The sequence below is a fragment of the Streptomyces sp. NPDC020597 genome, assembly GCF_044335095.1.
Classification (GTDB): Bacteria; Actinomycetota; Actinomycetes; order Streptomycetales; family Streptomycetaceae; genus Streptomyces.
The window spans coordinates 57,672-113,512 of record NZ_JBIRUL010000008.1 but is presented as its reverse complement, the minus strand read 5'-3'; the positions used below and the strand labels follow the sequence as shown (position 1 = coordinate 113,512).

51 protein-coding genes and 7 tRNA genes (2 of these 58 cut by a window edge) are annotated in these 55,841 nt (G+C 72.7%); 38 read left to right on the top strand and 20 right to left on the bottom strand.

Annotation, left to right across the window (positions count from 1 at the left end; all coding sequences use genetic code 11):
• The 3 genes in view from argB to ACH4ZA_RS16365 are tightly spaced (at most 7 nt apart) and all read left to right on the top strand, a layout consistent with a single transcriptional unit that may run on beyond the window.
• Window positions 1–206, top strand: partial view of an acetylglutamate kinase gene (gene argB, locus ACH4ZA_RS16375; protein ID WP_398430010.1) — the 3' portion only. 700 nt of this gene lie to the left of the window's left edge; 206 of the gene's 906 nt are visible here — the last part of the coding sequence; its start codon lies beyond the left edge, outside the window; its stop codon occupies window positions 204–206.
• Window positions 203–1,402, top strand: a complete 1,200-nt coding sequence (locus ACH4ZA_RS16370) for an acetylornithine transaminase (RefSeq protein WP_398430008.1) — start codon at window positions 203–205, stop codon at window positions 1,400–1,402. The genes argB and ACH4ZA_RS16370 overlap by 4 nt, the downstream gene beginning before the upstream one ends.
• 7 nt (window positions 1,403–1,409) lie before the next feature.
• Complete coding sequence (locus tag ACH4ZA_RS16365; RefSeq protein WP_398430006.1) at window positions 1,410–1,955, top strand: arginine repressor; 546 nt, start codon at window positions 1,410–1,412, stop codon at window positions 1,953–1,955.
• A gap of 422 nt (window positions 1,956–2,377) precedes the next feature.
• Here the strand turns inward: ACH4ZA_RS16365 and ACH4ZA_RS16360 are convergent, their stop codons facing one another.
• From ACH4ZA_RS16360 to ACH4ZA_RS16335, 6 genes are all read right to left on the bottom strand, one after another.
• Window positions 2,378–3,178 (bottom strand): FAD:protein FMN transferase, encoded by an 801-nt coding sequence (locus ACH4ZA_RS16360; protein WP_398430004.1) that lies wholly within the window; start codon window positions 3,176–3,178, stop codon window positions 2,378–2,380.
• Window positions 3,171–4,319, bottom strand: a complete 1,149-nt coding sequence (locus ACH4ZA_RS16355; RefSeq protein WP_398430002.1) for an FMN-binding protein — start codon at window positions 4,317–4,319, stop codon at window positions 3,171–3,173. The genes ACH4ZA_RS16360 and ACH4ZA_RS16355 overlap by 8 nt, the downstream gene beginning before the upstream one ends.
• A gap of 56 nt (window positions 4,320–4,375) precedes the next feature.
• On the bottom strand, window positions 4,376–5,758 hold the full coding sequence (locus ACH4ZA_RS16350) for a ferredoxin reductase family protein (protein ID WP_319281518.1): 1,383 nt from the start codon (window positions 5,756–5,758) through the stop codon (window positions 4,376–4,378).
• 143 nt (window positions 5,759–5,901) lie between these two features.
• Window positions 5,902–6,636 (bottom strand): L,D-transpeptidase, encoded by a 735-nt coding sequence (locus tag ACH4ZA_RS16345; protein WP_398430000.1) that lies wholly within the window; start codon window positions 6,634–6,636, stop codon window positions 5,902–5,904.
• A 70-nt stretch (window positions 6,637–6,706) separates the two neighbouring features.
• The gene (locus tag ACH4ZA_RS16340) at window positions 6,707–7,375 is read right to left on the bottom strand and encodes a pyridoxamine 5'-phosphate oxidase family protein (protein WP_398429998.1); all 669 of its coding nucleotides are present in this window, start codon (window positions 7,373–7,375) and stop codon (window positions 6,707–6,709) included.
• Window positions 7,376–7,524: 149 nt separating this feature from the next.
• A complete protein-coding gene (locus ACH4ZA_RS16335) occupies window positions 7,525–8,430 on the bottom strand; it encodes a hypothetical protein (protein WP_398429997.1) in 906 nt (301 codons plus the stop codon).
• 211 nt (window positions 8,431–8,641) lie between these two features.
• On the opposite strand from ACH4ZA_RS16335, the gene argH reads away from it, so the two are divergent.
• The 4 genes from argH (at window position 8,642) to ACH4ZA_RS16315 (ending at window position 13,599) form a co-directional block, all read left to right on the top strand.
• Window positions 8,642–10,069, top strand: a complete 1,428-nt coding sequence (argH, locus tag ACH4ZA_RS16330) for an argininosuccinate lyase (RefSeq protein ID WP_319281508.1) — start codon at window positions 8,642–8,644, stop codon at window positions 10,067–10,069.
• A 292-nt stretch (window positions 10,070–10,361) separates the two neighbouring features.
• Window positions 10,362–11,333, top strand: coding sequence for an aldo/keto reductase (locus tag ACH4ZA_RS16325; RefSeq protein ID WP_319281506.1), 972 nt, complete (start codon window positions 10,362–10,364; stop codon window positions 11,331–11,333).
• Window positions 11,334–11,430: 97 nt separating this feature from the next.
• The gene (locus ACH4ZA_RS16320; protein ID WP_319281504.1) at window positions 11,431–11,973 is read left to right on the top strand and encodes a helix-turn-helix domain-containing protein; all 543 of its coding nucleotides are present in this window, start codon (window positions 11,431–11,433) and stop codon (window positions 11,971–11,973) included.
• Between the two features lie 102 nt (window positions 11,974–12,075).
• Complete coding sequence (locus ACH4ZA_RS16315; RefSeq protein ID WP_319281502.1) at window positions 12,076–13,599, top strand: MFS transporter; 1,524 nt, start codon at window positions 12,076–12,078, stop codon at window positions 13,597–13,599.
• Window positions 13,600–13,753: 154 nt separating this feature from the next.
• Here ACH4ZA_RS16315 and ACH4ZA_RS16310 read toward each other — a convergent pair whose 3' ends face one another.
• Window positions 13,754–14,425, bottom strand: a complete 672-nt coding sequence (locus tag ACH4ZA_RS16310; RefSeq protein WP_319281520.1) for a lysophospholipid acyltransferase family protein — start codon at window positions 14,423–14,425, stop codon at window positions 13,754–13,756.
• Between the two features lie 517 nt (window positions 14,426–14,942).
• On the opposite strand from ACH4ZA_RS16310, the gene ACH4ZA_RS16305 reads away from it, so the two are divergent.
• The 3 genes from ACH4ZA_RS16305 (at window position 14,943) to ACH4ZA_RS16295 (ending at window position 17,238) form a co-directional block, all read left to right on the top strand.
• On the top strand, window positions 14,943–16,121 hold the full coding sequence (locus ACH4ZA_RS16305; RefSeq protein WP_319281500.1) for a glycerophosphodiester phosphodiesterase: 1,179 nt from the start codon (window positions 14,943–14,945) through the stop codon (window positions 16,119–16,121).
• Window positions 16,122–16,188: 67 nt separating this feature from the next.
• Complete coding sequence (locus ACH4ZA_RS16300; RefSeq protein ID WP_319281498.1) at window positions 16,189–16,695, top strand: sigma-70 family RNA polymerase sigma factor; 507 nt, start codon at window positions 16,189–16,191, stop codon at window positions 16,693–16,695.
• 45 nt (window positions 16,696–16,740) lie between these two features.
• Complete coding sequence (locus ACH4ZA_RS16295; protein ID WP_398429994.1) at window positions 16,741–17,238, top strand: GNAT family N-acetyltransferase; 498 nt, start codon at window positions 16,741–16,743, stop codon at window positions 17,236–17,238.
• Here ACH4ZA_RS16295 and ACH4ZA_RS16290 read toward each other — a convergent pair.
• On the bottom strand, window positions 17,228–17,644 hold the full coding sequence (locus ACH4ZA_RS16290) for a hypothetical protein (RefSeq protein ID WP_319281496.1): 417 nt from the start codon (window positions 17,642–17,644) through the stop codon (window positions 17,228–17,230). The genes ACH4ZA_RS16295 and ACH4ZA_RS16290 overlap by 11 nt on opposite strands.
• A 1-nt stretch (window position 17,645) precedes the next feature.
• Window positions 17,646–18,005: a hypothetical protein gene (locus tag ACH4ZA_RS16285; RefSeq protein WP_319281494.1), complete on the bottom strand. Its 360-nt coding sequence runs from the start codon at window positions 18,003–18,005 to the stop codon at window positions 17,646–17,648.
• 582 nt (window positions 18,006–18,587) lie between these two features.
• Between ACH4ZA_RS16285 and ACH4ZA_RS16280 the strand changes: the two genes are divergently transcribed.
• The 8 genes from ACH4ZA_RS16280 to ACH4ZA_RS16245 all read left to right on the top strand — a co-directional run bounded on the left by ACH4ZA_RS16280 (window position 18,588) and on the right by ACH4ZA_RS16245 (window position 30,206).
• Entirely contained in the window at window positions 18,588–19,631 is a 1,044-nt protein-coding gene (locus ACH4ZA_RS16280; protein ID WP_398429992.1) for a methionine ABC transporter ATP-binding protein, read from the top strand.
• Window positions 19,628–20,365: a methionine ABC transporter permease gene (locus ACH4ZA_RS16275; protein WP_319281491.1), complete on the top strand. Its 738-nt coding sequence runs from the start codon at window positions 19,628–19,630 to the stop codon at window positions 20,363–20,365. Before ACH4ZA_RS16280 ends, ACH4ZA_RS16275 begins: the two co-directional genes overlap by 4 nt.
• 75 nt (window positions 20,366–20,440) lie before the next feature.
• Window positions 20,441–21,274: a MetQ/NlpA family ABC transporter substrate-binding protein gene (locus ACH4ZA_RS16270; protein WP_319281490.1), complete on the top strand. Its 834-nt coding sequence runs from the start codon at window positions 20,441–20,443 to the stop codon at window positions 21,272–21,274.
• A 156-nt stretch (window positions 21,275–21,430) separates the two neighbouring features.
• Window positions 21,431–22,069, top strand: a complete 639-nt coding sequence (locus tag ACH4ZA_RS16265) for a GNAT family N-acetyltransferase (protein ID WP_398429990.1) — start codon at window positions 21,431–21,433, stop codon at window positions 22,067–22,069.
• A 93-nt stretch (window positions 22,070–22,162) separates the two neighbouring features.
• Window positions 22,163–23,398, top strand: coding sequence for a precorrin-6y C5,15-methyltransferase (decarboxylating) subunit CbiE (gene cbiE / locus ACH4ZA_RS16260; protein ID WP_319281488.1), 1,236 nt, complete (start codon window positions 22,163–22,165; stop codon window positions 23,396–23,398).
• Window positions 23,399–23,742: 344 nt separating this feature from the next.
• Window positions 23,743–27,921, top strand: coding sequence for a nicotinate-nucleotide--dimethylbenzimidazole phosphoribosyltransferase (gene cobT / locus ACH4ZA_RS16255; protein WP_398429988.1), 4,179 nt, complete (start codon window positions 23,743–23,745; stop codon window positions 27,919–27,921).
• Window positions 27,922–28,090: 169 nt separating this feature from the next.
• A complete protein-coding gene (gene cobA / locus ACH4ZA_RS16250) occupies window positions 28,091–29,323 on the top strand; it encodes a uroporphyrinogen-III C-methyltransferase (RefSeq protein ID WP_319281486.1) in 1,233 nt (410 codons plus the stop codon).
• A 64-nt stretch (window positions 29,324–29,387) separates the two neighbouring features.
• Window positions 29,388–30,206 carry an RNA methyltransferase gene (locus tag ACH4ZA_RS16245; protein ID WP_319281485.1) on the top strand — a complete coding sequence of 273 codons (819 nt, stop codon included), beginning with the start codon at window positions 29,388–29,390 and terminating at the stop codon, window positions 30,204–30,206.
• Window positions 30,207–30,582: 376 nt separating this feature from the next.
• Here ACH4ZA_RS16245 and ACH4ZA_RS16240 read toward each other — a convergent pair whose 3' ends face one another.
• Window positions 30,583–31,947, bottom strand: coding sequence for a serine/threonine-protein kinase (locus tag ACH4ZA_RS16240; RefSeq protein ID WP_398430164.1), 1,365 nt, complete (start codon window positions 31,945–31,947; stop codon window positions 30,583–30,585).
• Between the two features lie 589 nt (window positions 31,948–32,536).
• On the opposite strand from ACH4ZA_RS16240, the gene ACH4ZA_RS16235 reads away from it, so the two are divergent.
• From ACH4ZA_RS16235 to ACH4ZA_RS16225, 3 genes are all read left to right on the top strand, one after another.
• Complete coding sequence (locus tag ACH4ZA_RS16235; RefSeq protein ID WP_398429985.1) at window positions 32,537–32,731, top strand: hypothetical protein; 195 nt, start codon at window positions 32,537–32,539, stop codon at window positions 32,729–32,731.
• 230 nt (window positions 32,732–32,961) lie between these two features.
• On the top strand, window positions 32,962–33,897 hold the full coding sequence (locus ACH4ZA_RS16230) for a phosphotransferase family protein (RefSeq protein WP_398429983.1): 936 nt from the start codon (window positions 32,962–32,964) through the stop codon (window positions 33,895–33,897).
• Between the two features lie 80 nt (window positions 33,898–33,977).
• Entirely contained in the window at window positions 33,978–34,280 is a 303-nt protein-coding gene (locus ACH4ZA_RS16225) for a zf-TFIIB domain-containing protein (protein WP_351686735.1), read from the top strand.
• Between the two features lie 54 nt (window positions 34,281–34,334).
• Here ACH4ZA_RS16225 and ACH4ZA_RS16220 read toward each other — a convergent pair.
• The 5 genes from ACH4ZA_RS16220 to ACH4ZA_RS16200 form a co-directional block, all read right to left on the bottom strand.
• Window positions 34,335–34,406 (bottom strand) — tRNA-Val (locus tag ACH4ZA_RS16220).
• 33 nt (window positions 34,407–34,439) lie between these two features.
• Window positions 34,440–34,511, bottom strand: a tRNA-Val gene (locus ACH4ZA_RS16215).
• 24 nt (window positions 34,512–34,535) lie between these two features.
• Window positions 34,536–34,607: transfer RNA gene (locus ACH4ZA_RS16210), tRNA-Val, on the bottom strand.
• Between the two features lies 1 nt (window position 34,608).
• Window positions 34,609–34,682: transfer RNA gene (locus ACH4ZA_RS16205), tRNA-Cys, on the bottom strand.
• A 39-nt stretch (window positions 34,683–34,721) separates the two neighbouring features.
• A tRNA-Gly gene (locus tag ACH4ZA_RS16200) sits at window positions 34,722–34,794 on the bottom strand.
• 191 nt (window positions 34,795–34,985) lie between these two features.
• Between ACH4ZA_RS16200 and ACH4ZA_RS16195 the strand changes: the two genes are divergently transcribed.
• The 3 genes from ACH4ZA_RS16195 (at window position 34,986) to ACH4ZA_RS16185 (ending at window position 37,782) form a co-directional block, all read left to right on the top strand.
• Window positions 34,986–36,038: a chorismate-binding protein gene (locus tag ACH4ZA_RS16195; RefSeq protein WP_398429981.1), complete on the top strand. Its 1,053-nt coding sequence runs from the start codon at window positions 34,986–34,988 to the stop codon at window positions 36,036–36,038.
• Between the two features lie 13 nt (window positions 36,039–36,051).
• On the top strand, window positions 36,052–36,873 hold the full coding sequence (locus ACH4ZA_RS16190; RefSeq protein WP_398429979.1) for an aminotransferase class IV: 822 nt from the start codon (window positions 36,052–36,054) through the stop codon (window positions 36,871–36,873).
• An 84-nt stretch (window positions 36,874–36,957) separates the two neighbouring features.
• Window positions 36,958–37,782, top strand: a complete 825-nt coding sequence (locus ACH4ZA_RS16185) for a GNAT family N-acetyltransferase (RefSeq protein ID WP_398429977.1) — start codon at window positions 36,958–36,960, stop codon at window positions 37,780–37,782.
• Between the two features lie 92 nt (window positions 37,783–37,874).
• Here ACH4ZA_RS16185 and ACH4ZA_RS16180 read toward each other — a convergent pair whose 3' ends face one another.
• Entirely contained in the window at window positions 37,875–38,477 is a 603-nt protein-coding gene (locus tag ACH4ZA_RS16180) for a DsbA family protein (protein ID WP_398429975.1), read from the bottom strand.
• A 336-nt stretch (window positions 38,478–38,813) separates the two neighbouring features.
• Here ACH4ZA_RS16180 and ACH4ZA_RS16175 point away from each other — a divergent pair, with 336 nt between their 5' ends.
• A complete protein-coding gene (locus ACH4ZA_RS16175) occupies window positions 38,814–39,260 on the top strand; it encodes a hypothetical protein (RefSeq protein WP_398429973.1) in 447 nt (148 codons plus the stop codon).
• 222 nt (window positions 39,261–39,482) lie between these two features.
• A complete protein-coding gene (locus ACH4ZA_RS16170; RefSeq protein ID WP_398429971.1) occupies window positions 39,483–39,635 on the top strand; it encodes a hypothetical protein in 153 nt (50 codons plus the stop codon).
• A gap of 83 nt (window positions 39,636–39,718) precedes the next feature.
• On the opposite strand, the gene ACH4ZA_RS16165 is transcribed toward ACH4ZA_RS16170, so the two are convergent.
• On the bottom strand, window positions 39,719–40,279 hold the full coding sequence (locus ACH4ZA_RS16165; RefSeq protein WP_398429969.1) for a CGNR zinc finger domain-containing protein: 561 nt from the start codon (window positions 40,277–40,279) through the stop codon (window positions 39,719–39,721).
• 346 nt (window positions 40,280–40,625) lie between these two features.
• Entirely contained in the window at window positions 40,626–41,039 is a 414-nt protein-coding gene (locus ACH4ZA_RS16160; RefSeq protein WP_004002642.1) for an SsgA family sporulation/cell division regulator, read from the bottom strand.
• A 191-nt stretch (window positions 41,040–41,230) separates the two neighbouring features.
• On the opposite strand from ACH4ZA_RS16160, the gene ACH4ZA_RS16155 reads away from it, so the two are divergent.
• From ACH4ZA_RS16155 to ACH4ZA_RS16125, 7 genes are all read left to right on the top strand, one after another.
• The gene (locus tag ACH4ZA_RS16155; protein ID WP_398429967.1) at window positions 41,231–41,692 is read left to right on the top strand and encodes a TIGR02611 family protein; all 462 of its coding nucleotides are present in this window, start codon (window positions 41,231–41,233) and stop codon (window positions 41,690–41,692) included.
• Window positions 41,693–41,821: 129 nt separating this feature from the next.
• A tRNA-Val gene (locus ACH4ZA_RS16150) sits at window positions 41,822–41,893 on the top strand.
• Between the two features lie 996 nt (window positions 41,894–42,889).
• Entirely contained in the window at window positions 42,890–44,179 is a 1,290-nt protein-coding gene (locus ACH4ZA_RS16145) for an ABC transporter substrate-binding protein (protein ID WP_398429966.1), read from the top strand.
• A 14-nt stretch (window positions 44,180–44,193) separates the two neighbouring features.
• Window positions 44,194–45,150 (top strand): carbohydrate ABC transporter permease, encoded by a 957-nt coding sequence (locus ACH4ZA_RS16140; RefSeq protein WP_398429965.1) that lies wholly within the window; start codon window positions 44,194–44,196, stop codon window positions 45,148–45,150.
• Entirely contained in the window at window positions 45,147–46,022 is an 876-nt protein-coding gene (locus tag ACH4ZA_RS16135) for a carbohydrate ABC transporter permease (protein ID WP_398429964.1), read from the top strand. The genes ACH4ZA_RS16140 and ACH4ZA_RS16135 overlap by 4 nt, the downstream gene beginning before the upstream one ends.
• 10 nt (window positions 46,023–46,032) lie before the next feature.
• Window positions 46,033–46,632, top strand: coding sequence for a hypothetical protein (locus tag ACH4ZA_RS16130; protein WP_398429963.1), 600 nt, complete (start codon window positions 46,033–46,035; stop codon window positions 46,630–46,632).
• Between the two features lie 93 nt (window positions 46,633–46,725).
• Window positions 46,726–49,461, top strand: coding sequence for a Tat pathway signal sequence domain protein (locus ACH4ZA_RS16125; protein WP_398429961.1), 2,736 nt, complete (start codon window positions 46,726–46,728; stop codon window positions 49,459–49,461).
• A gap of 62 nt (window positions 49,462–49,523) precedes the next feature.
• Here ACH4ZA_RS16125 and ACH4ZA_RS16120 read toward each other — a convergent pair whose 3' ends face one another.
• On the bottom strand, window positions 49,524–51,914 hold the full coding sequence (locus ACH4ZA_RS16120; RefSeq protein WP_398429959.1) for an SCO7613 C-terminal domain-containing membrane protein: 2,391 nt from the start codon (window positions 51,912–51,914) through the stop codon (window positions 49,524–49,526).
• Between the two features lie 102 nt (window positions 51,915–52,016).
• Between ACH4ZA_RS16120 and ACH4ZA_RS16115 the strand changes: the two genes are divergently transcribed.
• Both ACH4ZA_RS16115 and ACH4ZA_RS16110 read left to right on the top strand, forming a co-directional pair.
• The gene (locus ACH4ZA_RS16115) at window positions 52,017–52,463 is read left to right on the top strand and encodes an SRPBCC family protein (protein ID WP_398429957.1); all 447 of its coding nucleotides are present in this window, start codon (window positions 52,017–52,019) and stop codon (window positions 52,461–52,463) included.
• A 39-nt stretch (window positions 52,464–52,502) separates the two neighbouring features.
• A tRNA-Val gene (locus ACH4ZA_RS16110) sits at window positions 52,503–52,574 on the top strand.
• Between the two features lie 96 nt (window positions 52,575–52,670).
• Here the strand turns inward: ACH4ZA_RS16110 and ACH4ZA_RS16105 are convergent.
• Window positions 52,671–53,396, bottom strand: coding sequence for a 3'-5' exonuclease (locus ACH4ZA_RS16105; protein ID WP_398429956.1), 726 nt, complete (start codon window positions 53,394–53,396; stop codon window positions 52,671–52,673).
• 167 nt (window positions 53,397–53,563) lie between these two features.
• On the opposite strand from ACH4ZA_RS16105, the gene ACH4ZA_RS16100 reads away from it, so the two are divergent.
• The 3 genes from ACH4ZA_RS16100 to thrS all read left to right on the top strand — a co-directional run.
• On the top strand, window positions 53,564–54,130 hold the full coding sequence (locus ACH4ZA_RS16100; protein ID WP_398429955.1) for a DUF4365 domain-containing protein: 567 nt from the start codon (window positions 53,564–53,566) through the stop codon (window positions 54,128–54,130).
• On the top strand, window positions 54,127–55,341 hold the full coding sequence (locus ACH4ZA_RS16095; RefSeq protein ID WP_398429954.1) for a hypothetical protein: 1,215 nt from the start codon (window positions 54,127–54,129) through the stop codon (window positions 55,339–55,341). The genes ACH4ZA_RS16100 and ACH4ZA_RS16095 overlap by 4 nt, the downstream gene beginning before the upstream one ends.
• Window positions 55,342–55,457: 116 nt before the next feature.
• On the top strand, window positions 55,458–55,841 hold the 5' portion of the coding sequence (gene thrS / locus ACH4ZA_RS16090; protein ID WP_398429952.1) for a threonine--tRNA ligase. It continues 1,593 nt past the right edge of the window; the window shows 384 of its 1,977 coding nt (coding positions 1–384); it begins with the start codon at window positions 55,458–55,460; its stop codon lies beyond the right edge, outside the window.

Below are 55,841 nucleotides of genomic sequence, written 5' to 3'. Positions count from 1 at the left end.
TCACCGCCTCCCAACTGGAGAAGCTGCTGCCGGAGTTGAGCTCCGGCATGGTCCCCAAGATGGAGGGTTGTCTGCACGCCGTGCGAGGCGGCGTCACCACCGCCCGGGTCATCGACGGGCGCGTCCAGCACTCGATCCTGCTGGAGATCTTCACCGACGAAGGCATCGGCACGATGGTCGTGCCCGACGGACAGGGGGAGCCGTGAGCGACGCCAACCAGGAACTGACCGCGCGGTGGCAGAGCGCGTTCATGAACAACTACGGCACCCCGCTGCTGCCCCTGGCGCGCGGCGCGGGCAGCCGGGTCTGGGACGCCGACGGCAAGGAGTACCTGGACTTCGTCGGCGGCATCGCGGTCAACGCCCTCGGTCACGCCCACCCGGCCGTCGTCGAGGCCGTGAGCCGGCAGATCGGCGCTCTCGGCCACATCTCCAACTTCTTCATGGCGGAACCGACCGTCGCGCTCGCCGAACGGCTGCTGCGGCACTTCGGGCGGGACGGCAGGGTCTTCTTCTGCAACTCGGGCGCCGAGGCGAACGAGGCCGCCTTCAAGATCGGCCGGCTGACCGGGCGGACCCGTGTCGTCGCCACGGAGGGCGCGTTCCACGGCCGGACCATGGGCGCCCTCGCGCTCACCGGCCAGCAGGGCAAGAGGGAACCGTTCCTGCCGCTGCCCGGAGACGTCACCCACGTCCCCTTCGGCGACGCCCAGGCGCTGGCCGCCGCCGTCACCGAGGAGACGGCGCTCGTCGTTCTCGAGCCGATCCAGGGCGAGCTGGGCGTCGTCGTGCCGCCCGCGGGGTATCTCAAGGCGGCCCGCGCCATCACCGCCGCGACCGGCGCGCTGCTGGTCCTCGACGAGGTGCAGACCGGCGTCGGCAGGACCGGGCAGTGGTTCGAGTACCAGGCCCACGAGGGCGTCCTGCCGGACATCGTCACGCTGGCGAAGGGACTCGGCGGCGGACTGCCGCTGGGCGCGACGGTCGCCTTCGGGCGGGCGGCGGACCTGCTGCAGCCGGGCCAGCACGGGACCACTTTCGGCGGCAACCCGGTCGCCTGCGCCGCCGGCCTCGCCGTCCTCGAGACGATCGAGAACGAGGGGTTGCTGGAGAACGTCAAGCGCCAGAGCGAGAGGTTGCGGGACGGAATCGAGGCCGTCGGCCACCCGTTGATCGATTATGTCCGGGGCGCCGGCCTCCTCCTGGGTATCGTGCTCACCGAGCCCCTCGCGCCCCAGGTGCGTCAGGCGGCTCAGGAGGCCGGGTTCCTGGTGAACGTGCCTGCCCCCGACGTCATCCGGCTGATGCCGCCGCTGAACCTCGGCGACGACGAGACGGAGGCGTTCCTCGGGGCGCTGCCCGGCATCCTCGACGCAGTGAACGGGGACCGATCCGGAGAATGAGACGACGATGAGTCAGGCGCAGGACCATGAGCACCCGGGAGCCAACGGGCCCGCCGTGCCGCAGACCCGCACCGCGCGCCACCGCCGGATCGTGGACATCCTCAACCGGCAGGCGGTGCGCTCGCAGAGCCAGCTGGCGAAGCTGCTGTCGGACGACGGGCTGAGCGTCACCCAGGCGACGCTCTCCCGGGACCTGGACGAGCTGAACGCGGTCAAGATCCGCAACAACGACGGCGACCTGATCTACGCGGTGCCCAGCGAGGGGGGATTCCGCACCCCTCGGGCGCCGCTGGGGGAGTCGGCGAAGGAGGAGCGGATGCGGCGGCTGTCGCAGGAGCTGCTGATCTCCGCGGAGGCTTCCGCCAACCTCGTGGTCCTGCGGACCCCTCCGGGGGCCGCGCAGTTCCTCGCCTCGGCGATCGACCAGGCCGAGCTGCACGACATCCTGGGGACCATCGCCGGCGACGACACGCTGCTGCTGATCAGCCGGGAGGCGACCGGGGGGCAGGCGCTGGCCGATCATCTCCTGCGGTTGGCGCAGAACGGCCACTGACGGCTGCCGCCGAGGGGGCCGCCTTCTTGTGCCGGGTGCGGTTCGGTGGGGGCGGTTTTGCGCAGTTCCCCGCGCCCCTGGGGCCGTGAGTGGGCTGATCGTGCGGGTGGACGTGCGGGTCTGTGGGGGTTTGTTGCGCAGTTCCCCGCGCCCCTGGGGCCGTGGGTGGGCTGATCGTGTGGGTGGGCCTGCGGGTCTGTGGGGGTTTGTTGCGCAGTTCCCCGCGCCCCTGGGGCCGTGGGTGGGCTGATCGTGTGGGTGGGCGTGCGGGTCTGTGGGGGTTTGTTGCGCACTTCCCCGCGCCCCTGGGGCCGTGGGTGGGCTGATCGTGTGGCTGGGCGTGCGGGTCCGTGGGGGTTTGTTGCGCAGTTCCCCGCGCCCCCGGTGGTGGGGTTGCGCGGGGTTTCGTCTCCGGGGCGGGGTCAGCCCAGGCGGGATGCCAGGCCGCCTGTGCAGCGGACCTCGTCGCCTGCCGTGATGAGGAGGGCCTCGACGTCCGGAAGGGACTCCAGCCAGCCCAGCGCCTCCCGTGAGCCCATCGCGAAGGCCGCAGTGGCCCAGCAGTCCGCCCAGGTCAGCCGGGGCGTCACCACCGTCACGGCGACCAGGTCGGTCACCGCGGAGCGGCCCGTGCGCGGGTCCACGATGTGGGCGCCGCGCTCCGACGTCCCGGACGTCGCCACCGCGAGCTCGTCCGCGCCCGCCGCCGAGACCACCGCCGCGAGCCCGCCGGGACGCAGCGGGTCGGAGACGCCGACCCGCCACGGCCGCTCGGGCCCGGGGACGCCCAGCAGCTGCACGTCCCCGCCGCCGTTGACGCTCACCCCGCTCACGCCCGCCGCCGCGATCAGCCGGGCCGCGCGCTCCGCGGCCCAGCCCTTCACGATGCCCGTCGGGTCGAGCCGGCCCTGGTAGCGCATGCTGAACCAGCCGTCGCTGGCCCGTTCGGCCTCGCCGCCCAGCTCCAGCACCTCGGCCACCTCGGGATCGCACTCCTCGAGCGCCAGCTCGCCGCGCGCCAGCCGGGAGACCTGGCTGTTCTCGCGGTAGGTGCTGAACACCTCGTTCACCCGGTGCAGCGAGGCGACCGCCTCGTCCAGCGCCGTCCGCACCGCCTCGGCGTCGCCGCCGCGGACGTCGAAGGAGAAGACGGTCCCCATGACCTCTTCCGCGTGCCGCACCACGGCCGGGGCCGCCGCCGACTCGGCCACCGTGTCAGACACCGGCCTTGTCCAGTGCGGACTGCAGGGACTTCTTGTAGCCCTCGCTGGTGTAGGTGGCGCCGGAGACGGAGTCGATGTCGGCGCTGCCGGCGGCGACGGCCTCCTGGTTGAGCTTGGGGACGGAGAGCTGGGTCTTCTGGTCGCTGGTGCCGCCCTTGGGGGCCTGTACCGCCTCGGCCTTGGTGATCTTGCCGCCGGCCACCGTGATGCGGACCTGCACCGGCCCGTACTGCGTCTGCTCGACGCTGCCGGTGACGGTCTTGGCCTGTGCGGCGCCCGCGGAGCCGGAGGAACCCGCGGACGAGCCGGAACCGCCCGCGTTCCCGGAACCGCCCGCGTTCCCGGAACCGCCCGCGTTCCCGGAGCCCGACGACGGTCCCTTGCCCGCCTTCGCCTTGTCCAGTGCGGACTGCAGGGACTTCTTGTAGCCCTCGCTGGTGTAGGTGGCGCCGGAGACGGAGTCGATGTCGGCGCTGCCGGCGGCGACGGCCTCCTGGTTGAGCTTGGGGACGGAGAGCTGGGTCTTCTGGTCGCTGGTGCCGCCCTTGGGGGCCTGAACGGCCTCGGCCTTGGTGATCTTGCCGCCGGCCACCGTGATGCGGACCTGCACGGCCCCGTACTGCGTCTGCGCGGCGTCTCCGGTGAACGTGCTGGCGGCCTGCGCGCTTCCGGAGCCCTGGGAGGCGCCGGCGCTCGCGTTCGCCTTGTCGATCGCCGACTGCAGGGACTTCTTGTAGCCCTCGCTGGTGTAGGTGGCGCCGGACACCGTGTCGATGTTCGCGCTCTGCCGGGCGACCACCGCGGCGTTCAGCTTGGGGACGGCCAGCTCCGTCTTCTGCGTGCTGGTGCCGCCCTTGGGGGCCTGAACGGCCTCCGCCTTGGTGATCTTGTTCTCGACGACGGTGATACGGACCTGCACGGCCCCGTACTGGGTCTGGGCCGCGTCACCGGTCATCGTTCCCGACACGACCGAGCCCGCACCGCCCTGGGCGGCCTCCTGCGCCGCGGCGCCGGCGCCCGCCCCGGCCGCCTGTGTGGCGCCGGGGTCGGCCGAGGGCTTCAGCGACAGCAGCAGCACGACCCCGGACACGGTGGCGGCGGTGGCCAGCACGACCCGCCGGAGCGGGTGACTCTTCCTCATCGCTTACTGAGCTCCTGATTCCCGTTGGTGGCGAGGTTCCCGTGCGTACGGGTCGCTCACATCTCGAACGACTCGTGGTGGATGCGGCGGGCGGGGACCCCGGCGCCGCGCAGTGCCTCGTACACGCCCTGGGCGAAGCCGTTCGGCCCGCACATGAAAACGTCGTGGCTGTCGATGTCGGGGATCTTGCGCTGCAGCGACTCCGCCGAGATGTCGGGGCGTTCCCCGTCGGGGCTGTTGACCGCGTACATCAGCCGTGCCCCGCGCTCGTCGGCGATCTTCGCCAGCTCGTCCCACAGGGCCAGGTCCTGGGTGCTGTTGGCCCGGTACAGCAGGGTGATGTCACCGGCCGCGCCCGGCAGCGTCTCGAACAGCGCCCGCATCGGGGTGATGCCGACCCCGCCGGCCACCAGCAGCACCTTGCCGCGGCTGCGCCGGGACGCCGTCATCGCGCCGTAGGGTCCCTCGGCCCAGACCTTCGTGCCGGGCGTCAGCTCGCGCAGCGCGGCGCTGTGGTCGCCGATCGCCTTGACGGTGATCCGCAGCAGCTCCGGGCGGGGCGCGGCGGAAAGCGAGTAGGGGTGGGAGCTCATGCGCATCCCCGGCGCCATGAACCGCCAGCGGAAGAACTGGCCGGCCTCCGCGCCCATCCGGTGCAGCTTGCGTCCGCCGATCAGCACCGACACGATGCCCGGCGTCTCCTCGATGACCGCCTCGACGTACAGGCGGTGGCGCAGGTTCAGCCGCACGGGGGTGATGACCCGGTACCAGACGACCAACGCGGTGACCGTGCCGTACAGCGCGTACCAGGCGGTCTTCGCGGTCGGCTCGACGGCGAAGTCGTTTCCGGTGGTGATCTGGTGCCAGAACGTCAGGAACACGGCCGCGTACGTCATCAGGTGGATGTGGTACCAGGTGTCGTACGGCATCTTGCGCCGGACCGGGCCGATGGACACCACGCCGATCAGCACCAGCAGACCGGTGCCGATGGCGGCCTTGCCCATGTCGGGCAGCTGGTTCACCGAGTCGACGGTCTGCGAGACGATGTCGCCGAGCGACTTCCCCGCCTGCAGCGCGTATCCCCACATGATGAGGAACACGTGCGCGAACGTCAGGCAGAGCGTGTACCGGCCGCTCATCGCGTGCCAGCGGGCGACGCGGTCCGAGCCCACCCGGCGCTCCAGCGCCGGCACCCTGGCCATCTGCAGCACGACGAGCGCCATCAGGTATCCGGCGAGCAGACCGGTGATCCGCCCCGCGTTGAGGATCTTGCTGTTGTCGTCCGCGATGTTCGGCGTGTTGTCCCACCACAGCCACAGCACGCCCGCGGCTCCCGCCCAGACGGCGATCAACAGCGGCACGGCCGGGGAGCGGCGCGGACGGATGCGGCGCATCGTCTGGCGGCGGGCGGCACGGCCGCCGGCGATCGTCGTGGTCACTGTTCCTCCGTGGGTGCGGACCCTTGGCCCTCAGATACGGGCCACGGCCGCGCAGCGTTCAGTTGCGGCGAGAGTCCCGCGCGGAGGACCGCCGGCGGGCGTGACCGCCGGTAACCGTCACCGGGGGCGGAGTCCGCCCCGGCTCAGTACCGGGTGATCGCGGTCGGCCCGCCCGCCGTGCCGATCGCGATGTGCGGCCGCCCCTCCGGCCTGGCCCACGCGAGGATCCGCCGCATCGCCGCGGCCGGCACCGACACGCATCCCGCCGTCGCCCCGCGCCCGTCGACGTGCAGAAAGATCCCCGCGCCGCGATTGCGCACCGGCTTGCGATAGTTGAAGCCGATGACCAGAGCGTGCGCGTACTGGGCGCGATAGGCGACCAGGTGCTCGGACTCGCCGGCCCGGCAGTCTGCCGGGCGCGGTTCGGTCCACCGGTTGTAGGCGCGGGAGGCGTTGTCCTGGCACCACCAGGAGTCCTCGTGGACCGGACGGTACGGGTACGACGTCCCGCTCGGCGGCGCCTGGACCCCGAAGGCGAAGGGGAGGTCGTACAGGCCCGTCGGGGTCGTGTTGCCGCCCTGCCGGCGCGCGGCGCCCTCGACGAGGCCCTTCGCGCCGAACCGGGCGGGAGCGGAACCGGCCCGCACCCATCGCCCGTCGCGCAGGTCCCACCAGGCGACGACGCCGGCGACGGAGCCGGCCCCCGGGGCCAGGGCGGTGATCAGCTGGGCGCCGGGGCCCGGATCCGCCATGCGCGCGGGCAGGGGCGCCTCACGCGGCGCCGGCGCCGCGGCACGCGGGACCGCGCCGGCCCCGGGGGCCGCGCCGAGCGCGAGCAGGGCGGCGATGGCGAGGCCGGCGGCTGCACGAGGAGACATGCGAAGACGCTATGGGCGCACACCGTCGCCGGCAGTCCGGGAGGGGCCGACCGTGTGTCAGCGCCGTGTGTCAGCGCGGCGGCCGCGCCTGCTGCGCCTGTTCCGTCTGCTGTGCGGGATGTGCGGGATGTGCGGGATGTGCGGGCGGCGGGAGCGGGTGCAGCGGCGGGAGCGGCAGGGGCAGCCCGGGCAGTCCGTCGATGCTCGTGGCGATGTGGTCCTTCTTGGCGAAGTACGCGCCGAGCGAGACGTCGTCCTCCCGGGCGAAGCGCTTGCCGTGCAGTTCGCGGTCCTCGTCGTAGGTCATGAAGGGCACCGCGTACCCGCAGGTGTCCCGGACGAGTTCGGCGTGCACCACGATGACCGCGCGCAGTCCGTGCGAGCTCGGGTCGATCTCCGGGAAGCGGCCCAGGAGTTCGCCGAAGCGGGGGTCGTCGCGGAAGACCGGCTCGCCCCGGCCGTGCACCCGCACGATGTTCGGCGGCCCCTGGAAGGCGCACCACATCAGCGTGATCCGGCCGTTCTCGCGCAGGTGCGCGACGGTCTCGGCGTTGGATCCGGCGAAGTCGAGGTAGGCCACGGTGTGCTCGTCGAGCACGGCGAACGAGCCCTTGAGGCCCTTGGGGGAGAGGTTGACCGTGCCGTCGCCGGACAGGGGCGCGGTCGCGGTGAAGAAGAGGGGCTGCTCCTCGATGAACGAACGGAGCCTTCCGTCTATGCGCTCGTAGGTCTTTCCCATGGTGGGGAAGTATCCGGGAAAGTATTTCGTGTGTCTAAGGAAATAGGGGAATCTCATTCCCCTCGTGCGACCGCGCGTGTGGTTGCGCGCCGCGGCGGCCGCCCCTGGCCGGTGCTGTCCGTCCCGGGGTGGCCGCCGCGCATGTCACATCACTTGTTCAGCGTGCAGGCGGCGAGGGCGTTGAGGCCCTGCGGCTTGGTGCCCTTGCGACCGATCGAGATGGCGATGCGGTCGATCGTGGACTCGCGCTTGCCCTGCAGCGGGCCGAGGATCGCGTTCTGGACGAAGTTGGGGCCGCCCTGGCCGACGGTGTTCTGCAGGCGGGTGTTGGCCTCGTTGATCTGCGTCTGGAGGAGGGCGAGGTTGCGGTCGACCTCGGCCTTGGCGGTGGCGGGGACCGCGGGCAGCTGCGACGCCACGTCGGGGCAGGTGATCGTGCCGACGCCGTTGGCGTTGCCCGCGTTTCCGGCGTTGCCCGCGTTCCCCTTGTTTCCGTTGTTCCCCTGGTTGCCCTGGTTGCCCTGGTTGCCCTGGTTCCCCTTGTTTCCGTTGTTCCCCTGGTTGCCGTTGTTGCCCGCGTTGCCCGCCGCCGGGGCGGCCGCGCCGCCCGCGTTCAGCGTGCAGGCGGCGAGGGCGTTGAGGCCCTGCGGCTTGGTGCCCTTGCGGCCGATCGAGATGGCGATGCGGTCGATCGTCGAGGTGCGCTTGTCCTTCAGCGGGCCGAGGATCGCGTTCTGGACGAAGTTGGGGCCGCCCTGGCCGACGGTGTTCTGCAGGCGGGTGTTGGCCTCGTTGATCTGCGTCTGGAGGAGGGCGAGGTTGCGGTCGACCTCGGCCTTGGCGGTGGCGGGGACCGCGGGCAGCTGCGACGCCACGTCGGGGCAGCTGATCGTGCCGGGACCGGCGGCCAGCGTCTGGGCGTTGGTCGCAGCGCCCTTGGACGACTCCCCGGCGAGAGCGGAGTTCACGACCACCGCGCCGGTCAGGGCCAGAGCGGCGGCCGCGCCGATGACGACCACACGACGAGAGTTGTACTTCGGAAGAGCCCTGGACATGCGGATGCCTCACTTGGGTCAGGAGTGGGATTGTTCGACGCGGCCGGCGTTCAGCGGTGAGTACGGGTAAGCGGTTGCCGTTGTTCAAGGTGTCTTCAAAAAGTCTTCGCAAGTCGTCCGGGCCGCCGCTCCGGGCGGTCGGATTGACGAATCATGCAGACCTCTGCATAATCATGCAGGTCGGTGAATGCAGCGGTGAGGAGCAACGCAAGTGAGCAGCAACAGCGGTGACGTACGGCTCTGGGGCGGTCGTTTCGCCGACGGTCCCGCCGAGGCCCTGGCGAAGCTGTCCGCGTCCGTCCACTTCGACTGGCGGCTCGCTCCCTACGACATCGCCGGTTCCCGCGCCCATGCGCGCGTGCTGCACAAGGCGGGCCTGCTCACCGAGGACGAACTGAGCCGGATGATCGCGGGCCTGGGGAAGCTCGAGGCGGACGTCGCCGACGGCTCCTTCGTGGGCACGATCGCCGACGAGGACGTACACACCGCCCTGGAGCGCGGTCTCCTCGAGCGCGTCGGTCCCGACCTCGGCGGCAAACTGCGCGCCGGCCGCTCCCGCAACGACCAGATCGCCACCCTCTTCCGGATGTACCTGCGCGACCACGCCCGGATCGTCGGCGGGCTGATCGCCGATCTCCAGGACGCGCTGGTCGGCCTGGCGGAGGCCCATCCGGACGTGGCCATGCCGGGCCGCACCCACCTCCAGCACGCCCAGCCGGTCCTCTTCGCCCACCACGTCCTCGCCCATGTGCAGTCCCTCTCCCGGGACGCCGAGCGGCTGCGTCAGTGGGACGAGCGCACGGCCGTCTCGCCGTACGGCTCGGGCGCCCTGGCGGGCTCCTCCCTCGGCCTGGACCCGGAGGCCGTGGCCGAGGAACTCGGCTTCGAGCACGGCAGCGTCGGCAACTCCATCGACGGCACCGCCTCGCGGGACTTCGTCGCGGAGTTCGCCTTCATCACCGCGATGATCGGCGTGAACCTCTCCCGGATCGCCGAGGAGATCATCATCTGGAACACGAAGGAGTTCTCCTTCGTGACGCTGCACGACGCCTTCTCCACGGGCTCGTCGATCATGCCGCAGAAGAAGAACCCCGACATCGCGGAGCTGGCGCGCGGCAAGTCCGGCCGTCTGATCGGCAATCTGACCGGGCTGATGGCCACCCTCAAAGCCCTCCCGCTCGCCTACAACCGCGACCTCCAGGAGGACAAGGAGCCGGTCTTCGACTCCTGCGACCAGCTCGAGGTGCTGCTTCCGGCCTTCACCGGCATGGTCGCCACCCTGACCGTGCACCGTGAGCGCATGGAGGAACTGGCCCCGGCCGGCTTCTCGCTCGCCACCGACATCGCCGAGTGGCTCGTCAAGCAGGGTGTGCCGTTCCGTGTCGCGCACGAGGTCGCCGGAGAGTGCGTCAAGGCGGCGGAGGCCGAGGGCAAGGAGCTGGACGAGCTGACGGACGACCAGTTCGCGAAGATCAGCGCCCATCTGACCCCCGAGGTCCGCTCGGTCCTGAACGTCCCGGGCGCGCTGGCCTCCCGCAACGGCCGGGGCGGCACCGCCCCGAGCGCGGTCGCGGTCCAGCTGGCCGAGGTGAAGGCGAACGTGCGGGCACAGCACGACTGGGCCACCGCCAAGCACTGACGCCTGGGCGGCGTCGCCCAAGCACTGACGCCTGGGCGGCGTCGCCCCGTCGGGGTGCGGGGTCCGCGCCGATCGCGCCGCTTCCGCGCTGCCCCGGGCCCCTGCCACGGCGCTGCCCCGGGCCCCCTGCCACCGCGCCCGGCACACGGACGTCCGGCACGGGCCCGCCCGCGCGGACGTCCCGCACGTCCCGCACACGCGGAAGTTCCGCCCGCCCCGCGCGCCGGAGGGGACGCCGTCGCGGGTTACGTTGGTCGTCAGCCGTACCGGAGCCGACCGAACGGAGCCCGCGATGCCCTTCGCCCGCCTCGCTGCAGCGACCACCCCCACCTGCCACATCGGCTTCGGACTCGCCGCCGTCGGCCGCCCCGGCTACCTCAACCTCGGCCGCGACCGGGACCTCCCGCGCGACCGCAGCGTGGAGGCCCTCCGCGCCCGTACGCACGAACTCCTGGACGCCGCCTACGCCCAGGGCGTCCGCTACTTCGACGCGGCCCGCTCGTACGGCCGCTCCGAGGAGTTCCTGGCCGGCTGGCTCGCCGCCCGCCCCGACGTCGACGACGTCGTCGTGGGCAGCAAATGGGGGTACACCTACACGGCCGACTGGTCGACGGACGCCGAGACGCACGAGGTCAAGGACCACGGGCTCGCCACCTACGAACGCCAGCGCCGGGAGACGGAAGGCCTGCTCGGCGACCGGCTCGACCTCTACCAGATCCACTCGGTGACCCCGGACAGCCCGGCCCTCACCGACAAGGAACTGCACGCGAAACTGGCGGAGGCCGCCGCGCGCGGCCGCACGGTCGGCTTCTCCACCAGCGGTCCCGCCCAGGCCGACGCCATCCGCGCCGCGCTCGCCGTGACGGTCGACGGCGAGCCCCTCTTCCGCACCGTCCAGTCGACGTACAACCTCCTGGAGACCTCGGCCGGCCCGGCCCTCGCCGAGGCCCGCGAAGCCGGACTCACGGTGATCGTGAAGGAGGGCATGGCCAACGGGCGTCTCGCCGGTCCGGCCGCACCCGACGTCCTCAGGTCGGTGGCGCAGGAGACGGGCCTGGAGTGTGACGCCGTCGCCCTCGCCGTGATCCTGCGCCGGCCCTGGGCCGGCGTCGTCCTCTCCGGCGCGGCGACGGCCGCCCAGCTCGCGTCCAACCTGCACGCGGCGGTCGTCGACCTCGACGACGACCAGCTGGACCGGCTGGACGTGCTGTCGGAGGACCCGCAGGCCTACTGGGAGCGGCGCAGCCGACTGCCCTGGCACTGAGCTGACTGCGTCGAGCGGGCCCTCGCTCCCGTCGCGTCACAGAGCCGCACACTCCCAGAATGAGACATGAATGTCTCACATGGGCTACTCTTGTCTCATGGCTGTCGACCGTGACCACGTGCTGCGCACTGCCGCGGCCCTGCTGACCCGAAAATCCACCGCGACGATGGACGAGGTCGCCAAGGCCGCCGGGATCAGCCGGGCCACGCTGCACCGCCAGTTCGCCGGGCGCGACGCGCTCGTGCGCGCCCTGGAGTCCCTCGGGATCGCGGAGTGCGAGGCCGCCCTGGAGGCGGCCCGACCGGACGAAGGCCCGGCCGCCGACGCCGTACGCCGGCTCGTGCGGGAGATCGAACCGGCCGCCGCCCTGCTCGCCTTCCTCTACACCGAGAACCAGCTCTTCGAGGGCGAGCAGCAGAATCCGGGCTGGACCCGGATCGACGAGCGCATCGCCGCCCTGTTCCGGCGCGGCCAGGCCGACGGCGAGTTCCGCATCGACCTGACCCCCGCCTGGCTCACGGAGGCGCTCTACGGCCTGCTGGCCTCGGGAGCCTGGGCGGTCTCCGAGGGCCGGGTCGCCGGCAAGGACTTCACCCACATGATCACCGAGCTGCTGCTCGGCGGCGCACTGCGCCACTAGGGCCACACCGCTCGGCGCCGCCACCGCTCCACACCGCCACCCGCACGGCACCGCCACCGCTCGGCACCCCACTGCCCGACCCAGCTCACGAACAGAGGAACCATGACCAGCACCCTGCAGCCTGCGACCACGACCGGGGCGGTGAAGCGCCCCGACCGTTGGCTGGCGCTCTCCGTCCTCGTGCTCGCCGTGCTGCTGGTGGCCGTCGACGCGACCGTCCTCGGTCTCGCGACCCCGTACATCAGCGAGGACCTCGAACCCTCCGGAGCGCAGCTGCTCTGGATCGGCGACGTCTACTCGTTCGTCATCGCCGGTCTGCTCGTCTCGATGGGCAGCCTCGGCGACCGCATCGGCCGCAAGCGGATCCTGCTCCTCGGCGCCACCGCCTTCGGCCTGATCTCGGTCCTCAACGCCTACGCGACCTCCCCGGAGACGATGATCGCGGCGCGCGCCCTGCTGGGCGTGGCCGGAGCGACCCTCATGCCGGCCACCCTCGCCCTGATCCGCAACCTCTTCCACGACCCGCGCGAACGCAGTCTGGCGGTCGGCGTCTGGGGCGCGACGGCCTCGGCGGGCACCGCGGTCGGCCCGATCGTGGGCGGCTTCCTCCTCGAGCACTTCTGGTGGGGGTCGGTCTTCCTCATCAACCTGCCCGTCATGGTGGTGCTCGTGGTGGTCGGCGTGAAGACGCTGCCCGAGTCCAGGAACCCCGACCACGGTCCCTGGGACCTGATCAGCGTGACGCTGTCGCTGGTCGGCGTGATCGCCGTCGTGTACGCCGTGAAGGAGGTCGCCGGCCACGGCCCGAGCTGGGAGACCCTGGCCGCGGCCGTGCTGGGCGGCACGGCGCTGTGGGGCTTCGTGCGGCGTCAGTTCGCGCTGCCCGTCCCGCTGCTGGACATGCGGCTGTTCCGCAGGCGCGGTTTCAGCGGTGCCGTGCTGGCCGACCTGCTGACCGTGCTCGGCATGTCCGGCCTGGTGTTCTTCCTCTCCCAGTACCTGCAGTCGGTGCAGGGCAGGCGGCCCCTGGAGGCGGGGCTGGCCGAACTGCCCGCGGCGGTGGGAGCGGTGACGGCCGGTCTGCTGGCGGGCCGCGTGGCGCGCCGCTTCTCGGTGCGGGCCGTGGTCTCCGGCGGGCTCGCGGCGATCGGCCTGGCGCTGGCCGCGCTGACGACGGTCACCGGGACCACCGGCTATCCCGTGCTGGGCGCGGCCCTGCTGGTGGTGGGCGTGGGCGCCGGGTTCTCCTTCACGGTGACCGCGGACGTCATCCTGGGCTCGGTGCCGAAGAACCAGGCGGGCGCGGCCTCGGCCGTCTCCGAGACGGCGTACGAACTGGGCGCGGCGCTCGGCATCGCCCTGCTCGGCTCGATCGTGACCGGTGTCTACCGGGGCTTCGCGGCCCCGGCTGGCACGCCGCAGGAGGCGCACGAGTCGTTGGGCGGGGCCGTGGAGGCGGCGGGGCACCTGCCACCGGCCGAGGGGGCGCAGATGCTCGCATCGGCCCGCGAGGCGTTCGTCGACGGCCTCGCGGTGGCGTCCGGAGTGGGCGCGGCGGTCCTGCTGGCGGCGGCCGTGGCGGCGTGGTTCCTGCTCAGGGGACAGCGCCTGGAGACCGCGGGCTGAGCGAGCCGGCCCGCGGAACGGCGACCGCACGTCACCCGGCCCGCGGAACGGCGTCCCCAGGTGACCCGGCAGGGCCGGGGGCCGGGCGGCTCGGGCGATCGCGCCACGCTGCCCCGGCGCGCCCGCACCGCAGGGCGCATCCCGCCCGGAGGGGTTACGCCGCCTTGGCCTTGGTGGCGTACATGTCCACGTACTCCTGGCCCGACAGCCGCATGACCTCGGTCATCACGGAGTCGGTGACGGCCCGCAGCACATAGCGGTCCCGGTCCATCCCGTCGTAACGGGAGAACTCCATCGCCTCGCCGAACCGGACGGTCACCCGGCCCGGACGGGGCATGCCCGCTCCGCCCGGCTGCAGCTTGTCCGTGCCGATCATCGCGAACGGCACGACGGGAGCGCCCGTCATCAGCGTCAGCCGCGCGATGCCGGTGCGGCCCCGGTAGAGACGGCCGTCGGGGGAGCGCGTCCCCTCGGGGTAGATCCCGAAGACCTTGCCCTCCTCCAGGACGCGGCGTCCGGTCATCAGCGCGGCGACGCCGCCGCGGCCGCCGTCCCGGTCCACCGGGATCATGCCGACCCCGGTGAAGAACCAGGCCATCAGCCGGCCCTTGAGGCTCCTGCCGGTGACGTACTCGTCCTTGCCGATGAAGAAGACCTGTCGGTCGCACACCAGCGGCAGGATCATCGAGTCGATGAACGTGAGGTGATTGCCCGCCAGGATCACGGGGCCGTCGCCGGGGATGTGCTCCGCGCCCTCGACCCGGGGGCGGAACATCAGGCGCATGACCGGTCCGAGCACTGCCTTGATGAGCGCGAAGCGCGACAACGAGCCCTCCGATGTCAAGGGAAAACGGTATGAGTCTGTGCAGGTGAGGACGATACTCGCGCGCCGGGGGCGGACGCACATCGGGTCACCCAGGTCTTACGCACTGTTGACGTTTGTTTACCTGTACGGCCGCATCGCCGCCCGCCCGTAGCCCACCCGTCATCCGGACGGAACGAGGAGGACCGCCCCGCACCCGGAGAGGGGCCGGGGAAGAGCCCGGGCCTCTCCGCAGCCCTGGCCGCAGCCCGGACGACGCCCCTCGCCTGCCGTCGCCGGGCGTCACCGTGCCCGGTTCCGAGCGGGTATCCCGGCCGCCCGCGCCGAATCCCCCGTCCCCGACGACCCGTCACCTCGGCGTACCGCGCCGACCGCATCCGGCGTAGGCGACCTCACGCGCCCGGCGTACACCACGTGCCGTCCGCCGTCCTCCGCGTGTTGGGGCCGAGGTCTCCCGGAGGTCATGTACACGCCCCTACCATCGGCCCGCACGGACGAGCCGACGGCTGGGAGGCCCCTCATGGGAACGCAGGACACGCAGGAGTCGCACGAGCAGGCGCGCACGGGCGGCACCGGGCGACGGGCGCTCCTCGGCGCGGCCGTGCTCGGCGCCGGAGGTGTGCTCGGTCTGTCCGGCACGGCGTCGGCCGCCGAGGCACGCCACGGAGGAGGAGGCCTCAAGAGCCTTCCGGTGCCCACGGTCATCGGTCATCGCGGCGCCAGCGGCTACCGCCCCGAGCACACCTTCGGCTCCTACCAGCTGGCCCTCGACCTGGGCGCCGACATCGTCGAGGCCGGCGACCTCGTCCCCACCCGGGACGGCCACCTCGTCTGCCGGCACGAGCCGGAGATCGGCGGCACGACGGACGTCGCCGCCCACCCCGAGTTCGCCGACCGCCGCACGACGAAGGTGCTCGACGGCGTCCCCACCACCGGTTGGTTCACCGAGGACTTCACGCTCGCCGAGCTGAAGAGACTGCGGGCGATCGAGCGCATCCCGGCCAACCGCCCGCACAACACGCTCTACGACGGCCGCTGGGGGATCCCCACCTTCGAGGAGGTCCTGAAGTGGCAGGACGAGCAGACCCGTAAGCGCGGCAAGCAGGTCTGGATCTACCCCGAGACCAAGCACCCCACCTACTTCCGCAAGCAGGGCCTGGGCCTGGAGGAGCGGGTCGCCAAGCTGCTGCACAAGTACGGCAAGGACAGGAAGAACTCGCCGGTCGTCCTGCAGTCGTTCGAGCCGACCAGCATCCAGCGCCTGAACAAGCTGGTCGACAACCCGCTCGTCGTGCTGCTGTCCACCGCCGCCTCCCGCCCCTGGGACTTCGTCGAGACGGGCGACCCGCGCACCGTCGCCGACCTCGTCACGCGGGCCGGCCTGCGGGAGATCGCCGGGTACGCGCAGGGCATCGGACCCACCCTCGACCTGGTCATCCCCAAGGACGCGGCCGGCAGGCTGACCACGCCGACCACCCTGGTGAAGGACGCCCACGCGGTCGGCCTGATCCTGCACCCGTACACGATGCGCAACGAGAACCCCTTCCTGCCCGCCGACTTCCGCAAGGGCTCGGACCCGGACGCCTACGGCGACCCCTTCGGCGCGTTCCGCACCTACTTCGCGACCGGTATCGACGGGGTCTTCACGGACAACCCGGACACCGGAGTGCTGGCCCGCGCGGACTTCGTCAACGGCTGATTCCTCGTTGGGGTGACAGTCGGCGGCCCGGGCAACCGACCGCCCGGGCCGCCGCATCGTGGGGCATATGACCCCCGACTTGCTCGCCTCCCTGCACCCGCTGCTCAGCGCGGAGGCCTCCGCGGAGGCCCCGGCGGCCGGCGCCGACCCCGGTGACCTGGAGCAGGCGGTCTGGCTCCGCCTGCTCGAACGCCTCGCCGCCGACGGCCCGCCCCGCGATCCCGAGGGCTGGCTGCGCCGGGCCGTCCGGGCGGAGGTCCGCCGCACCCGCCGCACCACCCGTCATGAACAGCCGTACGAGGCCGAGCCCGCCGACGACGCGGAGCGCGGACCCGAACACCTGGCCCTGACCGCCGCCCGCCATCGCGCCCTGCGCGAGGCCGTGGCCCGGCTGCCCGGCCGCTGCTCGCGTCTTCTGCAGGCGCTGCTCTCGCCCGAGGACCTCACCTACCGGGAGATCGCAGGGAAGTTGGGTATCTCACAGGGCAGTCTCGGACCGGAACGTTCCAGATGTCTGGGATGTCTTCGCCGTTTGCTCGCACCGGAGGTTGCGGCTCCCGAAGTGCGGGGATAGGAGTGAGGGACCACAGGCGATCAGGTGAGCGGGAGGCGTGCGCACATGGGCATGAGCGTGACCATCTCGGTGGCGACCGAGCAGGATGCCGAGCAGATTTTCAGACTTCAGTACCTCTGCTTCCAGAGCGAAGCCGCGCTGTACGGGAACTACCGGATCGCCCCGCTCGTGCAGAGCCTCGACTCGGTCCGGCAGGAGCTCGCCACCGACTGCGTCTTCGTGGCCCGGCTGGGCGACGAGGTGGTCGGCTCGGTACGCGGCACCCTCACCGAGGACGGCGCCGCCGCCATCGGCAAGCTCTGCGTCCATCCCCGCCTTCAGGGGCACGGCATCGGCGCACGGCTGCTGCGCGCCGCCGAGTCGGCGCTGGGCGGCGAGCGCGGCGCCAAGAAGTTCCGTCTCTTCGCCGGCCACCGCAGCGAGGGCAACCTCCGCCTCTACCGCCGCGTCGGCTACGAGACGGTCGGCACCTCCCAGGGCACGGACGGCGTGCCGATGATCGTCCTGGAGAAGCAGGCCGGCGAGTACGCCGCTACGGCGTAGCCGTCCGGGACGTGCGCAGCCAGTACAGAGCCGACACCGGCAGCAGCACGGGGATGAACACGTACCCCATCCCGAAGTCGGACCACACGGTCGGCTCGGGGAAGGCGGACGGCTGGACCAGGGTCCAGGTCCCGACGATCAGCACGCCCGCGAGTTCGGCGGCGCAGCACAGCCGCGCCGCCCTGCGGGCCGTCTCGCCGCCGCGCACCAGCGAGTACGTGATGAAGCCGTACACCACGCCCGCCACCGCCGACAGCGTGTACGACAGCGGCGCCCGGTCGAAGTGCGCGGCGATCTCGTACGCCGACCGGGACACCGCCCCGACCACCATCACGCCGTAGAACCACACCAGCAGCATCCCGGGCCCGCTGATCAGCCGGTCCGGCTTCTCCTGCACCGCCGTCATCTCAGCCTCCCCAGATGTCGAAGAGCCGCACCTCGAGCACGGCGAGGACCACGCCGCCCGCGGCGACCGTCACCGAACCCCAGCGGGTCCGCTCGGCCAGCGACATGAACCCCGCCGTCGGCACGCACGCGAACGCGCCCAGAAGATACGCCACGAAAAGCGTCGTGCCCTGCTCCGGCTTCTCGCCCCGCGCCAGCTGGACGATCCCGATCACGAGCTGGACCGTGGCCAGCAGGGAGACCACGGCCATCCCGATGAAGTGCCAGTCCTTCGTCGGCTGGTCGCGGTAGGCGGCCCAGCCGCACCAGGCGGCGAGCAGCAACGCGGCGACGCCGGTCGCCGCCGTCAGGGCATCAAGCATGCAGCGACCCTATTACGGCGTAACAGACACCCCGCGGTCGGCCCCGCGGACCCGCGGGGCCGGTGGCGCAGCCGTGGCGTCGGCCACAGCCCGCCGGGCCCGCGACCGGGCGCCGACCGCGGACTCCGGGACCTGTTCGCCCCGTTGCCGCTGGTCACCGGCGTGTGCGCGGAGATCCCCGGGTGCGGGTCGGGGGCGCCGACCGCTGTCCATGTCTGTCCAGCATCCGGACAGGCGGGTCTCGGTCAGGACCGTACGTCTGCTTTACTGATGCTCATGACCACGACGAGCAGCCGCATCCGCGCGACCGAGGCGACCATGACGCCCGGTGCTCGTTGTCTGTGTCGAATGTGCGCCTTCTAGAGGGCCCCCGCACCACCCCCGAGCTCGCGCCCCGAAGCGAGACGCCGTGGCAGGTCCGTACGCCGCATGCCCGCCGTACGTGAGCTGAGCCGCGCCCCGCGCACATGTCTCTCCCCGGTTCCTTCCGCCACGGCGAGAACCGTGTCGCGTCCTGACAGCCCGCATCCGTGCGCCCGGGCACACCCACGCCCGCGCACTCGACAGTGACGGAAACCCCACGTGATCACCACCACGGGCCTGACCAAGGTCTACCGCTCGCGCGGCCGTGAGGTCACCGCCCTCGACGGCGTCGACCTGCACGTACGCGAAGGCGAGGTGTACGGCGTCATCGGCCGTTCCGGCGCCGGAAAGTCCTCGCTCATCCGCTGCGTCAACCTCCTGGAGCGCCCCACCGCGGGCACGGTCACCGTCGACGGGCGGGACCTCACCGCGCTCGCCGGGCGGGGGCCCCGCGCCGGACGGGAGCTGCGACAGGCGCGCAGCCGGATCGGCATGGTCTTCCAGCACTTCAACCTGCTGTCCTCGCGGACCGTGCAGGACAACGTCGAACTGCCGCTGGAGATCCTCGGCTCCTCCGGGAGGGAACGATCCCGCAAGGCGCTGGAGCTGCTCGACCTGGTCGGGCTCGCCGGTCAGGCGAAGGCCTACCCGGCACAGCTGTCCGGCGGTCAGAAGCAGCGCGTCGGCATCGCCCGCGCACTCGCCGGCGACCCGAAGGTGCTGCTCTCCGACGAGGCGACCAGCGCACTCGACCCGGAGACCACCCGCTCGATCCTCCAGCTGCTGCGCGACCTCAACCGGCAGCTGGGCCTGACCGTCCTGCTCATCACGCACGAGATGGACGTGGTGAAGTCGATCTGCGACTCCGCCGCGCTCATGGAGCACGGCAGGCTCGTCGAGTCCGGCACGGTCAGCGAACTGCTCGCCGCCCCGGGCTCCGAACTGGCCGCCGCGCTCTTCCCGGTCGGCGGCGAGGCGAGCGGCCACGACCGCACCGTCGTCGACGTCACCTTCCACGGAGAGGCCGCCACCCAGCCCGTCATCTCCCAGCTGTCGCGCACCTACAACATCGACATATCGATCCTCGGCGCCGCGGTCGACACCGTCGGCGGCCTCCAGATCGGCCGGATGCGCATCGAGCTGCCCGGCCGCTACGAGGACAACGTCGTGCCCATCGGCTTCCTGCGCGAACAGGGCCTGCAGATCGACGTCGTGGACCGAGCGCCCCAGGAACCCGCGCTCATCGAGGGAGGCGTCAAGTGACCTGGTCGGAGATGCAGCCCCTGCTGACGCAGGCCTGTGGGGACACCTTCTACATGGTCGGCTGGTCCACCCTCGTCGCCGTCGCCGGCGGCCTCCCGCTGGGCGTCCTGCTGGTCCTGACCGACCGCGGCGGTCTGCTCCAGAACGTCTTCGCCAACAAGGTCATCGGGCAGATCGTGAACGTCGCCCGCTCGATGCCGTTCATCATCCTGATGGTGGCGCTGATGGACTTCACGCGCACCGTCACCGGCACCACCATCGGCCGTGACGCCGCGATCGTGCCTCTCGCCATCGGCGCCATCCCGTTCTTCGCGCGTCTGGTCGAGACGGCTGTCCGCGAAGTGGACGGCGGGCTCGTCGAGGCCGTGCAGTCGATGGGCGGCGGCACCTGGACGATCGTGCGCAAGGTCCTCGTCCCGGAGTCCCTGCCCTCCCTCGTCGCCGGCGCCACGACCACGGTCGTCACCCTCATCGGCTACTCCGCCATGGCCGGGACCGTCGGCGCCGGCGGACTCGGCGACATCGCCATCCGCTACGGCTACCAGCGCTTCCAGACCGAACTGATGTGGGTCACGGTGGCGATCCTCGCCGTCGTCATCTCGCTCATCCAGTTCGCGGGCGACTTCACGGCCCGCTCCCTGCACCGCCGCGGCGGCGGCTCGGGCCCCGCCCCCAAGCTCCGCCTGCTGAAGGCGAACGAGCCGGCGGCCGCCGACGTCGGCAAGGTCGCCTGAGCCCTCCACGGGCCGACATCAGACTCCCCGCACCACCCGAGCGGGGCCGCACCACCCTCAGGAAAGGCACTTTTCGTGCGTAACACCGCCAAGATCGCTACTGCCGTCCTCGCCGCCGGAGCCCTCACCCTCGGACTCACCGCCTGCGGCTCGGACAAGGACTCCGGCGCCGACGCGAACGCCACGCTGACCGTCGCCGCCACCCCCACTCCCCAGGGCGAGATCCTCGACTACATCAAGGACAACCTCGCGGCCAAGGCCGGCCTCAAGCTCGAGGTCAAGGAGTTCACGGACTACGTCACGCCCAACACGGCGGTCCAGCAGGGCGAGGTCGACGCCAACTACTTCCAGCACCAGCCGTACCTCGACGACTTCGACAAGAAGAACGGCACCGACATCGTCGCCGTGCCCGGCGCCACGGTGCACCTCGAGCCGCTGGGCCTGTACTCCCGCAGCGTCAAGAAGCTCGACGCCCTGGAGAAGGGCGCCACCGTCGCCCTGCCGAACGACACCACCAACGAGGCCCGCGCGCTGAAGCTCCTGGAGGCGGGCGGCCTCATCGGGCTGAAGCCCGGCGTCGGCTACGACGCGACCCCCAAGGACGTCGCCTCCAACCCCAGGGGCCTGAAGTTCAAGGAGCTCGAGGCGGCGCAGCTGCCGCGCTCCCTCTCCGACGTCGACGCCGCCGTCATCAACGGCAACTACGCGCTGGAGGCCGACCTCAGCCCGGCGAAGGACGCCCTGGTGGCGGAGTCCGCGAAGGGCAACCCGTACGCCAACTTCCTCGCCGTGAAGAAGGGCGACGAGGGCGACCCGCGCGTGAAGAAGCTGGCCGGGCTGCTCACCTCGCCCGAGGTGAGGAAGTTCATCGAGGACAAGTACGACGGAGCCGTCGTCGCGGCCTTCTGACCCGAGCCTCCGACGCACACGCACGGGGTCCGCGCTTTCACCCGGTGCGGACCCCGTGGTGGGGTTCCGGGCCGACATGCTGCATGCTGGGCAGTTCAGCCGGCCCTGACGGGGCGGCAGGTGTCACCCGAGGTCCCGAAGGTTACGGAGCGGCGCATGACGAGCACCTTCCCCAACATCTCCATCAGCACGGAGCGGTTGGTGCTGCGTCCCCTCGACGAGGACGACGTGACCGCCCTGGCCGACATGATGAACGACGAGCAGGTCACGGCCTGGACCGCCGTGCCCCAGCCCTTCGACGAGGCGGCCGCCCGGCGCTGGATCGCCCAGTGCGCGCCCGACGAACGCACCGCGGGACGCGGCCTCGACCTCGCTGTCACCGAGTTCCTGACCCAGCGCCTGGTCGGCCTCGTCCGGCTCGCCAAGACCGACTGGCATGTCCGTTCCACCGAACTGTCGTACATCATCGCCCCCTGGGCGCGCGGCGAGGGCTACGCCTCCGAGGCTGCGCTCGCGACCGCCCAATGGCTGTTCACCGACCAGAAGTTCGAGCGCATCGAGCTGCGCACGGCCGCCGACAACACCGCCGCCCAGCAGGTGGCGCAGAAGATCGGCTGCATCAGCGAGGGCGTGCTGCGCGGCGCCTGCATAGCGCGCGCCCGCACCGCGGACGGATCCTGGAACGAGGTGCGCACCGACTACATCGTCTACAGCCTCCTCCCGGAGGACCTCGACGGCGGCGGCGAGCACTTCGCGGAGAGCGGCGGATTCACGTCGTACGCCGACTGGAACTGACCTCGCCCCAGGTGTCACCGCCGTCGCCCCCGCCCGCCGACCAGGTACCCTCACGGAGCCCGCTGCCTGCGTGAACCCGGGGGGACTGACGAGATGGCCGACCGCGTCACGGTGATCGGCTGGGACGGCTCGCCGCTGACCGACGCGGCCCGCTCCGCTCTGAGCGCCGCCACGCTGGTGGCCGGCGCCGCCCACCACCTGGCGCTGCCCGAGGTGCCGCCCGGCGCGGAACGCATCCGGCTCGGCAGCGTCGCCCTCGCCGCCCGCCGCATCACCGGCCACCGCGGCACCGCCGTCGTCCTCGCCGACGGCGACCCGGGCTTCTTCGGCGTCGTACGGACCCTGCGCGCCCCCGAGTTCGGCCTGGAGGTCGAGGTCGTGCCGGCGGTGTCCGCCGTCGCCGCCGCCTTCGCCCGCGCCGGCATGCCCTGGGACGACGCCCAGGTGGTCGTCGCCCACCGGCGCACCCTGCGCCGGGCGGTCAACGTCTGCCGCGCCCACGCCAAGGTCGCCGTCCTCACCTCCCCGGGCGCCGGTCCCGCCGAGCTCGGCCTGCTCATGGAGGGCGTGCACCGCACCTTCGTGGTCTGCGAGGAACTCGGCACCGCCCGCGAGCAGGTCAGCGTCGTCACCTCCGACAAGGCGGCCGACCACACCTGGCGCGACCCCAACGTCGTCATCGTCATCGGCCCCGCCGGCCCGGCGACGGCCGGGGACGGCGGCTGGATCGCCGGCCGTGACCCGGGCGCCGGCCCGCGCGGCTGGACCCTGCCGGCCGACGCCTACGGCGGAGGGCTGGGCGAGGGGGAGGCGCCGCTGCTGCGCGCGGCCCAACTCGCCCATCTCGGGCCGCGGACGGGGGACCTCGTCTGGGACATCGGCTGCGGCAGCGGCGCCTTCGCCACCGAGGCCGCGCGGGCGGGGGCCGCCGTCATCGCCGTCGACCGGGACATGCTGGCCTGCGCCCGCACCGACGCCGCCGCGCGTCGACACGGAGTCCAGCTCCAGATCGTCCGCGGCGACGCCCCGCACGTGCTGGAGAACCTGCCCGAACCGGACGTCGTCCGGGTCGGCGGCGGGGGAGCGGCCGTCGTCTCCGCGGTCGCCGACCGCCGCCCGCAGCGCGTCGTCGCCCACGCGGCCACCCGGGACTCCGCCGAACTCGTGGGCCGCGACCTGACCGAGCACGGTTACCGCGTCGAGTGCGCCCTCGTGCAGGCCGTCGAACTCGACACCAGGGCCTGGACGGAGACGGAGCGGAGCGTCGCGTTCCTGCTCACGGGGGTTCTCGCGGACCGCGGACCGCGGCCCGGTTCGCCCGCCCGGTGATCCTGTTGTCGTACCGCGCGCGGTAGGCTGGCCGATCGTCGTACCGCTTTCGGTCACCCGGCGCTTCATCGGTCAATGTCCGGAAAACACCTCCCTTTTGGGCTGGGTGTGGTACGGCAGAACCGGAGGACGCGCAACGTGGCGCAGTCCACAGCGGAGCGTCGCGGATCAAGCTGTCGCGACGACACGACGGCCGGGACAATGCCACTGTATGGCTTTGTCGCTTTTTCGAGCGGGTCGTTCGTGCCGCTGGGCACGGACGCTCGTTCTCACTGCGGGGCGGTCGGTGCGCCGCTCCGGGCGAGCTGGTCGTAGGAGCACTAACCGATGGGCGAGGGGTACGCATGACCGACACCGGCCAGGTCCCGGGCGAGGCGCTGCCGGAGAACGCAGGCATGGTGGAGCAGCCGGGCGCCTCCGCGCACGGTGCGTACGCCTACCTCTCCGAGTCCCCCGCCGAGGACGAAGACCTGTTGCTGCTGCCGGGCGCCCAGAGTGCATGGGGCAACGAGGTGGCCCCGCCGGCCCCGGAGCCGGTGGTCGAGGCGGTGCACGAGCCCGGCCCGCACGAGACGGACGGCCGCGACAGCGGCTCGGTCGACCTCAGCGCCGTCCGCCTGCCCGGCGCGTCCGCGCCCCAGGCGGCCCCGCGCCGCCCCCTGCACCTCGGACCGCCGATCCCCGACGCCTCCGCCAGCCCGGTCCGCTCCCTCGCCGATCGCGGTCCCGCGGGCGCGCCGGTCCGCCAGCCCGGCCCGTCCGCGTCCGGACCCGAGTACCTCGACGTGCCGCAGCTGCGCGAGATGCCGCTGCAGGGCGCGTCGCCCTGGGGCGCCGCACAGGCCACGGCGCAGACGCCTGCCATGTCCGGGGTGACGACCGCGCAGGCGGACGTGCCGGCCCCGGTCGCGGCGCAGCAGCAGGGCGAAGTCGCGGGCGTGGCCCAGGCCGTGGTGGCGCGGGTGGCGACCGAGGCGATCGCCGCGACCGCCCCGCAGGAACCCGACGCCGAGCACACGGCCGAACCCGAGCCCGCCTCGCCGCAGACGTCGTCCACCGGGTCGTACGGGGTCGTCGACCCCGGCGAGCTGCTGGGCGCCGCCATGATGGCGGAGGCCGGTCAGGACCTCGCCGAGGCTGCGGACGCGGCCCTGGCCGGGGGTGACGGGTCGGCGGACGCCCCCGTGGAGCCGGCGCCCTCGCTGCCGGCGGACGAGGGCGCCGCGGCGGCGTCCCTCACGCCGGAAGTCGCCGAGCCGGGCGGGCACAGTGCCGCCGAGGCGGTCGGCCCCGTCGAACCCGCCGAGCCTGCAGGGGCCGTTGAGCCCGCCGAGGCCGTCGAGCCCGCCGAGCCGGTGGCCGACGTGACGCAGACGCCGGACTCCGCCGAGGAGGCCCCCGCGGCGGAAGCCGCCGAGGAGCCCGAGCCTCAGCCTCAGCCCGAGGCCCACGCCTCGGACGCCGGCCCCGCCGACGCGCCTGCCCCGGCTCCGCAGACGCCGGCGGAGAGCGTCCCGGCCGCCGACGCGCCTCCCGTCCCGGAGGCCGTGCAGGTCGCCGAGCCCGAGCCCGCCCCGGCCCCGGAGGCCGAGTCCGCCCCGGGCGGAGAAGCCGAACAGGCCGAGGCTCCGCAGCCCGCCGAGGCCGTGACCGAGGCAGCGGCCGAAACGCCGGAGCCGGCGGAGTCCGCCCCCGAGGTCCCGGAAGCCGGGCACGTGCAGAGCGCGGACGCCGTGGCCGAGCCGGTCGTTGCGCAGGCGGACCCCGCGGCCGCCGAGCAGCAGCCCGACGAACCGGCCTGCGACGCCCCGCAGCCGCAGACCCGGCCGACGGCGGACGCGGAGCCGGAGAACCAGCCCGAGCCCGACCCCGAGCCGGAGCACCTGATCCCCACCGCGGCTCACATCGCGGACCCGGTGTCCCACGCCCCGGACGCCCCGCAGCCCGCCGCCGCCCACGACGGGTCTCCGCAGCCCGACCCCGCGACGGCTCTCGCCCCCGAGGCGCACCTCACGGAGCCGCAGCCGCAGCCGGAGACAGGACCGGAGCCCGGCCCCGACGACGCGGCCACGCAGAGCCGGCCGACGCCCCACCCGGAGCCGACGGCCGAGCCCTCGCCGTCCGTCGAGGAGCCCGCCGCTGCCACCGCCGCCCCCGAGCCCCCGACGTTCCTCGCGGACACCGTGCCCGCCGCGCAGCCCGTGCCTGCGCCGGCGGACGACGCGTCGGGCGCCGATCTCGCGACCGCCGCACCTCAGGGTCCCCAGCCCGCGCCGGAACCGCCGGAGGCGGACCACGCGGCGCACCGGGCGCCGGAGGCCCCGTCAGGGCACGCCGTGCCGGAGCCCGCGGCACAGCAGCCCCTGGGGCGGTTCGCGCCGGTCGACGCGGCGGCGCCCGCCCCGGCTCACCTGGCACCGGCCCCGCCGCACCCGGGCGTGCCCGCGACCGAGGAGCAGCCCGTTCCGGAACCGGCCCCCGAGGCGGCGGCGGAAGCGGCCGATGAGGAGCCGTCCGCCCCCGAGGCCGCCGCCCCGGGCCTGCCCGCCGCCGCGGTACCCGCCCCCCGCGAGACCGCGCCCGGAGAGACCGCGCCCGGACGGAACCCCGCCGGCGAGGCCGGTCACGTCCCGGCCGCGCCCGACACCGCGGACGCCCTGCAGGAGACCGGCGTCCCCGCGTCCGCAGCCGTCGACCCCGACGTCGTGCAGAGCCCGGAGAGCCTGCAGACCACGGAGGCCGAGCAGGACGACGAACCGGCCGCCGGGGAGGGCGCGCGCGTGTCGGCCGGGCCCGCCGCGCCCGGGTACGACGACGCCGAGCGCGAGGCCGTCCTGAAGGTCATGCGCGAGCGCCGGGACATCCGCAACGGCTTCCGCGACGACCCGATCCCGCACGAGGTGCTGCTGCGCGTCCTGGAGGCCGCCCACACCGCGCCCTCCGTCGGCCACTCGCAGCCCTGGGACTTCGTCGTCATCCGCTCCGCCGACACCCGGCGCGCGATGCACGAACTGGCGGTCAAGCAGCGTGACGCGTATGCGAAGTCGCTGCCCAAGGGGCGCGCGAAGCAGTTCAAGGAACTCAAGATCGAGGCCATCCTCGACACCCCGGTGAACATCGTCGTCACCGCCGACCCCACCCGGGGCGGCAGGCACACCCTCGGCCGTCACACCCAGCCGCAGATGGCGCCGTACTCCTCCGCCCTCGCGGTCGAGAACCTCTGGCTCGCCGCCCGCGCCGAGGGCCTGGGCGTCGGCTGGGTGAGCTTCTTCGACGAGCGCGAGATGGTGCGTGCGCTGGGGCTGCCGGAGCACCTCGAGGTGGTCGCCTACCTCTGCGTCGGCTACGTCGACGAGTTCCCCGAGGAGCCCGAGCTGATGCAGGCGGGCTGGGCCAAGCGCCGTCCGCTGTCGTGGGTCGTCCACGAGGAGACGTACGGCCGTCGCGCGCTGCCCGGCGAGGACCCGCACGACCTGCTCGCCGAGACGGTCGCCAGCGTCCGCCCCCTGGACGCCAAGGCGCTCGGCGAGGCCTGGGAGCGCCAGAAGCGGATGACGAAGCCGGCCGGTGCGCTCGGCATGCTGGAGATCATCTCCGCGCAGCTGTCCGGGCTGTCCCGGCAGTGCCCGCCGCCGATCCCGGAGCCCGCGGCCGTGGCGATCTTCGCCGGCGACCACGGCGTCCACGCGCAGGGGGTCACCCCCTGGCCGCAGGAGGTCACGGCGCAGATGGTCGCCAATTTCCTGGGCGGCGGAGCGGTCTGCAACGCCTTCGCGAACCAGGTGGGCGCCGAGGTGTGCGTGGTGGACGTGGGCGTCGCCGGCGAACTCCCCGCGACCCCGGGGCTGCTGCCCCGCAAGGTCCGCGCCGGCACGTCCGACATGACCACCGGCCCCGCGATGACCCGCGAGGAGGCCAAGCAGGCCATCGAGGTCGGCATCGAGACCGCCCGCGACCTGGTGGCGGCGGGCAACAAGGCGCTGCTCACAGGCGAGATGGGCATCGCGAACACGACTGCGTCCGCTGCCCTCATCTCGGTCTTCACGGGCGCCGACCCGGCCGAGGTCACCGGCCGCGGCACCGGCATCAACGACGAGACGCTCGCGCGCAAGACCGAGGTCGTGCGCCGCGCCCTGGACTTCCACCAGCCGGACCCGGCCGACCCGATCGGCGTCCTGGCCGCGATCGGCGGCTTCGAGCACGCGGCGATGGTCGGTCTGCTCCTGGGCGGGGCGTCCCTGCGCACGCCGGTGATCCTGGACGGCGTCAGCGCAGGCGCCGCCGCCCTGGTGGCCCGTGCGATCGCCCCCGAGGTCCTCGCGGCCTGCATCGCGGGCCACCGCAGCGCCGAACCCGGTCACGTGGCCGCCCTGAACAAGCTGGGACTGCGTCCTCTCGTGGACCTCGACCTCCGTCTCGGCGAGGGCACGGGCGCACTGCTGGCGTTGCCCCTGGTCCAGAGCACGGCCCGGGCGATGCACGAGGTGGCGACGTTCGACTCGGCGGGCGTGACGGAGAAGTAGGACCCTCGCGGGGCCGGCGGGCGCGCTTGTGCGCACCCCTGGCCCCGCCGCATGCTGAACGCACCTGAACACATCTGAACGCACCTTTAAAATGCGCACGTCAGGGCCGCTCCAGAGTCGCAGCGCCCGCTCACTGCACGTCTTTGCCCGTACGAGGAGCCGCACCCTCATGGCCGAACACCCCGCCTACCCCGTAGGCCTCCGCCTCACCGGCCGCAGGGTCGTCGTCCTCGGCGGCGGCCAGGTCGCCCAGCGCCGCCTGCCCGCCCTGATCGCCGCGGGCGCGGTCGTCGAGCTCGTCTCCCCGAGCGCCACCCCGTCCGTCGAGGCGATGGCCGACGCGGGCGAGATCACCTGGTCCCGGCGCCGGTACGCGCAGGGCGACCTCGCCGGAGCCTGGTACGCCCTGATCGCCACGAGCGACCACGAGGCGAACGTCTCGGCGTCCGCCGAGGCGGAGGCGCACCGCATCTGGTGCGTGCGCTCCGACGACGCCGAGGCTGCGACCGCCTGGACGCCCGCGACGGGCCACAGCGAGGGTGTGACGGTCGCCGTCCTCACCACCGACGGCCGCGGCCGCGACCCCCGGCACACCGCCGCCATCCGCGACGCGGTCGTCGAGGGCCTGCGCGACGGCACCCTCGTCGCCCCTCACCACCGCACCCGCACCCCCGGCGTGGCGCTGGTCGGCGGCGGTCCCGGCGACCCCGACCTGATCACCGTGCGCGGCCGCCGTCTGCTCGCCGAAGCGGACGTCGTGATCGCCGACCGGCTCGGCCCGCGCGACCTCCTCGCCGAGCTTCCGCCGCACGTCGAGGTGATCGACGCGGCGAAGATCCCCTACGGCCGGTACATGGCCCAGGAGGCCATCAACAACGCGCTGATCGAGCACGCCAAGCAGGGCAAGTCCGTCGTCCGGCTCAAGGGCGGCGACCCGTACGTGTTCGGCCGCGGCATGGAGGAGCTCCAGGCGCTCGCCGAGGCCGGCATCGCGTGCACGGTCGTCCCCGGCATCTCGAGCTCCATCTCGGTGCCGGGCGCGGCCGGCATCCCGGTCACCCACCGGGGCGTGGCACACGAGTTCACGGTGGTCAGCGGCCATGTGGCCCCCGACGACGAGCGCTCGCTCGTCGACTGGGAGTCGCTGGCGAAGCTCACCGGCACGCTGGTGATCCTGATGGGCGTCGACAAGATCGGGAAGATCGCCGAGGCGCTCGTGGCGCACGGGAAGTCCCCCGACACCCCGGTCGCCCTCGTGCAGGAGGGCACGACGGCCGCCCAGCGCCGCGTCGACGCCACGCTCGCCACGGTCGCCGAGACGGTCCGCGTCCGGGAGGTCAGGCCCCCGGCGGTCGTCGTCATCGGCCCGGTTGTCGGCGTCGGGCCGCGGACCTCAGAGTAACCCCGGGTAACACAACCGTTCCGAGCCGTTGGCACCGCACCCAGGACAAGGCAGTATCACCCCTGTGGCCGATCTCATCACCGTGGAAGATCCCGACGACCCGCGCCTGCGCGACTACACCGGCCTGACCGACGTCGAGCTGCGCCGCAGACGCGAGCCCGCCGAGGGCCTGTTCATCGCCGAGGGCGAGAAGGTCATCCGGCGCGCCAAGGACGCCGGGTACGAGATGCGCTCGATGCTGCTCTCGGCGAAGTGGATCGACGTCATGCGCGACGTCATCGACGAACTCCCGGCGCCGGTCTACGCCGTCAGCCCCGACCTGGCCGAACAGGTCACCGGCTACCACGTCCACCGGGGCGCGCTGGCCTCGATGCAGCGCAGGCCGCTGCCGACGGCGGCCGACCTGCTGCACACCGCCCGGCGGGTGGTCGTCATGGAGTCGGTCAACGACCACACCAACATCGGCGCGATCTTCCGCTCGGCCGCCGCCCTCGGAATGGACGCCGTACTGCTCTCACCGGACTGTGCGGACCCCCTCTACCGCCGCAGCGTGAAAGTCTCGATGGGCGCGGTCTTCTCCGTCCCGTACGCCCGCCTGGACACCTGGCCCAAGGGGCTGGACTCGGTCCGCGAGGCCGGCTTCACCCTGCTCGCCCTCACCCCGGACGAGAAGGCCCGCAGCCTCGACGAGGCGGCCCCGCACCGGATGGACCGCGTGGCCCTCATGCTCGGCGCGGAGGGCGACGGCCTCTCCACCCAGGCACTCGTCGCCGCCGACGAATGGGTCCGCATCCCGATGTCCCACGACGTCGACTCGCTCAACGTGGGCGCCGCGGCCGCGGTCGCCTTCTACGCGGTGGCGACGGGCCGCCCCCGCAGCTAGGGCGTCTTCGCGACGTGGCGTCGTCCGCCCGGAGTGCACGGCGCACCACGGCGTCCGGTGCGTGCGACCGCATGTCGGAGGGCCGCCCGCGTACGGGTGGCACGCGAGCTCGCCCGACGCAGCAGCCGGGGAGGCGCCCGCAGGGGGAGGATGCGCCGGGCGTCGCGTGCCGGGCGGCACTTCGCGGACACGTCCAGGCCCTCGGGGTGACGGCGCCGTCCCGCAGGCCAGCCCGAGCGTGACAGGGGTGGGACCGCCCCCGCGCCGGTCGCCGGCGACCATGCGACGGGCGCTCAGGACGTACGGGCCGGGCTGCCGAGGGCGTCGAGGTGCACGACGTACCGACGTAGGCGCCCGCCTGCGCGCCGCCCGTCGGTCAGCGGGCCGCCGTACCGCCCGCGTCCGGCGCCGACGGCGGGTGAGGCTTCGCGTGCCGGACGACGCCGTCGCCCCCGCCGAGCCCGCGTGCCGGCCCCTCGCAACCCTGGACGAGGGCGATGCCCAGCGCCACGAACAGCGTCACCACCACGAACACGAACAGCCGCTGACGCAGCAGACGCGGGTTGGCGGGCCGCAGTCTGCCACCCGAAGTCCTCGGCCCGGGACGCCCGCCGCCGCGAGGGCCGGGCCGACTGCCGCTGCCCGGCCGGGTGTTGCGGGCGCCGGGAGCAGGCCGGGCCCCGGACCGTGACGAAGCCCCGCCGCCGCGGGAGGGGTTCGTGCCCCGCGCCGCCGCGCCGCCCCGGGCGGGGGCCGGGCCGCGCGAGGAGGGCGAACCGCCGCGCGGCGGGGGAGTGCCGGGTCCGCCCGGATGACGCAGCGTGCGCTCCGTGGGGCCGGGGTCCGCCAGCCGTCCGGTGGGCCGGTCCGCCTCGGCCGCCCGCGGCGCCGGAGGCCGCGCGTCCGGCAGGCCCTGGGCCTCGCGGGCGGCGATCTCCTTCAGCCGCAGGGAGAGTTCGAGCGTGCTGGGCCGCTCCTCGGGGTCCTTCGCGAGGCAGGCCCGCACCAACGGGGCCAGTGCGTCGGGCACGCCGTGCAGGTGCGGCTCCTCGTGCACCACGCGGTACAGCATCACTTCCGAACTGCCCTGCCCGAAGGGCGAGTCGGCCGTCGAGGCGTAGGCGAGCGTGGCGCCGAGCGAGAACACGTCGGTGGCCGGTGTCACCAGTGCCCCGCGCACCTGCTCCGGAGCGAGGAACCCGGGGGAGCCGACCGCCGTGCCGACGTGCGTGAGCGTGGACGCGCCCGTCGCCCACGCGATGCCGAAGTCGATGATCCGAGGGCCCTTGGGGGAGAGCAGGATGTTGGAGGGCTTCAGGTCCCGGTGCACGACCCCGGCCTCGTGGACGGCGACGAGCCCCTCCGACAGCGCGGCCCCGATCGCGGCGAGCTCCGCGGCGCCGAGCGGACCCTCGTCGTTCACCTTGTCGTGCAGGGAGGGGCCGGGCACGTACTGCGTGGCGAACCACGGCCGGTCGGCGTCCAGGTCCGCCGCGACGAGCCGCGCCGTGCAACCGCCCCGGATCCGCCGGGCGGCCGACACCTCGCGCGCGAACCGCGAGCGGAACTCCTGGTCCTCCGCCAGATCGGGCCGGATCACCTTCAGCGCGACCCGCTGCCCCTTCTTGTCGGAGCCCAGATAGACGACGCCCATCCCACCCGCGCCGAGCCGCCGATGCAGCCGGAACGAGCCGACGACGCGCGGGTCCTCGCGCCTCAGGCGCATCATCGCCATGTTCATCCCCGCTGCCCGGTCCGTCTGACGTGGCACAGCTTACGTTTACACGGCCGCTCGCGCGCAGAGGCCGCGCCCTCTCGTCCCGATGGATTGTCAGTGCCGGATGGGAGAATTGAGGAGTGGTCAGGGAGCCCGGCGAAAGCCCCACTTCGCCGACCGTGCCTCCTCAACCACCGGTCCCAGAAGGGGGATTGAAGCCATGAGGGGTGACCGGCCACATACGGCCCCGGACCTCGGCGACGCCGTACGGACCCACGGCGGGCGGGCGGGCGCAGCGGGCCGCCCACGACCGGCCACAGCACCGGGAGCGGCGCCGGAAGTGAGCGAAGTCACGGCAGCCCTGGGGAAAACCGGCCCGGACCGGGCGCCCCCTCCGGGAACACCCCGAGACGTAGGACCTTCTCTCCACCCAGGGGAGTACTCACCGGGTGACGGCTCATCCTCCGGGAGGCCCGCCGATCGGTACGAGGGCATGACGACCGGAGCGGGCCGTACGCCTAGATTTGAGGTCAAGCGGCGGGTGCAGCACTCGTCCCCCGAGGTCAGACACCCGCCGCTGCCAACGACAACCGATCAGGTCAGGAGAGGGACCATGGCCCTTACGGCACCGCGGACCATCATCCGCACACCGGGACGCAGCACGCGCCCCCGTCGCACGGGCCGCCGCCACCCTTTGGTGGCGACGCTGATGGCCCTTCCCCTGGCGGTCCTGCTCCTCGTCGTCTTCGACGGCTGGGAGACAGTGGCCACACAGGCGTCGTCCGTGGGAGTGATGCTGGGGCGCTGAGCGGCGACCCCAGGCCCGGAAGAGCGGTCCGGGCGGGGACATCCACCCATGAAACCCCGTGGGGACGGGGGTGCGGCGGACGGCAAAAGATGCAGGCGCAGCTGGGGAGCTGCGCCTGCATTGTTTTTCCCTGTCCGCGTCGCCGGTCCCGGCCGGCGGCCCGACGCCCCGCGACTTCGCTGCGTACCCTCGCGAGGAGACCGCCCCGCACACCGCCGCCCAGGAGCCATGTGACCCCGCAACCGCTGCTCGCCGAGCTCGCCCGCCGGGCCGCGGCCCGGGCGCACGCGGCCGCCCCGGCCTGCCCGTGCGGCGCGGCCACCCTCGCCGACCGTCCCGACGCCACCGTCGTCCGGCATGCCGACACCGTCGCCAAGGCGCACGCACCCGACACCGACCCGGCCGCCCTGGCGTCCCGCCTCGCGGCGGCGGCCGCCCTCCCCGACGTCCTCCTGCCGCCGCTCGCCAGCGCCCCGACGCTGCTGCACGGACGCCTGGTGACGTTCTGGCCCTACGGCGCCCCGGTGGACCCGGACGATCCCGACGCCGCGCCCTGGGAGGCGGCGGGAGCGCTGCTCGCCGAGCTGCATCGCACCCCGGTCCCGGCCGGCATGCCCGCGATGCGCGGTCCCGCCAAGGCCGCCCGCGCCGTGGCGCTCCTGCCCACAGTCGGCGCGCACCCCGCCCTCGCCCCCGTTCTCGCAGCCTGGCGCACGCTCCCGGCCTGGGCCCGGGCCGAGGCCCCCGTGCCGGGCTCCGGCGCCCTCTGCCACGGCGACCTCCACCTCGGCCAGCTCGTGCGGCGCCCCGCCCCGCACGGCCCGTGGCGGCTGATCGACGTCGACGACCTCGGCGTCGGCGACCCGGCCTGGGACCTCGCCCGCCCCGCCGCCTGGTTCGCCTGCGGGCTGCTCCCGCCCGACGAGTGGACCCGCTTCCTCACCGCCTACCGTGCCGCGGCCGGTCCCGCCGTGCCGGATGCCGGCGATCCCTGGCCCCGGCTCGACGTCCCGGCGCGCGCACTGACCGTGCAGAGTGCGGCACGGGCCGTCACCAAGGCGGCTGCGGCCGGCCGTCCGCTCGACGAGGTCGAACAGTGCCTGGTCGACGCCTGCGTGCGCATGGGTTCGCTCCCCTCGCAGGTGGCGGCCGACTTCGCGAAGTAGGGTGCAACCGACCGCAGCCGGACAGTGTCTGTCCTGGCGGTAGGCGAAACAGCACCGACCGGCGAGGAGTTGAGCCGAACATGCAGTGCCCGAAGTGTCACGCTCAGATGCACACGTACAACCGCAACGGCGTCCAGATCGAACAGTGCAGCAACTGCCGCGGGATCTTCCTCGACTACGGCGAGCTGGAGGCGCTGACCCGGGTGGAGTCCCAGTGGTCCCAGCCCGCGCCGCCGCCCCCGGGCGCCCCGCAGGCGTATCCGGCCGCGCCGGCCGCCCCCGCCTGGGGCGCCCCGCACGGTGGCGGTCACGGTGGTCACGGCGGTCACTACGGCGGCCACCACCGCCACAAGAGCTTCGGCCACATGCTGTTCTCCAGCTGAACCGGCGCACACAAGAGCCCCCGACCGCGACGGCGGCCGGGGGCTCTCGGCGTGTGGACGATACTGGGATTGAACCAGTGACCTCTTCCGTGTCAGGGAAGCGCTCTCCCGCTGAGCTAATCGTCCTCGGGACCACGGTCCGCGGACCGTGACACTGCGTGCGCGATACTGGGATTGAACCAGTGACCTCTTCCGTGTCAGGGAAGCGCTCTCCCGCTGAGCTAATCGCGCGGGCAAGGATCTTCGAAGATCCAGTGGACGATACTGGGATTGAACCAGTGACCTCTTCCGTGTCAGGGAAGCGCTCTCCCGCTGAGCTAATCGTCCTTGGAGGTGGAGACGGGATTTGAACCCGTGTAGACGGCTTTGCAGGCCGTTGCCTCGCCTCTCGGCCACTCCACCAGGAGTGTAGGGGGCCTGGGAAGACCCCTTCTTCCTTCGAGCGGACGACGAGGCTCGAACTCGCGACCTCAACCTTGGCAAGGTTGCGCTCTACCAACTGAGCTACGTCCGCTTGTCGTTTCGTTCCGCTCTCGCGGCCCGGCGACGAGTTGAACTCTAGCGGATTCCCGGGCCAGTACAAAAACGCGTTTGTGCAGCGTGCTGCGTTGCACTCGCGTGCGCGCCAGGTCAGCGCCCCCGGAGGCCGTGACCTGCGGAACACGCGAGGACGGTCCCCGAGGCGTCCGTCCTACACTCGACCATGTGCTCGACCTCCCTCCTCTCGCCCGTTTCGGCGGCCGCCTCGCCACCGGTCTCCTCGATGTGACCGGCGATCCCGCCGCCCTCGAGGGCTCCGGGTTCTGGGCGGTCTGCGCGGACTTCGAGGGCCGGCTCGTCTGCGCCCGCTTCGCCGAGGTGCGCGAGGAGCCCGTGCCCGCCCCCGTGCCGGGAGGCTGGCGGGGACCCGCCGCCGGTGACTGGACGTCCTCCCTCGACCGTGCCGCGTACACGGCGGGCGTGCGCCGGATCCGGGAGCACATCGCGGCCGGCGAGGTGTACCAGGCGAACCTCTGCCGGGTGCTGACCGCGCCCGTGGAGCCCGACGCCGACGTGGACGCGCTGACCGCCCTGCTGGCCAGGGGCAACCCCGCGCCGTACGCAGGAACGATTCGCCTGCCGGGGCACGGCGTGGAGACGGCCACCGCGTCACCCGAGCTCTTCCTGCGCCGCACCGGCCGGACCGTCGAGTCCGGCCCCATCAAGGGCACCGGCCGCACCGAGGCGGACCTCCTCCCCAAGGACTACGCCGAGAACGTGATGATCGTGGACCTCGTCCGCAACGACCTGGGCCGGGTATGCGCCACCGGCACCGTGACGGTCCCCGACCTGTGCGCCGTCGAGAAGCATCCCGGTCTGGTCCACCTCGTCTCCACCGTCCGCGGCGAACTGCGTCCGGGCGCCGGCTGGCCCGAGCTGCTGGACTGCGCCTTCCCGCCGGGCTCGGTCACCGGAGCCCCCAAGACCAGCGCACTCGGGATCATCGACGCGCTGGAGACGGCGCCGCGCGGCCCGTACTGCGGCGGCATCGGCTGGGTCGACGCGGACCGGGGCACGGGCGAGCTGGCCGTCGGCATCCGCACCTTCTGGATCGACCGGGCCGCCGACGGCGCGGCCGTGCTGCGCTTCGGCACCGGCGCGGGCATCACCTGGGGCTCCGACCCCGAGGCCGAGTGGGAGGAGACCGAGCTGAAGGCGTCCCGGCTCCTCGCGGTAGCGTCGGGTGCGTACGAGGCCACGCGCGCGTACGAGGCCTAGGAGAGGAACTGACGTGAAGATCTGGCTCGACGGCGGGTTGCAGGACGGCGAGACCGCCCGCGTCTCCGTCTTCGACCACGGACTGACCGTGGGCGACGGCGTCTTCGAGACGGTCAAGGCGATGCACGGGGAGACCTTCGCGCTCACCCGGCACCTCGACCGGCTGACCCGCTCCGCACGAGGCCTCGGCCTGCCCGACCCGGACCAGGACGAGATCCGCCGCGCCTGCGCCGCCGTCCTCGAGGCCGACCCGGTGCCGCTCGGCCGGCTGCGCATCACCTACACCGGCGGCCACGGCCCCCTCGGCTCCGACCGCGGAGACCAGGGCCCCACCCTCGTCGTCGCGCTCGGCGGGACGGCCCGCCGCCCCGACTCCACGGCCGCCGTCACCGTCCCGTGGACCCGTAACGAACGCGGAGCGGTCACCGGCCTGAAGACGACGTCGTACGCGGAGAACGTCGTCGCGCTGGCCCGGGCGCACGAGCAGGGCGCAACCGAGGCGCTGTTCGGCAACACGGCCGGGCGGCTCTGCGAGGGCACCGGCTCCAACGTGTTCGTCGTCCTCGACGGTGAGATCCACACCCCGCCGCTGGCCTCCGGCTGCCTCGCGGGCATCACGCGCGAGCTGACCGTCGAGTGGACCGGCGCCAAGGAGACCGACCTGCCGCTGGACGTGCTGGAGCGGGCCGACGAGGTCTTCCTCACCTCGACGCTGCGCGACGTCCAGGCAGTCCACCGGGTCGACTCCCGTGAACTGCCGGGCGCGCCCGGACCGGTGACCGCCAAGGCCATGCGCGTCTTCGCCGAGCGGGCGGCGGACGACCTCGACCCCTGAGCCCGCGCCGGATGACCGGGGCACCCGCGGACAGCGGCGGAAATCGAGCTGACGTCACGCTCGGCGTTGGGTAGAAAGCCCCTGATGACCACGACCCTGCGGCCGACCGAGCCGCTTCAGCGCGCCGCCGACGGGGCGCTGTCGCGCCACTACCAGGTGTGCGTGAACAGCCGTCCCGTCGGAGCCGTCCACCTCTCGACGTCCCCTTCCTTCGGGCCCGGCGTCGCCGTGATCGAAGGTCTGCGCATCGAGGAACCGGACCGCGGGCGCGGCCGGGCCACGGTGGCCGCGCTGGCCGCGGAGGAGGTGGCCCGCGGCTGGGGCTGCAGACGGATCGACATCCGGGTGCCGGCGGACGCGTCGGCCGCGCTGCGGATGGCGACGGCGCTCGGCTACGTCCACCGCAACCGCGGCATGGAGAAAGCGCTCGGCCCCGCGCTCGTCCCGCTGCCCGAAGGCAGCCTGGGCCGGCCGATGACGGAGGCCGAGTACGACGCCTGGCAACGGCACGCCCTGGCGGACTACGCCCGCGACTGGCAGGAGCGCGGCGTGCCCGAGGCCGAGGCCCTGGCCAAGGCGCGACGCGACCACGAGCGGGAGCTGCCGCAGGGTCGCGCGACGCCGAACATGCGGTTCAGCGTGCTGGAGCACGACGGCGTCCCGGTGGGCAGGCTCTGGCTGGCGTTGGCCGGCGACAAGGCGTTCGTCTTCGACGTCGAAGCCGACGAGGCGTTCCGGGGCCGTGGCCACGGCCGTTCGCTGATGCTGCTGGCCGAGACGCAGGCGTTCGACGCGGGCATCCGGGTCCTCGGCCTCAACGTGTTCGCCGGCAACACCCCGGCGGAGCGGCTGTACGAGTCGCTGGGGTACGTGCCGGTGGGCTACTCGATGTACAAGGCCCTGATCTGATCTGATCGGATCAGATCCGGGCCTTGTCCGGCCGGCCGGCCGGACGGGCGGGGGAGGGGAGGGGAGGGGAGGGGAGGGGAGGGGAGGGGATCTCACGCCTGCTCGGCCAGCAACCGGTCGGCGATCTCCTCGATACGCCCGCGCAGCCCGTCCTGGCTCTTGCCGCCGTCGAGACGCTCGCCGCCGATGACGTACGTCGGCGTGCCGGTGACGCCGATCGCCTTGCCCTCGGCCTGGTCGGCGTCCACGATCAGGATGTGCCGGCCGTCGATCAGGGCGGTGTCGAACTCCTCCGCGTCCAGACCCAGTTCACCCGCGATCTCGACCAGGAGGGATTCTCCCCCGCGGTCCAGCTCCTCGACCCGGGCCAGCACGGCCTCGACGTACGCCCAGCCCCGTCCCTGCTCCAGCGCCTCCTCGGCGGCCTGCGCGGCGGCGAATGCGTGCCGGTGCTTCTCCAGAGGGAAGTGCCGCAGTCGCAGCTCCAGACGGTCGCCGTAGCGCTCGCGCAGGGCCCGCAGGTCTCCGAGCGCGACACGGCAGTCGGGGCACTGCAGTTCGCACCACACGTCGAGGACGACGGCCTGCGGGGCGCCGGCCGCGGAGGAGACGGACGCGGAGGAGACGGACGAGGAGGCCGGCGAGGAGACGGAAGCAGGGGCCGGGGAGGAGTGTGCCGGGGACGAGTCGCTCATGCCGCCAGTCTCGCAGCCCCTGCCCGGCCGCCCCAATCCGGACAGACGCCGGCTCGCCGCCACTGGCCGCCGCGGCAGTCCCCGCCCCGTTCCGTCGCTCACCCGCGGCCCGGCTCGGGGTGTGAGCGCCGCCGCACCCGAGCCCGGAGCGGCAGCGGAGGGCAGGGTGCATACGGCACCTGCGGAGGAGCCGACCCGGAGATGTCCCTGATGTCCGGCTGCGGCATGGCCCGTGGACGGTGTCCAGGTGCACGATGGAGGGGACGAGGCGCGGGCCTGCCGGGTGTGCCGCCGCGTCCGCCCGAGCTTGCCCGCACGCCCTGCCTGGAGGACCGGATGATTGCCGAGACCGTCTGTTCCGCCGTCGCCGCGGCCGGCTTGGGCATCGCGGTGGTCACGGCCTACCGCAAGCGCTACCTCGCGGCGGCCCGGATCGCCGCCTACGCCCTCGTGCCCCTCGGCCTCGTGATGACCGGCATCGTCGACTGGCTCGCGGACACCGCCTTCAGCCCGACGGCGTGGGCCGGTTTCGCCGTACTGGGCGGCGCCTGGGCCCTCTTCGCCACGACGCGCGCGGTGGAACGCCGCCGCGGCGGCACCCGCAAGGAGCGCAGGGCCGCGGCCCGTGCCGCGCGCTCCGAGGCCGTGGCGCCGGCCGCCTCCGCGCCGTCCCTGGGACAGTCCTCCAGGCCGGCCTCCCGCCCGGCGGCCGCGCCGCGGGCGACCGGCGGCTCGGAGGACTTCAGCGACATCGAGGCCATTCTGAAGAAGCACGGCATATGAAGCCGGCCCCCCGGCCCGTGGGCGTGCGGCAGGGCAGGTGAGGGGCGGTCCGGCCGACGCGGTGGTCTCCGGATGAATCGACACAGTCGGGCCGCCCGTGCGCGGAAATGATCACACCCTGGACACGGCCTGAAACCGACCTCGCGGATTCCAGCGACGTCCCGCTCATTCCGTGCGTGTTGATCGCGCGGGAGATCCTCGCTGCGTCATCATCGCCGCGAGATGCTGGACACGACACAGAGCGACGCCGCGCAGCCGAAGGACGAGCCGCGCGGGTGCCTCTTCGCCCTTTCCCAGCCACCGCTGATGATCTTCCTAGCGGTGATCGGGTGTCTGCTGCTCATGGCCTCGCTGCACGATCTGCTGCTGCTCTGAGCCGTACCCGCGGTCCCCGGCGTCACCCGCCGGGGCCGCGTCGGCATCGCACTTCCCGACGGGGCGCCGCACAGGAGAGGCGGTCAGCCCGCCGCCTCCTTGCGACGCGCCCGGTAGGCGGCCACATGCAGTCGGTTGCCGCAGGTGCGGCTGTCGCAGTACCGGCGCGACCGGTTGCGGGAGAGGTCGACGAAGGCGCGCCGGCAGTCCGGGGCCTCGCAGCGCCGCAGCCGCTCCTGCTCGCCGGCCACCACGAAGAACGCGAGCGCCATCCCGCAGTCGGCGGCCAGGTGGTCGGCGACCGAGGCGCCGGGTGCGAAGTAGTGGACGTGCCAGTCGTAGCCGTCGTGATCGGTGAGGCGCGGGGTGGTGCCCGCCGCGGCGACCAGCTCGTTGATCAGCTGGGCGGCCGTACGCGGGTCCTGCGCGGCGAAGATCCCGGCGAACCGTCCGCGGACCTTGCGCACGGCGGACAGATCGAACTCGGAAAGCGTGCCGACATCGCTGATGTCGTGCTTTCGTACGAAGTCTCCGAGGGTGGCGACATCCGGCAGCCCGTCCGGAGTCGTGTCGTCCTCCGGCGCGGAGTTCACCAGATCCACCACGGTGTCGAGCGCACACCGGGTGTCGTGGGTGATCAGCACGTTTCGCTCCCTGGCCTGACGGTCGGGCGGGCGCCCGCCGATGCTGGCCGATGGTAGCCGCACCGGGGGCTCAGGCAATGGGCGGTCGTGAGCCGGATCCCACGGGGACGGCTCCGTAACGGCGGGAGGGCGGTTTCCGGCCGGGGGAGCGGCGGCCGCATCGGCCGCCGGGCTTCGGGGCCGGGCGGGCGCGGGACGCGCTCCGGCGTCCCGAGGACGCAAACGACGCCGACGCCGCTCCACGGGTGCCCGTGGAGCGGCGTCGGCGCATGCTGTGTGCGATGGTCCGGCCCGAACCGTCTCCCCGAGTGGACGGCGCCGGGCGGCTCGGTATGAGCCCCTCGCCCTAGCTCTCCGCCAGGATGTGCGAGAGCTCTTGGTCGAGATCGAAATGCCGGTGTTCCGTGCCCGGAGGCACGGCTGCGTCCGTTCGCTTCAGGAAGGACTCCAGGGCCCGCGCCGGGGCCTCGAGCAGGGCCTCGCCCTCGGGGGAGCTCAGGGCGATGCAGACGACGCCCTGACCGTGACTGCGCGACGGCCAGACACGGACGTCGCCGGTGCCCGTGGGCCGGTGCAGGCCCTCGGCGAGGAGGTCGCGGGCGAACACCCACTCGACGGTTTCCTCGGCTCCGGTGTGGAAGGTGGCGTGCACGGCGTAGGGGTCGGCCGTGTCGTACCGCAGGCCTGCGGGGACAGGCAGGGAGGACTCGCTCGACACAACGAGGCGCAGGTGCAGCTCGCAGCTGACCGTGGTGTTCATAAGCGCCAGGGCCTTTCGCTCAGTGTGCGCTCGGGGATTCGCACGTCGGCGAAATCGACATGCCACCTACGGTGCCGTTGTAAACCCCTCTGCGTGTTTTGCGTGCCTTTACGTAACTCATCCGGCCGACAGCTCGTTCGCGAAGTACCACCATTCCGGTGACCGGAATCTCTCGGGTAGGGTCTGGCTGTATGAACACGGGGAGTAACGAGCCGGGTGAGGCCGTCGTGGCCGCGGACGGCGCGCCGCCGGAGGGCGCGGCGGAGGACCGGCATGGGCAGGGACTGGGCTCCAGGGCGCCCGAATTCGTCAAGGCGCGCCGCATGCTGCACCTGAGCTGGCAGGTCGGTGTCTTCGTGCTCGGCCTCGCCGTGGTCGCGGCCGGCATCGTCATGCTTCCGCTGCCCGGACCGGGCTGGGTCGTGATCTTCGGCGGCATGGCGATCTGGGCGACCGAGTTCGTCTGGGCCCAGCTCGTTCTCCGGTGGACGAAGCGCAAGGTCACCGAGGCGGCACAGCGCGCTCTCGATCCGAGGGTGCGGCGCCGCAACATCATCCTGACGTCGGTCGGCCTGGTGATCATCGGCGCACTGGTGGGCTTCTACCTGTACAAGTTCGGTCTGACCATGCCGTGGAAGATCAAGGATCAGTGACGATCGGCGTCTCGCGGGCGGCGTGGGCCGGGAGTCCACCGGCCCGCGGTACGCCCCGGCACCGCTGAACCACCGGTTGTGCCTGGTCACGGCCACCCCCTGACATGGGGTAATGTTCTTCCTGCGTCCGGGCGATTAGCTCAGTGGGAGAGCGCTTCGTTCACACCGAAGAGGTCACTGGTTCGAACCCAGTATCGCCCACCGGACCGTCGGCCCGTCTGCGAATCCCGCAGACGGGCCGAAGTCGTTTTTCGCGGCGACCAGTGCGCTGTGCGGCCGGTAGGGCGTTGGTTCGAGCGCCTCGACCTGCCCGCCCCGCGAGCCGGTCGACCCGTGACGCGCAGGCCGTCCGCCCCTCATCCGGAAGCTGCCGGTTCCCCGCTCGCACGAGCTCGCACGATGCCGCGTCTCCCCGAGAGCTCGGCCTCGCGTCACCGCTCTCCCCGGCGGTTCGGCCTCGCGCCGGCACTCTCCCCGACGGCTCAGCGCCGCCGACTTTGTCCCCGTCCGTTCCGGCTCGTCACCTCTCCCCCCCCGCCGGTTCCGGTTCGGCGGCCCTGCCCCGCCCCACGTGCCCGCCCCACGTGTCGCGGTGCCGCGCCGTCGCCGGCCCCTGCGTCCTTGCCCGTCGAGCGGCTTCGCCCCACCACTGTCCGGCGGCTGGCCCCGGCCACGTCCGGCGGCTGCCCTCACCCCCTGTCCGCGACCGCCCCCGGCCACGTCCGACCGTCTCGCGCGCGGCCGCGGTGACCCACCTCCGTCCGTCGGCAGCCTGCGGCCCGGCCGCCTGTCTCGCGCCCTCACCTCCGGCCCCGCAGGCTCCCTCCTCGGCCCCCGTCGCGAACCTCCCGTCGTGGTCCCCGCCCCCGCGAGCGCCCAACTCGCCGTCCTGACGGCGTGCTTCGTCTCCCCTGCCTCTCATGTCCCGTTGGCGGAGCCGGATTTGGGCGGCCGATGACGCGCGCACAAGCAGCTCCTGTCGTCCGATCCTCTGAACGGACCGTGCTGACCAGGGAGTTCACAGGCCTCTGGCCAGGGTTCGCCCGTCCTGCCCGCGCCCGGCTCCTTTGCCTGCTCGCAAGAAAATCCTGTCCGAATCATTGACGCTCCCTCAACCCCCTCGTACCTTGTGCCAGCAAGCGCTTTCTTGAAACGATTCATGCAAGCGGCAACGACGCTGCGGGGAGGGGCCCGACTGTGGGAACCAGCAGGAATGTTGAGAGGCGAACGATCCTGAAGGCGGCCGGAGCCACGGCGGCCACGCTCGGGCTGGCCGCGACGACGGGGTGCGGGGGAGACAGCGGGACCTCGGCGGACGGGACGGTGACGATCCGTTACGCCTGGTGGGGTGGCGAGCCGCGCACCATTGCCATCAAGAAGTCGATCGCGCTCTTCGAGAAGAAGTATCCGAAGATCAAGATCAAGCCCGAATTCACCGACTACGAGGCGTTCTGGGAGAAGTTCCAGACCCAGGCCTCCGGCGGGAATCCGCCGGACGTTTTCCAGAATGCGGTCGGCTTTCTGCGCAAGTACGACAAGCGCGGCGTTCTGATGGACCTCAAGGCGCAGGCGGACGCGGGAAACCTGAACCTGAAGAACTTCCGCAACGGCGTTCTGGCGAACGGTCAGGTCGACGGCAAGCAGATCGGCATACCCGTCGGGGCCAACACCATGGCGCTCGTGATCGACCAGAAGGCTTTCAAGAAGGCGGGCGTCGAGGCGAAGTTCGGCTGGACCTGGAACGAGTACTTCGCCGCGCTGCAGACGATCCAGGACAAGTCGAAGATCGCCGGTGACACCGGTTACTTCGCCATCATGTACCTCTACGACCTGTACCTGCGGCAGAACGGCAAGGCCTTCTTCACCGACAGTGATCTCGGCTTCACCGAGGCCGATCTGACCCAGTGGTGGGAAGACGGCTACAAGCGCGTCAAGTCCGGTCTCGTCGCCGATCCCAAGAAGATCGAGCAGGCCAAGCCGAAGTCCGGACTCTCGGCCGGCCTCGCCGCCTCCGAGTTCACCTGGGACAACTTCTCCATCCGCTACCAGGGCGAGGGCGAGTCGGACTACGGCCTGGCGCCGATTCCCACCACGGACGGAAAGAACACCGGTCAGTACCTCGGTTCGCTGATGCTGAGCGCCTTCTCGGGGACCAAGCACCCCAAGGAGGTCGCCCAGTTCATCGACTTCATGGTCCACGACCCCGAGGTCGGCAAGATCATGGGCTACGACCGCGGCATTCTCGCCACCACCGAGCAGTACGACGCCTTCAAGCCGACCGACCCCAACAACAAGGGCGTCGCTGCCTACGAGGACGAGGTCGCCAAGGCGGGCGTCCTCGGCAAGATCACCCCGCACCCGTCCGGCGCGGACGTCGTCGAGGCGGCCTTCCTGCGGATCGGCGGTGAGGTCGCCCAGGGCAAGACCAAGCCGGCCGACGCGGCGAAGGCGCTGTTCAGCGAGGCCAAGGCCGCGTTCGCGGGCTGAGGGGACGTACCACCATGACGCTCGTCAAGGAAGCGCCCGTGCGCCCGGCGAAGAAGCGGTCCGCCGCTCCTGCCGCCGGGCGGCGCGGGCGGCGCCGCGAGAACCTCGCCGGCTACCTCTTCATGTCGCCGTGGATCGCGGGGTTCCTGCTGCTCACCGCGGGGCCGATGATCGCGTCGCTCTACTACGCGTTCACCAGCTACAACCTGTTCACGCCGCCCAAGTGGGTGGGCCTGGACAACTTCACGACGATGTTCCAGGACCCGCGCTGGCAGAAGTCGGTCGAGGTCACGCTCAAGTACGTCGTCGTGGCGACGCCGCTGAAGCTGCTCCTCGCGCTCGGGGTGGCGCTGCTGCTCGCGCAGAAGCGACGCGGGCAGGCCGTGTACCGGGCCGCGTTCTACATGCCGTCGCTCATCGGGGCCAGCGTCTCCGTGGGCTTCGTGTGGCGGGCGCTGTTCTCCGACGACGCCGTGGTGGACCGTACGCAGAAGATCTTCGGGGTCGACGTCGGAGGCTGGATCGGCAATCCGGACTACGTCCTGTACTCCCTGGTGGCGCTGAGCATCTGGCAGTTCGGCGCACCGATGGTCATCTTCCTGGCGGGGCTCAAGCAGGTGCCGCAGGAGCTGTACGAGGCCGCCGAGATGGACGGGGCGGGCCCCCTGCGGCGCTTCTGGAACATCACCCTGCCGATGATCTCCCCGGTGCTGTTCTTCAACGTGCTGCTGGAGTCCATCCACGCGTTCCAGGTGTTCGGCTCGGCCTACGTGGTCTCCGACACCCGGTGCGGACCGGCCGACGCCACTCTCGTCTACACCTGTTACCTGTACCAGAAGGGCTTCAAGGAGGCCCAGATGGGCTTCGCCTCCGCGATGGCCTGGACGCTGGTGGTGGCGGTGGCGCTCGTGACGGCGGTCCTGTTCTGGTCGCAGAAGAAGTGGGTGCACTACGAGGAGGCCGCCAAGTGAGCAGCGTCACCAGTCCCGTCGCGCGCACGGCCGGCGAGCGACGGCGCGCCGGATCACTCGCCTGGCACGTGGGCGCCCTGCTCGTGCTCGCGGTCGTCCTCTACCCGGTGGTCTGGGTGCTCGGCGCCTCGTTCAAGCCGAGCAAGGACATCATCGCCAGCCTCGACCTGCTGCCCACCAAGCCGGTCTGGGCCAACTTCTCCGGGCTCGCCGACGGCATCTCCGGCATCTCGATCGGCAGCTTCTTCACCAATTCGCTGCTGTACGCGGTCCTGGCCGTGGTCGGCGTGGTGCTGTCCAGCTCGCTGACGGCGTACGCCTTCGCCAAGATCCGGTTCGCCGGCCGGAACCTGCTGTTCACGCTGATGATCGGCACCCTGCTGCTGCCGTACCACGTGCTGCTCATCCCGCAGTACGTGCTGTTCCGCAACCTCGGCTACATCGACACGCTGGTCCCGCTCGTGGCGGGCAAGTTCCTGGCCACGGAGGCGTTCTTCGTCTTCCTGATGGTGCAGTTCATGCGCGGACTGCCGCGGGAGCTGGACGAGGCCGCGAAGCTCGACGGCTGCGGGCATCTGCGGACGTACTGGTCCGTCGTGCTGCCGCTGAGCCGTCCCGCCCTCATCACCAGCGCCATCTTCACCTTCATCAACGCGTGGAACGACTTCATGGGGCCGCTGATCTACCTCAACACCCCCTCGAAGTACACCGTGTCGCTGGGCCTGATGATGTTCCGCGACCAGGAGGGCATCTCCAACTACGGCAGCATGATCGCGATGTCGCTGGTGGCGCTGGTGCCGGTCATCGCCTTCTTCATGGCCTTCCAGCGCTATCTCATCGACGGAATGGCGACCTCCGGACTGAAGGGCTGAGGCGGTCACCATGGCGCGGACAGGGGTGAAGGCGCGCTCCAGGCGCAAGGAGTCGGTGTTCGGCGAGCGCTTCGCGGTCTTCGCCGAGTGTCTGCTCACCGGGGTGTGGATCGCCGTGGCCTGTCTCGGGATCGTCACCTATCCCGCGGCCTTCGCGGCCGGCGCCCGGCATCTGCGACGCCGTACGCGCCATGAGGACGGCGGCCTGCGGGAGTTCGCCGCGGACTTCCTGGCGGCCGTGCGCGGCGGATGGGCCGTCGGGCTCGCCGGCTGGGCGGCGGCCGCCGCGGTCCGGACGGACGTCCTGGCGGTGCGCGCGGGTCTCCCCGGCGGGCCGTTCGTCGGAGCCGTCGGGGTCCTCGCGCTGATCGGGCTCGCCGTGGCCCTGCTGCGGGCGGCAGCCGTCTGGACGCCGGGCGCCGCCTGGCGGGCGCTGCTCGCGGACGCCGGGCGGCGGACCGTGCTCGATCCCGCCGGGTCCTTCCTGGTCGTCTGCGGACTGGCTGTCGTCGCCGTGTCCGCACTGTTCGTCCTGCCTCTGGCGGTCCCGGTGCTCGGGGCCGTCGCGGCGGCCGCCGTCGCCGTCGAGCAGCGGTACCCGCGTAGCTGACGGCAGCGCTTCGCCCGGGTCGGCGCCATGGGAGCCGCACCCATCTCTGTCATGCCCCTGACTACCTTGCCTGTCGCACGGAAAGGAAAGGCCATGTCCCCCATCCCCCGCAGGTCACTCCTCAAGGCGGCCGCCGTCGCCGGCGCCGCCGCGCAGTTCAGCTGGGCCCTGGGAGCCAAGGACGCCGACGCCGCGCCGAGCACCGCGGCCGCGGACACGGATCCGGTGACCCTGGACTGGCTGGAGGACGGCGGCCTCGGCGCCGCCCCCGGCTCGACCCTCGGCGTGCCCTGGCCCATGGGCGCGTACCGGGAGGACCAGACCTTCGCGCTGACCGACGCCGCCGGCAAGGACGTCCCCGTACAGTCCTGGCCGATCGCCTACTGGCCGGACGGCTCCCTCAAGTGGACCGCGCACGCCGTGAGTTCGGGATCGGGCAAGCTCACCCTCGCCGCGGGCGCACCGGCTGCGCCCACCAAGAAGGTGACCGTCGCCAAGCGGGGCGGCGCCGTCGAGGTGTCGACGGGCGTCATCACGGCGAGGATCGGCACGTCGGGCGCCACCCTCATCAAGTCCGTCACCCGCGGCTCCACCGAGATCGCCAGGAACGGCCGGCTGGTGCTGATCCGGCAGCCCGAGATCGAGGACGAGGACCAGGGCGCCGTCAGGACCGAGCGTTTCGAGGGCGCCGTCGACGGGGTCACCGTCGAGCAGTCGGGCCCGGTCCGCGCGGTCGTCCGCATCGACGGCAGGCACCGCAGGGGCAGCCGCAGCTGGCTGCCGTTCTCCATCCGTCTCTACTTCTACGCGGGCGCCGACTCCTTCCGCATGGTGCACACCGTCACCTTCGACGGGAAGCAGGAGCCCGGGAAGGCGAGCGGTGACTTCATCAGGGGCCTCGGCGTCCGCTTCACCGTCCCGATGCGCGACGAGTCCTACGACCGGCACATCCGCATCGGCGGCGAGGGCGCCGGCCTGCTGCGCGAGGCGGTCAAGGGCGTCACCGGTCTGCGGCGAGACCCAGGCACCGCGGTGCAGGCCGCCCAGTACGCGGGCCGCAAGCTCCCCGACCCCGCCACCTGGGACCAGCGGGTCACCACCCGCCTCCAGTACATCCCCGAGTGGGGCGACTACACCCTCTCCCAGCTCTCCGCCGACGGATTCACCCTGCGCAAGCGCACCAAGAAGGGCCACGGCTGGATCACAGCCGGCGGCGGCAGGCGGGCGTCCGGCTTCGGGTACGTCGGCGGCGTGAGCGGCGGGCTCTCCTTCGGCCTGCGGGACTTCTGGGAGAAGCACCCCGCCCAGCTCGACGTCCGCGACGCGCACACCGACGCCGCCGAGGTCACCCTGTGGCTCTGGTCGCCCGAGGCGCAGCCCATGGACCTGCGCTTCTACCACGACGGCATGGGCCAGGACACGTTCCCCGAACAGCTCGAGGGCCTCAACATCACCTACGAGGACTACGAGCCCGGCTTCGGCACCCCCTACGGCATCGCCCGCACCTCCGAACTCCTCTTCTGGGCCAACGAGTCGACGCCGACGCCGGAGACGCTCGCCGAACAGGTCGAGGCCGTCCGGGTGCTGCCGCAGCTCGCGGCCCCGCCCAAGCAGCTCATCAAGGCGAAGGTGTTCGGCCCGGGCCTGTACTCCGAGCCGGACCGCTCCACTCCCGCCAAGGCGAAGATCGAGGACCACCTCGACTTCCTCTTCACCTACTACAAGGGCCAGGTGGAGCAGCGCCGCTGGTACGGCTTCTGGGACTACGGCGACGTCATGCACACCTACGACACCGTCCGGCACCAGTGGCGGTACGACATCGGCGGCTACGCCTGGGACAACTCGGAGCTGTCCCCGGACATCTGGCTCTGGCTCGCCTACCTGCGCTCCGGCCGCGCGGACATCTTCCGCTTCGCCGAGGCGATGACCCGGCACACCGGCGAGGTCGACGTCTACCACCTCGGCAAGTGGGCGGGCCTGGGCACCCGGCACGGCGTCCAGCACTACGCCGACAGCGCCAAGCAGCAGCGCATCGCCAACACCACCTACCGCCGCTACTACTACTTCCTGACGGCGGACGAACGCGTCGGCGACCTGATGCACGCCAACGTCGACTCCGACGAGACGTTCCTCGCCCTCGACCCGCTGCGCAAGATCCGCACCGAGCCGTACACGCCCGACCGGCACGCCCTGTCCGTCGGCTTCGGCACCGACTGGAGCGGTCTGGTGTCGGCGTGGCTCACCGAGTGGGAGCGCAAGGGCCCCAAGTGGGAGAAGGCCAGGGCGCGGGTCCTGTCGACCATGGAGACGATCGCCGCCCAGCCCAACGGGTTCGTCCAGGGCAGCGGCCTGTACGACCTGGACACCGGCAGGTTCGCCGTAGCCGACAAGCCCAAGGTCGAGGTCTCGCACCTGTCGGCCGTCTTCGGCCTCAACGAGCTGTGCGCCGAGCTGATCCACCTGGTCGACATGCCGAAGTTCGACGAGGCCTACTTCGACTACTGCCGCTACTTCAACGCCACGAAGGCGGAACAGGCGGCCCGCTACGGCTCCAACTTCGGCACCCTGCTGCTGTTCCAGGGCCACTCGCGCCTCGACGCCTACGCCGCCGTCCAGACCGGCGACGCGGCGCTCGCCAAGCGGGCATGGACGAAGTTCTACGGTTCCGACGGCTACACCGAGTCCTCGCCGTGGAAGACGGAACCGCTCAGCGGCCCCGCCACCCTGGTCGCGGGCAGCGAGGCCGCGTGGGTCGCCACGAACGACACGGCGCTCTACGGCCTCGCCGCCATCGAGAACCTGGCGCTGCTCGGCGACAAAATGCCGTGACGCACGTCCGGCCCGGTAGCCGTCGCGGCTTCGTCCCGCGACGGCCCCCCGGGCCGGCACACCTACCGCATGCGGTCCAGCACCTCCCGCACCCGCCGGACGTCCCGCAGCCGCTGTTCGTACGTCGCGCCGAGGGCGAGCAGCAGCAGTCCGGCGAGGGCGGGCGGCACCCAGCGTGGCAGCACGTCGCCCACCTGGGCGAGATACGGGGCGAGTTGGTGCAGCGCGTCCAGCGTGAGCACCGAGCCGCCCAGCACCAGCGGCGCCTGCAGCCGGTGCCGGGCGCCGAGCAGGGTGAGCGCCAGCGCCGCCGCGCCCAGCAGCAGCGCGCGGGTCCACGCCGGGTCGTACCAGGTGACGGCGAGGCTGGGCACGAGGGTGGCGGCGAGCCCGGGGCCGTACGCGGTCCAGGACGACGTCCGCGGGTCCCTGCGCCGGCGCAGGACGCCCACGACGAGCGCCGGCAGCGTCGCCGGCAGCGTGTACGCCTCCGGCACGTCCACCTGCCAGGCGGCCAGCCGCACCCACGAGGCCAGGACGAAGAGCACCGCGGCCGCGTGAGCGGCGAAGCGGCGGTCCGGACGGACGGCCGTGCCCGCGGCGATCACCGCGCACAGCGACAGCACCAGGGCGAGCACGGGCAGGTCGAGCACCGCGAGGCCGATGGCGACGAGACCCGCGACGCCGCCCGTCGCCTCGACCGCGAGCGTGGTGGCCGCATCGCCGGTCCGCGCCGCGACCAGCGCCGCGGCGGCCGGGACCAGCAGCACCAGCAGCGCGATGTGCTCCGGCCGCCAGCCGGCGGCGGCGCCCGCCGCGCAGGCCAGGGCCGTGGCGTAGCCGAGGGCGGCGGCCGCGGACACCGGCGTCGAGCGCCCACGCCATGCGGCTGCCGCGCACACCGCGGTGAGCGCGCCGAGCACGGTGAGCGTGGCGGGCTCGGCGGCCAGTGACAGCAGGGCGAGACCGAGCGACGAGCCCAGAGCGAGCGCGGTGGCCGTCCGCGACGCCGGCGCCAGCAGGGCCAGCGTCAGCAGACCCTGCACCGACAGGCCGACGGCGTAAGGGAGTTGCAGGGCCGCAGGGGTGACGAGCACGGCGGCCCACGTCAGCGTCAACGCGACGGGCAGGGCCCGGGGCCGCCATTCGTCGCCGCGGACCGCGCTCGCCGTGACCGCGGCGACCGCGGCGACCGCGAGGAGGACGAGGGGGACCGTGACGGCGTGCGGGGGCCAGAAGGCGTCCGTCGCCGCCGCGGCGCGGGCGTCGGCGGGAACACCGGACCAGATACGCCCGAGCCACGCCGTCGGCCCCAGCAAAGCCACGCCGACGGCCGGCACCGACCACAGCACCGCGCCCGCCTGCACGACGCCGGAGGCGACGGCGAAGCCCCGGCGCAGCGCCTGCGGCCCTCGTACCGCGGCCAGAAGCGCGATCCCGCAGACCAGATACGCCGGCGCCGCCCACTCGCCGGGCAGCGACACCCGCAGAACACCCCCCAGGCCGACGACCGCGCACAACGCGCCGGCCGTGGCCGTGCCCGTCGCGAGGCCCGCCCCCGGGGCGAACCGGGTCACCCCCAGGGCGATCGCCGCCGCGAGGGCGAGGAGCGCGGCGGCCCGTGCCGCGGCGCCCGGACCGGCCGCGTCCACCGAGAGCAGGCCTGCCGCCAGCACGCCCCAGCCGCCCGTCCCGGCCCCGCACACCACGGCGACGAGACGCACCGTCCGCTCGGCGGCCCGCAGCGCGACCGCCGCGTCGAAGGCGGCCGTCAGCAGCACCGCGACCGTGATCGTGTGCGGACCGCCGTCGGACGCCACCGCCCAGAGCGGCAGCACGAACTGAGAGGCCGTCAGGGCGGCCGGCCGGGGCAGTCGCAGCGCGGCCGAGTCCGGCAGCGCGGCGAGGGCCGTGCCGTACAGCGCCCACAGTGCGGCGAGCGCGGTGAACGTGCACGCCGCGTACGTCGTCCCGTCCGCCGCCGGGAACGCGGCCTCATACAGGGCGTACGCGTCCAGCGACATCAGCGCCAGACCCAGGCCCGCGACCGCCTCGGCGGTCGAACGCAGCCGTCGCCGCAGCAGCGGCACGGGCGCGCCCAGCACCGCCAGGGTGACCGCTCCCAGCACCGCCGAGCGACCGGCGATGCCGAGATGGCCCCAGCTGACCAGGGTGAACACCATCGCCGCGACGGTGAGCAGGACACCGCCGAGCAGCAGGAGGACGTTCTGTACGCCCGGGGCGGTGGTTTCTGGCCGGGCGGCCGGGACCGGAGGCGCCCACGGGCCCGGCGGGACCGGGGCGGTCGGCTGCGCAGGGCCGGCCGCCGCGTGCTGCAGGGCGGCGACCAGCCAGGCACGGCGGGCCAGCAACCGGGCCCGGCGGGCGTCCAGTTGCCAGAGCTCCGCGTCGAGCAGCCGCAGCTCCTCGGCCGGGGGCGGAATATGCGTCATGACTGGGAGTGTGGCTCGCGTCACGTGCAGGGGCATGAGCGCACGTACTCAGGGCGTACTCAGATACGGCCGGTCGCTGCCTCGGCCGGGCAGACTCGGCTCATGGACTGGACCCGCTACCGCTTCCGCAGCCTGTGGCCGCTGGACGCGCCGCCCCGGCGCGTGTACGAGGTGCTGGAGCGCGCCGAGGACTACCCGCGCTGGTGGCCCCAGGTGCGCGAGGTGAACCGGATCGACGACACGACCGGCGTCATCCGCATCCGCTCCCTCCTCCCCTACGACATGACCTTCACCGCGCGTGAGGTCCGCCGTGACCCCGCAGCCGGGATCCTGGAGACGGCCCTGTCGGGGGACATCGACGGCTGGGCGCGCTGGACGGTCACCGCCGACGGCTCCGGCAGCCTCGCCCGCTACGACCAGGTCGTCGAAGTGAACAAGCCGCTGCTGAGACGGCTCGCCGTGCCGGGGCGGCCGGTGTTCCGCCTGAACCACCGGCTGATGATGCGCGCCGGGCGGCGCGGCCTGACCGCGTACCTGGAAGCGGTTTGAAGGAAGCGTGCGGGGACCTGTATTGTTCAGTGCGTTCCCGGGCGATTAGCTCAGTGGGAGAGCGCTTCGTTCACACCGAAGAGGTCACTGGTTCGAACCCAGTATCGCCCACCGGGAGAGGCCGGTCCGCATCGAGCGGACCGGCTTTTTCGTGCCCGGACGCAGGCCGGACGAGTCGCCGCCCCCGCCCGTGCGCCGGTCACGGCCCTAGGCCGCCGCAGGCATCTCCGGCCGCAGGGGCCAGGACGTGTCCACCGTCTCCGGCGAGCCGCTGCGCGCGAACCAGGCCTGGAGCCCCCGCGCCTGAGCGGCGTGCCAGGACGTCTGCAGGGCGTGCAGCTCGGCCGGGGACAGGCGTTCCAGACGCGCGGCGAAACGGCGCCCCACCGCGCGGACCACCTCGAGGGCGGCGAGCGCGTCGGCCGCCGCGTCGTGCGCCTCCGCCAGGGTCACGTCGTAGTGCGCGCACAGGTCGGTGAGCGTGCGCCGCCCCTTGCGGTACCGGTCCAGTTGCTTGTCGAGGACCCGCGGGTCCAGCACGCGCAGCGGCGTCGCGTCCAGCCAGTGGCTCAGCGACGAGGCCCGGTGCCTGCGCAGCTCACGGTCGAGCAGCGTCAGGTCGAACGGCGCGTTCATCACCACCAACGGGCGTCCCGCCGCAGCCTGTTCGGTGAGCAGCTGGGCTATCTCGAACATCACCGGAGACGGCCAGCGGCCGTTGCGCTGCAGATGGTCGTCCGTCAGACCGTGCACCTCCGTCGCCCCCGCGGGCACCGGCACGCCCGGGTTCACCAGCCATCGGCTGACCCGCGGCCGAGCCGCCGGCGCGTCCTGGACGACGAGGGCGGCCGACACGATCCGGTCGGTCTCCACGTCGACACCCGTCGTCTCCGTGTCAAATGCGGCCAGAGGGCCCTCGTACCAGTACGTCATCCCAATCCAACCCCTCGTTCACCCACGGCAGCTGACGCACCGTCTTCTGCCAGTTTGGTGATACCCGGGCTGTTTGCGCCGTACGCCGGAAGGACACAACACGAGTACGGGTCTTTGCAGTTCAGCGGCCCGTCACGGGGACGGCTTCGCGGGGAAGGCTGTTGGTCATGGCGATAGCGCAGCCCGAGCGGAGCGGGCTGCTGCCCGAGCGCACGGGCGTTCAACGCGGCACGCTCGCCACCACCGCCTGCATGGAGACGCTGCAGGTGGGCTATCTGCACGCCGTCGCGGCCGCCGCGGGATGCTCACTGTCCCAGCCGTTCCCCGACAACGGCATCGACTGGCATGTCAGCCACAGCGCTCCCGGGCACACCGTCGACGACGAGGTCACCATCAAGGTGCAGTTGAAGGCCACCTACCAGGTGCGGCCCGACCCGCCCGGTCATTCCTTCTCCTTCACCCTCGACAACGACCACCTGCGCAAGCTCGCCCGCACCCCCGTGACGGTGCACAAGATCCTGGTGGTGATGATCGTTCCCCGGGCGCGGGAGCAGTGGCTGCGGGCCGGCCACGACCGCCTCGACCTGCGGCACTGCTGCTACTGGGTCAATCTCGCCGGCCACCCGATCACCGGCCGGACCCGCACCACCGTGCGGATACCGACCGCACGCATCTTCGACGACCGGGCGCTGTGCGAGATCATGACGCGAGCCGGGACGGGAGGCAGACCGTGACCCACCGCCCCCTGGACGAGCACCTGCGGCCGGTGCGGCCGCACCCCGAGGCCCACTGGAACCGGCACCCCGAGACGGGCGACGTCGACCCGGCGGTCCTCGGCGCCCTCCTGCGCCGGCACGGCTGGCAGCGGCGCGGCGGAGCCGCCGGACGCTACGGCCGCTGGACCCCGCCCGACCCCGGCAGCGCGGGGACGAGCCTGCTCGTGCCGGAGAGCCGGGCCTTCCCGGACAGCGACGACCTGCTGGGCGAGGCGCTCCTGGCGCTCTCCCGCAGCGGCACGCCCTCCGCCCGCGAGGTGCTGCTCGGGCTCGCCGTGCCCAGCGACGAGATCCGCTGGTGGCGGGACGCGCCGGACGGGCCCGCCGGGGCCGCCTCCTGGGCCGTCGAGGAACAGCTGCGCGGCGCGGCCCGCCAGATGCTGCTGGCCGGCGCCCTCGCCACGCGCGCGCGTGCCGGCTACTACGGGGCCCGGCACCGCCGCGCGGCCTTCGCGACCCTGGACGGCGTCCTGGTGGGCTCCGCGGCCGGCGGGCGTCGGCTGACGGCCTTCGCGCCGGTCGCCGGCGCCCGCCCGCTCGCCGTGCGGCTGCACCAGGCCCTGTACGCCGTGCGCGAGGCCATCGACTACCAGCGCGCGGCCGGCGCCATGGACGCCTTCGACGGCGCCGTGGAGGCGGGCGCCAGCCGCGAGCTGACCGAGGCGCTGATCGCCCTCGTGCGGGGGACCCAGGGAGCCAGGGTCGCCGTCGAATGGGCGCCCGCGGCCGGGGTCCCCGAGGACTGCGCCCCCGGCGGCGAGCCGGTCGAGTTCTCGCCCGGCGACCTGCCCGTGCTCCGCGAGGCGGGCGCCCGCTATCTGCGCGAGGAGCCGTCCGTGCCGGTGCGGATCACCGGCACGGTGGTCCGGATGCGCCGGTCGGGGCCGCGCGGCGAGGGCAGCGTACGACTGCGGGTGCTGGCCGGCGCCGAGATCCCGCACGTCCGGCTGACCCTCGACGAGGAGGACTACCGCATCGCCGGACAGGCCCACCTGGTGGGGCTGCCCGTGCGGGTGCGCGGCCGGCTGGAGAGCCGGGGCGGGTTCCGCAGGGTCACCGGCGCCTGCGAGGTCGTCCCCGTGCAGGTGGACGAGGAGGAGCGGGACCGTCTGCTGAAGTCCCTCCAGGAGAACGTCGACTTCTTCGAGGAGGCCTGCGGAGGGGAGTAGCGCCGGGCCGGGCGGCGGGGGCTGATTTCGCGGTCGGCGGGTGCGGGTCGGTACGATCCCCTATTGCGCGCGCCCACGGTACGGCGCCCGCATCCGCCTTCAGTCAGGAGAGACCGGTGTCAGACGTCCGTGTGATCATCCATCGCGATTCCGAGCGGGAAGAGCGCACGGTGACGACGGGCACCACGGCCGCCGACCTCTTCGCCGGCGAGCGCTCGATCGTCGCCGCGCGCGTGGCCGGCGAGCTCAAGGACCTGGCGTACGTGCTGCGGGACGGCGAAGAGGTCGAGGGCGTCGAGATCTCCTCCGAGGACGGTCTGAACATCCTGCGCCACTCCACGGCGCACGTGATGGCCCAGGCCGTGCAGGAGCTCTTCCCGGAGGCCAAGCTGGGCATCGGCCCGCCGGTCAAGGACGGGTTCTACTACGACTTCGACGTCGAGAAGCCGTTCACGCCCGAGGACCTCAGGGCCGTCGAGAAGAAGATGCAGGAGATCCAG

Coding starts and splice junctions, on each gene's coding strand:
- ACH4ZA_RS16125 (WP_398429961.1), top strand. CDS start 46,726: ATGTCCCCCATCCCCCGCAGGTCACTCCTCAAGGCGGCCGCCGTCGCC.
- ACH4ZA_RS16285 (WP_319281494.1), bottom strand. CDS start 18,005: ATGCTTGATGCCCTGACGGCGGCGACCGGCGTCGCCGCGTTGCTGCTC.
- cbiE (WP_319281488.1), top strand. CDS start 22,163: ATGGCCGACCGCGTCACGGTGATCGGCTGGGACGGCTCGCCGCTGACC.
- ACH4ZA_RS16120 (WP_398429959.1), bottom strand. CDS start 51,914: ATGACGCATATTCCGCCCCCGGCCGAGGAGCTGCGGCTGCTCGACGCG.
- ACH4ZA_RS16305 (WP_319281500.1), top strand. CDS start 14,943: ATGGGAACGCAGGACACGCAGGAGTCGCACGAGCAGGCGCGCACGGGC.
- ACH4ZA_RS16320 (WP_319281504.1), top strand. CDS start 11,431: ATGGCTGTCGACCGTGACCACGTGCTGCGCACTGCCGCGGCCCTGCTG.
- ACH4ZA_RS16225 (WP_351686735.1), top strand. CDS start 33,978: ATGCAGTGCCCGAAGTGTCACGCTCAGATGCACACGTACAACCGCAAC.
- ACH4ZA_RS16335 (WP_398429997.1), bottom strand. CDS start 8,430: ATGTCCAGGGCTCTTCCGAAGTACAACTCTCGTCGTGTGGTCGTCATC.
- ACH4ZA_RS16130 (WP_398429963.1), top strand. CDS start 46,033: ATGGCGCGGACAGGGGTGAAGGCGCGCTCCAGGCGCAAGGAGTCGGTG.
- ACH4ZA_RS16315 (WP_319281502.1), top strand. CDS start 12,076: ATGACCAGCACCCTGCAGCCTGCGACCACGACCGGGGCGGTGAAGCGC.
- ACH4ZA_RS16175 (WP_398429973.1), top strand. CDS start 38,814: ATGATTGCCGAGACCGTCTGTTCCGCCGTCGCCGCGGCCGGCTTGGGC.
- ACH4ZA_RS16290 (WP_319281496.1), bottom strand. CDS start 17,644: ATGACGGCGGTGCAGGAGAAGCCGGACCGGCTGATCAGCGGGCCCGGG.
- ACH4ZA_RS16170 (WP_398429971.1), top strand. CDS start 39,483: ATGCTGGACACGACACAGAGCGACGCCGCGCAGCCGAAGGACGAGCCG.
- cobT (WP_398429988.1), top strand. CDS start 23,743: ATGACCGACACCGGCCAGGTCCCGGGCGAGGCGCTGCCGGAGAACGCA.
- ACH4ZA_RS16235 (WP_398429985.1), top strand. CDS start 32,537: ATGGCCCTTACGGCACCGCGGACCATCATCCGCACACCGGGACGCAGC.
- ACH4ZA_RS16295 (WP_398429994.1), top strand. CDS start 16,741: ATGGGCATGAGCGTGACCATCTCGGTGGCGACCGAGCAGGATGCCGAG.
- ACH4ZA_RS16240 (WP_398430164.1), bottom strand. CDS start 31,947: ATGAACATGGCGATGATGCGCCTGAGGCGCGAGGACCCGCGCGTCGTC.
- ACH4ZA_RS16140 (WP_398429965.1), top strand. CDS start 44,194: ATGACGCTCGTCAAGGAAGCGCCCGTGCGCCCGGCGAAGAAGCGGTCC.
- ACH4ZA_RS16185 (WP_398429977.1), top strand. CDS start 36,958: ATGACCACGACCCTGCGGCCGACCGAGCCGCTTCAGCGCGCCGCCGAC.
- ACH4ZA_RS16115 (WP_398429957.1), top strand. CDS start 52,017: ATGGACTGGACCCGCTACCGCTTCCGCAGCCTGTGGCCGCTGGACGCG.
- ACH4ZA_RS16155 (WP_398429967.1), top strand. CDS start 41,231: ATGAACACGGGGAGTAACGAGCCGGGTGAGGCCGTCGTGGCCGCGGAC.
- ACH4ZA_RS16325 (WP_319281506.1), top strand. CDS start 10,362: ATGCCCTTCGCCCGCCTCGCTGCAGCGACCACCCCCACCTGCCACATC.
- ACH4ZA_RS16365 (WP_398430006.1), top strand. CDS start 1,410: ATGAGTCAGGCGCAGGACCATGAGCACCCGGGAGCCAACGGGCCCGCC.
- ACH4ZA_RS16265 (WP_398429990.1), top strand. CDS start 21,431: ATGACGAGCACCTTCCCCAACATCTCCATCAGCACGGAGCGGTTGGTG.
- ACH4ZA_RS16105 (WP_398429956.1), bottom strand. CDS start 53,396: ATGACGTACTGGTACGAGGGCCCTCTGGCCGCATTTGACACGGAGACG.
- ACH4ZA_RS16300 (WP_319281498.1), top strand. CDS start 16,189: ATGACCCCCGACTTGCTCGCCTCCCTGCACCCGCTGCTCAGCGCGGAG.
- ACH4ZA_RS16345 (WP_398430000.1), bottom strand. CDS start 6,636: ATGTCTCCTCGTGCAGCCGCCGGCCTCGCCATCGCCGCCCTGCTCGCG.
- ACH4ZA_RS16355 (WP_398430002.1), bottom strand. CDS start 4,319: ATGAGGAAGAGTCACCCGCTCCGGCGGGTCGTGCTGGCCACCGCCGCC.
- cobA (WP_319281486.1), top strand. CDS start 28,091: ATGGCCGAACACCCCGCCTACCCCGTAGGCCTCCGCCTCACCGGCCGC.
- ACH4ZA_RS16160 (WP_004002642.1), bottom strand. CDS start 41,039: ATGAACACCACGGTCAGCTGCGAGCTGCACCTGCGCCTCGTTGTGTCG.
- ACH4ZA_RS16340 (WP_398429998.1), bottom strand. CDS start 7,375: ATGGGAAAGACCTACGAGCGCATAGACGGAAGGCTCCGTTCGTTCATC.
- ACH4ZA_RS16180 (WP_398429975.1), bottom strand. CDS start 38,477: ATGAGCGACTCGTCCCCGGCACACTCCTCCCCGGCCCCTGCTTCCGTC.
- ACH4ZA_RS16100 (WP_398429955.1), top strand. CDS start 53,564: ATGGCGATAGCGCAGCCCGAGCGGAGCGGGCTGCTGCCCGAGCGCACG.